Origin of the sequence: Streptomyces sp. NPDC058307 (assembly GCF_042880295.1) — a bacterium.
Classification (GTDB): domain Bacteria; phylum Actinomycetota; class Actinomycetes; order Streptomycetales; family Streptomycetaceae; genus Streptomyces.
In genome coordinates this window covers 1-57,671 of sequence record NZ_JBHVYZ010000008.1, presented here as the reverse complement: position 1 = coordinate 57,671, position 57,671 = coordinate 1, and the positions used below count along the sequence as shown (strand labels likewise).

Sequence of the window (57,671 nt, the reverse complement as noted above, 5' to 3'; positions counted from 1 at the left end):
ACGATCCCCAGCCAGCTGCCCTGGACGAAGGACACGACCGCCGCCGCGACGGCGAGCAGGCAGACGGCGAGGGCGTAGAGGGCGAGGCGGGGCATGGGATCGGGCTCCTGTCGGGGGACACTGCTGCGCTACGGCGTCCAGTGTCCCCCATCGGCTCACACGTCCGTGACCCGCAGCCCCGCGTGCGCCTTGTACCGCCGGTTGACCGAGATCAGGTTGGCGACCAGCGACTCCACCTGGTGGGCGTTGCGCAGCCGGCCCGCGAAGATGCCGCGCATGCCGGGGATACGGCCGGCCAGGGCCTGCACGATCTCCACGTCGGCCCGCTCCTCGCCGAGCACCATGACGTCGGTGTCGATCTCCTCGACCTCCGGGTCCTGGAGCAGCACGGCCGACAGATGGTGGAAGGCGGCGGTGACCCGGGAGTCCGGGAGCAGGGCCGCCGCCTGTTCCGCCGCGCTGCCCTCCTCCGGCTTCAGCGCGTAGGCGCCCTTCTTGTCGAAGCCGAGCGGGTTGACGCAGTCGACGACGAGCTTGCCGGCGAGTTCCTCGCGCAGCGACTCCAGGGTCTTGCCGTGGCCGTCCCACGGCACGGCGACGATCACGATGTCGCTGCGGCGCGCGGTCTCGGCATTGTCGGCGCCCTCGACCCCGTGCCCGAGTTCCTCGGCGGCGGCCTGGGCGCGGTCGGCGGCGCGTGAGCCGATGATCACCTTCTGCCCGGCGCGGGCGAGCCGGTAGGCGAGGCCCTTGCCCTGCGGCCCGGTCCCGCCGAGCACGCCGACGACGAGCCCGGAGACGTCGGGAAGGTCCCAGGGGTCCTTGGCGGGAGCCTTCTGTGCAGCACTGTCGGTAGAGGTCATGGGCCCGACTTTACGTCCGCCCCGCTCGCCCCGGCCGGTGACCCGGGTCACGGGCACCGGCCCGAAGGTGATCCGTCGTCCTCGGTGTCGCTCTGCCCGGTTCGGGCGAATCCGGGGTGAACCGCCGGTGCCGCACGTCCGGTTGCGGCAGGATGCGGCCCCATGGACGCCGTACGGGTCGCGCTGCTGCGTGAAGTGCTCGCCGGGACCGAGTGGCTGGGAGCCACGCGGCGCTTCGCGGGCGTGCTGCGCGGGTCGGTGGTCTCGCACGGCGGCGGGCTGCTCCTGGTCGGCACGCCGGAGTACGAGCCGTGGCATCTGGCGGCCCACCTGGTCGACGAGGCCGCCTGGTCGGGCACACCGGAGCTGGCCCCCACTCTCGTACGCCACGACGCGCGCCCCTCCGACCCCGCGCACCTGTCGGTTGGTCCCGGCCGGCTCGCGGCGGCCCGGCGCGGCGAGACCCTGCTGGTGGTGTCCCCGGAGCGGCCTGGCGCCCCGCTCCTGGCGCAGGTCCACGACGCCCGGCGGGCCGGCGCTACGGTCCTCTCCCTCGGCCCCGGCGAGGGTGAACTCGCCGCGATGGCCCACGAGTCGCTGGCCGTGCCGGAGGGCACGGACCTCGATCTGGACACCGTGCAGCACCTGGTGAGCGCGGCGGCCGGGGAGAACGCCGTCCCCGCGCCCAGGGGCCGGCGCCGGTTCCGGGACCGGCTGTCGCGACTGGCCGACCAGCTGACGGCGCCGCCTCCGGCCCGCTGGTAGCCGCGAAAAGCAGTTGCCGGGGCTGATCTCGAACTTCGGCTCCTTCCTGACCTTCGTGGCACTGCCCGTGCAGCTGAAGGACCTGACGGACTCGGCGGCGGCTGTGGGCGCGATCGGCGCGGTGGAGCTGATCCCGCTCCTCGTCTTCGGCCTGTACGGCGGCGCGCTCGCCGACGCCTGGGACAAGCGGAAGCTGATCGTGTGGACCGAGGCCGGGCAGGGCCTGCTGAGCGCTGCCCTGCTGCTCAACGCGCTGCTCCCGCACCCCGCCGTCTGGCCGCTGTACGTCGTCGCCGCCCTGTCCTCCGCCCTGGTCTCGGTGCAGCGTCCCGCGCTCGACTCCCTGTGGCCCCGGATCGTGGCCCACGAGCACCTGCCGGCGGCGGCCTCGCTGAACTCCTTCCGCTGGACGGTCGGCGGGGTCGCGGGCCCGGCGCCGGCAGGCGTGGTGGTGGCCTACGCGGGCCTCGGCTGGGCGTACGGCGCGGACCTGCTGACCTTCGCCGTCTCGGTGGCCCTGGTGGTGCGGATCGCGGCCTCCCCCGCCTCCCACGAAGCGGCCAGGCCGTCGCTGAGGGCCATCGCGGAGGGCGCGCGGTACGCCTGGAGCCGCAAGGAACTCCTCGGTACCTACGCCGTCGACCTCGCCGCGATGTTCCTGGCGATGCCGCTGGCCGTGCTGCCGTTCCTCGCGGACGACCTGGACGCCGAGTGGTCGCTGGGCCATGGGGGTCCCCCCCAGGCCTTTAAGGCACTGGGGGAGTACGCGAGCGTCCCGCTGGGCGCGCTGCTGGTGAGCCTGGTCAGCGGCTGGACCGCGCGGATCCACCGGCACGGGCGGATGGTGGTGCTGTCGGCCGCCCTCTGGGGCCTGGCGATCGCGGCGGCCGGGACCATGGGCAACGTCTGGCTGGTGCTGTTGTTCCTGACCGTGGCCGGGGGCTGCGACATGGTCAGCGGGATCTTCCGGAGGATCATGTGGAACCAGACGATCCCGGACGAGCTGCGCGGGCGGCTCGCCGGGATCGAACTGCTGTCGTACTCCGTGGGCCCGACGGTCGGCCAGGTCCGCAGCGGCGGTTTCGCCGCGTGGTGGGGCGTGCGGACGTCCGTCTGGTCGGGCGGGGTGCTGTGCGTGGGTGCGGTGGGCCTGCTGGCCCTGGGCCTGCCGAAGCTGATGACGTACGACGCCCGCACCGACGAGCACGCGGCCCGGGTCAGGGACCGGAGGACCGCGGCCCAGGTGTGATCAGTCGTCCTCGCGGCCCCCCGCCGGGGCGTCGTGCCACTTGGGGTCGTTCTCCCACTCGACGTTGCGCTCGCGGGCCGTCGCCATGGCCTGCTCGGCCTCCTTGCGGCTCGCGTACGGCCCGAAGCGGTCCTTGGCCGGGCACTCGGGCCCTTCCTCGACCTTCTTGTGCTCCAGGCAGTAGTACCACTCGCCCGGCTTGCCGACCGCGCGCTTCTTGAACAAGGGCATGACCTGCTCCTCTCGCCAGGGACATGTTCCCCCATCGCCGCTGGATAGACTCGTCCGCATGTCTGGCCAGTCGCTGCTCGTGCCCGGGGAACTGTCCCCCATCCGTTCCGTGCCCGGAAACATCCGTCGCCCCGAGTACGTCGGCAAGCCCGCGCCGACGCCGTACACGGGGCCGGAGGTGCAGACCCCGGAGACGATCGAGGCGATGCGGATCGCCGGCCGTATCGCGGCCCGGGCGATGGCGGAGGCCGCGAAGCTGATCGCTCCCGGGGTGACCACCGACGAACTGGACAAGGTGGCGCACGAGTACATGTGCGACCACGGCGCCTACCCGTCGACGCTCGGCTACCGGGGTTTCCCCAAGTCCCTGTGCACCAGCCTCAACGAGGTGATCTGCCACGGCATTCCGGACTCCACCGTGCTGCGGGACGGCGACATCATCAACCTCGACGTGACGGCGTACATCGGCGGGGTGCACGGCGACAACAACGCGACGTACCTGGTGGGGGACGTCGACGAGGAGAGCCGGCTGCTGGTCGAGCGGACCCGGGAGTCCCTGGCCCGCGCGATCAAGGCGGTCAGGCCGGGACGCCAGATCAACATCATCGGCCGGGTGATCGAGTCGTACGCCAAGCGCTTCGGCTACGGAGTCGTCCGCGACTTCACGGGCCACGGCATCAACTCCTCCTTCCACAGCGGCCTGATCGTCCCGCACTACGACAGCCCGCACGCGACGACGGTCATCCAGCCCGGCATGACGTTCACGATCGAGCCGATGCTGACGCTGGGGACGCACGAGTACGACATGTGGGACGACGGGTGGACGGTCGTCACGAAGGACCGCAAGCGGACGGCCCAGTTCGAGCACACGCTGGTGGTGACGGAGACGGGGGCGGAGATCCTGACGCTGCCGTAGTCCTGTTCCGGGGTTGCCGACCGAGCAGCGGTGGTTCGCGTACGACGCGTCGGACCCGGTGGCGCGAACCGGTAGGCGCGGGTGACCGGGGTCGCGCGGTCCGCGCCATCAGCGGGCGTGGTGACGTTGAGGCGCCTCGATCTGCCCCCGCCCGAAGACCCACTGCGACCCCGTCCTCGCCCGAAGCAGCGGCTCGCGCATCACGGCGAGGACCGCTCCGTCGTTCGCCCTGGACAACGGGGTGTTCCGGGCACTCGGCGGGAAGTCGCCGCCGGCCGCGGGAGCCTCAGCGCTCCAGGAAGACCCGGCCTCCCACCTCCACCCAGCCGCCCGGCTGTGGAGCCGTGAGGAGTTGGGAGCCGGCGCCCTGGACGATGTTCAGGGCGCGGCCCAGTTCGGCGGTGAGCTGGAGGGCCGCGGCGCCGGTGGCCTCGTCCTCCTCGACACCGTCGCCCCGGCCGGGGAAGCCACGGGCCCGGATCCGCCCGGCGGCCTCGTCCTCCCAGGCCCAGGCGTAGATCCAGTCCCCCGCGGGCGGGACGGCCAGGTCGTCCACCTCGGCGGCGGTGGCGTACTGCCGGAAGGTCCGCGGCGCCGCCCACTCGGCCCGCGCCTCGATCCAGCTGAACTCCCCGTCGAGCCGGGTACCGACGACCCCGGCGGGCGTGACGAGTTCGGGCACGTCGAGCAGCCAGGCGGCCCCGACACACGGGTACCCGGCGAAGGCCAGCCGTACGGACGGGGTGTAGATGTCGATGACGCCCCGCTCGGGATCGTCGACGAACACCGTCTCACTGAACCCGAGCTTCGCGGCGAACGCCTGCCGCTCGTCCGGGTCCGGCATCGCGGATCCCTCGCGGACGACGCCCAGCTCATTGCCGTAGCCGCCGTTCGGCGCACAGAAGACGCGCAGCACGTCGTAGTCACTCACGGGGGAATTGAAGCATCCGCGCAGGTCCCGCGCCTCCACGTGACCCCGAAGCTGAGCCTTTGAGCCTCCCTTGACCTTGACTTGGTGATTGCTTTGGGCCATAGATAGCTAAGGCTCAGATAAGTTAGGCGAGCCTATCCAACCCTCAGGAGCTCGTATGCGCGCCGTCAGACTGTCCGTCGTCACCGCCACCGCCGTGGCGGCCCTGACCGCCGTCACGGGGTGCACGGAGAAAGCGAGCTCCGGCTCCGGCGACAGTGACCGCGTGATCGACGTGACCGCCACGGACAGCAAGTGCGAGATCTCCAAGAAGGAGTTCCCGGCCGGCCACGTGGAGCTCGCGATCGAGAACAAGGGCTCCAAGGTCACCGAGGTCTACGTCCTGTTCCCGGACGACCGGATCGTCACCGAGCGCGAGAACATCGGCCCGGGCACCAGGCAGAAGGTCACCGCCGAGGTGAAGGCCGGCGACTACACGATCGCCTGCAAGCCCGGTATGAAGGGCGACGGCATCCGCCAGGAGGTCAAGGCCACCGGCGGGACCGCCGCCAAGCGCGACCCGCGGCTGGACACGGCCGTCGCCGCGTACCGCAAGTACGCGCAGGAGCAGGCCGACGCCACCCTCCCGCTCGCGAAGACCTTCGCCGCCGCGGTCAAGGCGGGCGACCTGGAGGCCGCCAGGAAGGCGTACGCCCCCTCCCGCATCGGCTGGGAGCGCACCGAGCCGGTCGCCGAGTCCTTCGGGGACATCGACCCGAAGGTCGACGTACGGGCCGACGGCCTCGAGGACGGGCAGAAGTGGACCGGCTGGCACCGGCTGGAGAAGTCCCTCTGGCAGGACAAGAAGATCACCGCCGAGGACAAGACGCTCGCCGACCGGCTGATCACCGACCTCACCGACTGGCAGAACCGGGTAGGCAAGGCGGACATCACCCCGACCTCCATGGCCAACGGTGCCAAGGAGCTCCTCGACGAGGTCGCCACCGGCAAGGTCACCGGCGAGGAGGAGCGCTACTCGCACACCGACCTCGTCGACTTCAAGGGCAACGTCGAGGGCGCCGAGAAGTCGTACGAGCTGCTGAAGCCGGTCGCCAAGGAGAACAACGCGGCCCTGGTCACCGAGCTCGACAAGCAGTTCGCGGCGCTGAACACGCTGCTTGACAAGTACCGCGCGGACAAGACGTCGTACGACTTCACCTCGTACGACAAGGTCGGCGCCGGCGATCGCAAGCAGCTGTCGGACGCTGTGAACGCGCTCGCGGAGCCGCTGTCCAAGCTCGCCGCCGCCGTCGTCACCAAGTCCTCCTGAGGCAGGGGCCATGACGGACACAGAGAACACCCAGGCTCCCTCGCGCCGCGCGCTCATCGGCTGGGGCGGGGCCGGGCTCGCGCTCGGTGCCGCCGCGGCCGGGGGCGCGGTCGCGATGACCCGTACCGGGGACGACATCTCCCCCACCGCCGCCGAGACCGGCTCCGCCGTCGAGTTCCACGGCACCCACCAGGCCGGTATCGCCACGCCCGTGCAGGACCGGCTGCACTTCGCCGCGTTCGACGTGACGACCGACGACCGCGCCGAGTTCGTGCAGATGCTCAAGGACTGGACGGCCGCGGCCCGGCGGATGACCGAGGGGAAGGCCGTCGGGGAGGGCGCGTACGGCGGTCTCGCCGAGGCGCCGCCGGACGACACCGGTGAGGCGCTCGGGCTCAAGCCGTCGCGGCTGACGCTGACGATCGGCTTCGGGCCGTCCCTGTTCGGGAAGTTCGGCCTCGCCGAGCAGCGGCCCGAGGCGCTCGTCGATCTCCCCCAGTTCGCCGGGGACAACCTGGACAAGACCCGCAGCGGCGGCGATCTGTGCATCCAGGCCTGCGCGGACGACCCGCAGGTCGCCGTGCACGCGATCCGCAACCTCGCCCGGATCGGCTTCGGCAAGGTCGTCATCCGCTGGTCGCAGCTCGGCTTCGGCAAGACCTCGTCCACCACGCCCGACGCGCAGACCCCGCGCAATCTCATGGGCTTCAAGGACGGCACCCGCAACATCGCGGGCACCGAGACGGACCGTCTGAAGAAGTTCGTGTGGGTGGACTCCAAGGACGCCAAGGACGCCCCGTGGATGGACGGCGGCTCCTACCTCGTGGCCCGCCGTATCCGCATGCACATCGAGACCTGGGACCGCACCTCGCTGCAGGAGCAGGAGGACGTCTTCGGCCGCGACAAGGGTGAGGGCGCCCCGGTCGGCAGGGCGAAGGAACGCGACAAGCCGTTCCTGCCCGCGATGAAGCCCGACGCGCACGTCCGGCTCGCGCACCCCGACTCCAACGGCGGGGCGACGATCCTGCGCCGCGGCTACTCCTTCACCGACGGCACGGACGGGCTGGGCCGGCTGGACGCGGGGCTGTTCTTCCTGGCGTACCAGAAGGACGTCCGCGAGGGCTTCATCCGGATCCAGCGGCATCTGTCCACCGACGCGCTCAACGAGTACATCCAGCACGTGGGTTCAGCGGTCTTCGCCGTCCCGCCCGGCGTCCGTGACAAGGACGACTGGTGGGGCAGCACGCTGTTCTCCGAGGAGGCCTGACCTGTGTTCTCCAACTACCTGATCGGTCTGCGCGAGGGGCTGGAAGCCAGCCTGGTCGTCTGCATCCTCATCGCCTACCTGGTCAAGACGGGCCGCCGGGACGCCCTGCGGCCCATCTGGACCGGCATCGGCGTCGCGATCGCGCTCGCCCTCGGTTTCGGGTGCGCGCTCGAATTCGGCTCGCAGGAGCTGACGTTCGAGGCGCAGGAGGCGCTCGGCGGTTCCCTGTCGGTGCTCGCGGTCGGCCTGGTGACGTGGATGGTCTTCTGGATGCGGCGCACCGCCCGGCATCTGAAGTCCGAGCTGCACGGCAAGCTGGACGCCGCCCTGCAGATGGGCACCGCCGCCCTGGTCGCCACCGCGTTCCTCGCGGTGGGCCGGGAGGGCCTGGAGACCGCCCTGTTCGTGTGGGCGTCGGTGCACGCGGCCGGCGACGGCACTCCGCGCCCGCTGATCGGCGTCGCCCTGGGCCTGGCCACAGCGGTGTTCCTCGGCTGGCTGTTCTACCGGGGCGCCCTGCGCATCAACCTCGCCAGGTTCTTCACCTGGACCGGCGGGATGCTGGTCGTCGTGGCCGCCGGTGTGCTGGCGTACGGCTTCCACGATCTCCAGGAGGCCGACTGGCTGCCCGGCCTGAACAACAGGGCCTTCGACATCAGCGACACCATCCCGCCGGACAGCTGGTACGGCACGCTCCTCAAGGGCGTGTTCAACTTCCAGCCGGACCCGACCGTCCTTCAGGTCACGGTGTGGCTGCTGTACTTGATCCCGACGCTCGCGCTGTTCCTCGCCCCGGTAGGGTTCGCCTCCGGGAAGGGGAAGGTGAAGGCACCTGATGAGCAGGGATCGCGGCCCTCGAAGGCTCCGCAGGCTTGACCGGAGCGCACTGATAGCAGCCTCTGTGACCGTTTTGTCGATGACGGCGAGCGGATGCGTGGTGGTGCACGGCGAGCGGGAGGTGCTTCCCGCGACCACCAGGGCGGAGGCCGCCAAGGCGCTCCAGCAGTTCACGAACGCGTACAACGCGGCGGACAAGGCGTACGACAGCTCGCTGGACGCCGCCCATGTCACCGGCGCGCTCGGCGCCATCGACGCGGCGCGGCTGAAGGCCGGCAAGGCCAACAGCCCGAGCGGGAACGCCTCGCACACTCCGCTGAAGCTGTCGGACGTGACGTACACCATCCCGAAGAAGGCGGGCTGGCCGCGCTGGTTCGTCGCCGACGCGGCCGGCAACAAGGGCGGCACCGCGCGCTGGCTGCTGGTGTTCACCCGCGACGGCCTGAACGAGCCGTTCCAGGTGGCGTATCTGACGCTGGTGGCCGAGGGCAAGGTGCCGGAGTTCCAGAAGGACGCGGACGGCTGGGCCGAGGCGGTTCCGGCCAACTCGGCCGGTCTGGCCGCCGTGCCCGGGGAGCTCAGCAAGGACTACGCGGGCTATCTGAAGAGCGGCGCGGACGACGTCTTCGCGGACGGCACGCACACCAGCGTGTGGCGGGCGGACCGGGCGAAGGACGCCATCAGGCCGGGCCTTGCCACCCAGTACATCGACGAGCCGCTGGCGAACGGCGCGTACGCGCCGCTGGCGTTGCGCACGAAGGACGGCGGGGCGCTGGTGTTCTTCGCCACGCACCACTACGTGAAGGAGACCGCCCACTCCGGTACGTCGGTACCCAGTCCCGGCACCGCCGTGCTCGCCCTGACGACCGGTGAGATCAAGCAGTCACTGATGATGGAGTTCGTCTCCAACGAGGTGGCGCTCGACCCGCCGAAGGGCGCGGGCGGCGGCCGGCAGGTCGACGTGCTCGGGCGGATCCAGGGCCTGACGTCCGCGCAGGGCTCTTAGCTCTCGGGGCGCTACCGGCGCAGGGGCCAGGCCGTGTTCGCGTGGTCCGGCTCCTCGCCCACGTGGCGGGCGCAGACGTCGGTGAGGACTTCCAGGAGGCTCAGCGGGTCGGGCAGCGGGTGTTCGAGGCCGCGGACCCAGTACACGGTCTGGCCGCCCGGCAGCCGGGCGGGCGGTACGAGGACGTAGGAGCCACGGCAATGCCAGCGCAGTCCGGGGTGTTCCTCGGCCGTCTCGGGGTGGCAGTCCAGTTCGCACGGCCACCACTCGTCCTCGTCCTCGGGGGTGCCGCGGGTGAGGGTGAAGAAGAGGAGCCGGCCGTCGTCGCTCTCGGCGACCGGGCCGACCTCGATGCCGGAGGCCAGGAGCCGCTCCAGGGCCTCCCGGCCGGCCTCCAGGGGGACGTCGAGGACGTCGTGGACCATGCCGGTCGCGGTGATGAAGTTGGCCTGCGGCTGATTCCGGGCCCAGCGCTCGATCTGCGCGCGGTCGGTGGTCGACTGGGTCTGCCAGGCGAAGGACACGGGGTGACGGGCGGGCGTGGGACAGCCGACCCGGTCGCAGGAACACCGGTATCCGGGGGCGGGGTGCGCGGCGGGCGCGAGCGGGAGTCCCACGGAGGCGGCGGCCAGCAGCAGGGCCTCACGACCGCCTTCGTCCCCGGCGTCGGCCTCCTTCGGCCGGCGTCCGCGCAGCCACTGGGAGAGTTTGCCCTGCAGGCCGGTCCGGCCCCCCGACTCCGCGCTCATCTACCACCCTCGCCTCGCTGTCGTGCGGAACAGCATGCCCTATTGTCCCATCTTCCTCTGCTCCGGGGGCTCAGCGGGGTGCGATGCCGTGGAGGGCGTAGTCGACGAGGGTGTCGGTGTAGTCGTAGTTGATCGGACCGGTGTGCTGGAGCCAGCGCTGGGCGAGGGGGGAGACCCAGAGTTCGAGGGCGATGCGCGGGTCGATCTCGGGGCGCACCTGGCCGGCCTGCTGGGCGGCGCGCACCCGGTCGACGTAGAGCTGGAGCGACGGTTCGAGGAGCTTGGCCATGAAGGCCCGGCCGACGTCCTCGTTGACGACGCCCTCGGCGGCCAGGGCGCGGGAGGGGGCCTCGAAGCGGGGGTCCTTGAGCTGGTCCACGGTGAGCCGCAGTACGGCCTTGAGGTCGGCGGCGAGGTCACCGGTGTCCGGGATGGCGTACGCCGCCTCGGGACCGGCGTCCCGTGCCGCCTGTTCGCCCAGGTCGAGGAACGCCTCCATCAGCACCTCCGCCTTCGAGGACCACCAGCGGTAGATCGTCTGCTTGCCGACACCGGCGCGGGCGGCAATCCCCTCGATCGTGGTCTTCGGGTAGCCGACCTCGGCGACGAGGTCCAGGGCGGCGTCGTAGATGGCGCGGCGGGACCGCTCGCTGCGGCGGGCGGTGTCGGGGGCGGGCTGCTTGGAGTTCGGCTGCTGGGAGTTCGGCTGCTGGGAGTTGTGGGTGGCCATGGGGCGAACTTACCAGGCTGGCAAGACGGTGCGTCTCGCCGGAGGACGGGAGGTATCCAGCGGGACGAGTCGGCGGTACGCGCCACGACATCGGCCGTAAGACCCAGGCCCTGGGCGGCGGCGACCGTGACGGGCGGTTCGGCGGCGCGCGGGACCCGCAGGCGCTCAAGCGTGAGTGTTGCGGAAACTCCGGGAGAAGCGGGACGCGGCCGGGGAGGCGTCCGGGTGACGGGGCCTCCGCGGACCGGGGCTACGGCCTGTCCGGCGGGGGCCATTCGTCGCCCCACGCCGCGTCCCTCGCCGCCTTGTACAGGTCGCCGTGGCGCTTGGTGACCGTGCGGCGGGTCAACTGCTCGTCCGGTTCGCAGAGGTCGAGGAGGACCTGGCCCTTGCGGATCTGGGGGCGCCGGATCACCCGGGAGGCCGCAGGGGTGGCGGGGAGCCGGGTCGCGGCGACGTAGCTGAACTTCTCGTCCTCGTACGGCAGGGAGCCCCCCTTGACCTGGCGGTGGAGGGAGGAGCGGCTGACGCGTGCCGAGAAGTGGCACCAGTCCTCGCCGGGGGCGATCGGGCAGGCGGCGCTGTGGGGGCAGGGCGCGGCGACGCGGAAACCTGCGGCGACGAGACGGTCGCGGGCCTCGATGACGCGGGCGTACCCGGCAGGGGTCCCGGCCTCGACGATCACGACCGTCTGTGCCGACGCCGCCGCGGTGTCCACGAGGGCGGTGCGGTCGGCCGGGGTGAGTTCGTTGAGGACGTACGAGACGGTGACCAGGTCCGTCGCGGGCAGCGCGAGGTCCTGGCCGATCCTGGCGCGCTGCCAGCGGGCGTCCCTCAGGGCCGGGTTGGCTGCGGCGATCTCGCGGCCGAGGGCGAGCGCGGGCTCGGACCAGTCGAGAACGGTGACCGCCCGGTCGCCCGGCCAGGTGGCGGCGACGGCCCAGGTCGCGGCGCCGGTGCCGCCGCCGACGTCGGTGTGGCCGGCGGGACTCCAGTCGGGGACGGCCTCGGCGAGTGCCTCCAGGGCCGCGTGGACCGCCTCGAAGGTGGCGGGCATGCGGTAGGCGGCGTAGGCGGCCACGTCCGCGCGGTCGCGGAGGATGGGGGCGTCGGTGGGGGTGGCTCCGCGGTAGCTGGCGATCAGGCGGTCCACCGCCTGGGCGGCCCGCTTCGGGGGGAGGCCGTCGAGAAGCGTGGCGAGGGCGGTGCGCAGGGCCTCGGCCGGGGGTGCGGGGGCGGTCACCCGGCGATTCTATGGGCGGCCGGTGCGGGGGCGGACCTCGCGGCTTCTCGCCCCCCGCCGCCGAGCGCCGGACGGGCCGGCGACACCTGGACCGGCACCGGAAGGCGAAGCCACGTCACGCCCCCACCCGGGCGGCAAGCCCGCGTCCCCCTGACCACCGCGGGAGCCACGGCGCCAGCCACCGGGTGACACCACGGACGGCCCGGCGGTACGGGCATGACTCCACGGTCTCCCTACCCCCACCCCCCGCGGGCCACCCCGCGAGCTCCTGACAGCCCGCGCGCCCCTCAGCCGGGAGGCACGCGGCGGACACCGAGTGACACCACGAACGACCCGGCGGTACGGCGGGTCTCGTCGGCCGGGGTCAGGACGCCCCCGCGCCCCGCACCGCCCGCGCCACCCTCGTCGCCGCCTCCGCCCGCGGCCGGTTGTCCGGTGGGCGTCTTCTCGGGTGCACGGTGTTGGCCAGGAGCACCACGAAGGTGTCGGTCGCCGGGTCCAGGACCAGGGACGTGCCCGTGAAGCCCGTGTGGCCCGCCGCTCCGCGCCCCGCCAGCTCCCCCATGAACCACTTCTGGTCGATGGCGAACCCCAGCCCGGGCGGCGTCAGCAGCAGCTCCACGAAGTCCGGGCCGAGGATGCGGGCGGGGCCGTACGCGCCGCCCGCCAGCAGGGTCCGGCAGAAGATCGCGAGGTCGCGCCCGGTCGAGAAGAGGCCCGCGTGGCCCGCCACCCCGCCCAGCGCCCACGCGTTCTCGTCGTGGACCACGCCCCGCAGCATCCCCCGGTCCGCCTTGGCCCACGGCCGGCGCTGGTCCTCCGTGGCCGCCGCCCCGGGGCAGGGGCCGAAGCGGGTGGACGTCATGCCGAGGGGGCGGGTGATGCCCTCGTGGACGAGGACGTCGAGGGAGCGGCCGGTGATGCGTTCGAGGACGTGCTGGAGGAGGAGCGGGTTGAGGTCGGAGTAGGTGTAGGTGCCGGGAACTCCGATGGGCGGCTCTGCGCGGAGGAGGTTCAGGCGGTCCTCGTCGTCGTCGCAGTCGTGGAGCGGGAGTTCGGGGCGCAGTCCCGAGGTGTGGGTGAGTAGCTCACGGACCGTGACGGAGTGCGTCGCGGCCGCAGTGAAGTCGGGAAGGTACGCGCCCACCCGCGCGTCGATGCCCAGCGTGCCCCGCTCGATCTGCTGCACCACCGCCACGGCAGTGAACAGCTTGGTGAGGGACGCCAGGTCGAAGGGGGTGTCCACCCGGACGGGTACGCGTGCCTCCGGGGGCAGCTCCACGCCCGCGTCGGCCTCGGGGTCGTAGGACGCGTAACGGACGGCCCAGCCCGACGCCTCCTCCACGGCGATCACCGGGCCGCGCCCCGCGACCAGGACGGCGCCGGGAGCCCAGGGGCGTTCGCCGGTGGTGAGCGCGTGGAAGTCCCGGACGAGATGCCTGAGCTCCCCGGGGTCGAGCCCCGCCCGCTCCGGTGTGTCGGTGCGCAGTCTCGGTGCGCTCAGTTCTCCGCTCCCTCCGCAGTCGCACGCGTGTTCCAAGGACGGCACATTGTCATGAAACACAGCAGCGCTACCAGTGCGGCCGCCAGCTGGACGACCGCCATCGGGACCGCAGTGCCCTCTCCGGCCATTCCTACCAGCGGCGAGGCGATCGCGCCGATCAGGAAGGAGGACGTGCCGAGCAGGGCGGACGCGGAACCCGCGGAGTGCTTGGTGCGCAGGAGCGCGAGTGACTGGGCGTTGGGCAGGGCCACACCCATCGCGGACATCAGGACGAAGAGGCCAGCGGCGACGGGGAACAGGCCCACCTCGCCGAAGACCCCGGTCGTCATCAGCAGCAGGGCCGTGGCCGCCGCCGTCACGGTCAGCAGACCCACGCCCAGGACCCGCTCCAGACTGACCCGGCCCACCAGCACCTTGCCGTTGATCTGGCCGACCACGACAAGGCCGACCGAGTTCACGCCGAACAGCAGGCTGAACGTCTGCGGGGAGGCACCGTAGATCTCCTGGATCACGAACGGGGACGCCGAGATGTAGGCGAACAGCGCGGCGAAGGCGAAGCCACCGGTGAGCATGTAGCCGGCGAACGGCAGGTCGGCGAGGAGGCGGCGCATGGAGTGCAGGGCCTCGACGACGCCGCCGGTGTGCCGCTCGGCCGCCGGGAGGGTCTCGGGCAGCCTCGTCCACACCAGGCCGGCGAGCAGCGCCCCGATGACCGTGAGGACCACGAACACGCCCCGCCAGTCCGTCACCCGCAGGATCTGCCCGCCCATCAGCGGCGCCACGATCGGCGCGACCCCGCCGATCAGCATGAGGGTGGAGAAGAACCGGGCCATCGCCACGCCGTCGTACAGGTCCCGGACCACGGCCCGGGCGATCACTATGCCCGCGGCGCCCGCGAGCCCCTGCACCAGCCGGAACCCCACCAGGAACTCCACGGTCGGCGCGACGGCGCACAGCGCGGTGGCGACGACGTACGCGAGGAGACCGGCGAGCAGCGGACGGCGACGGCCCCAGCGGTCGCTCATCGGGCCGACCACCAGCTGCCCGAGCGCCATGCCGAGCAGACAGGCGGTGAGGGTGAGCTGGACGGTGGCGGCGGGCGCGTGCAGGGAGTCGGTGACCTGCGGCAGCGAGGGCAGGTACATGTCCATCGCCAGCGGAGGCGTGGCGGTGAGGCCGCCGAGGAGCAGGGTGACGAGCAGACCGGTGCGGCGCACGGCGGCCGCCGGTGGTTCCGCCTTCGGTACGTCCGCCGGGCGCACGGCGGACGCGGCTGGTTCCGCCTTCGGTACGTCCGCCCTCCCGACGTGCCCCCGCTGCTCAAGGTGCCCCTGCTCGGGCATGCGCCCCTCCCTCTCCATGTGGTCCGACACCTATGCTCTCAGCTCGTACAGGGTGGCGAGGGTCACGTGAGCGAGGGTGGAGCCGGGATGACGGAGCAGAGGGTGCGCTGGGGGATTCTGGCGACGGGCGGGATCGCGGCGGCGTTCACCGCGGACCTGGTGGATCTGCCGGACGCGGAGGTGGTCGCGGTGGCCTCCCGGTCCGAGGTCTCGGCGAAGGCGTTCGCGGAGCGGTTCGGGATCGAGCGGGCGTACGGCGAGTGGGGTGCCCTGGCCGAGGACGCGGACATCGATGTCGTGTACGTCGCCACCCCGCACGCGGCACACCGGGCGGCCGCCGGGCTGTGTCTGAGCGCCGGACGCAATGTCCTGTGCGAGAAGGCGTTCACGCTGAACGCGCGGGAGGCCGAGGAACTGGTCGCGCTCGCGAAGGAGCACGACCGCTTCCTCATGGAGGCCATGTGGATGTACTGCAACCCGCTGGTCCGGCGGCTCAAGGCCCTCGCCGACGACGGCGCGATCGGCGAAGTCCGCACCGTGCAGGCCGACTTCGGGCTCGCCGGACCCTTCCCGCCCGCGCACCGGCTGCGGGACCCTGCGCAGGGCGGGGGCGCGCTGCTCGACCTCGGGGTGTACCCGGTGTCGTTCGCGCAGTTGCTGCTCGGGGAGCCCTCGGACGTCGCGGCGAAGGCGGTGCTCTCCGAGGAGGGCGTCGATCTGCAGACGGGCGCGCTGCTCTCCTGGGACAGCGGGGCGCTCGCCTCCGTGCACTGCTCACTGACCGGCGGCACCGCCACGATCGCCTCGGTCACCGGCTCGCTGGGCCGCATCGACATCCCGAACGGCTTCTTCCACCCGGACCGTTTCGTGCTGCACCGGGACGGGCGGGACCCGGAGGAGTTCGTCGCCGACCCCGCCGACGGGCCCCGCAACAGCCTCAAGCACGAGGCCCGCGAGGTGATGCGCGCGCTGCGGGCCGGTGAGACCCAGTCCCCGCTGGTGCCGCTGGAGGGCACCCTCGCGGTGATGCGGACGCTGGACGCGGTACGGGACCGGATCGGCGTGCGCTACCCGGGAGAGGCCGCCGGGATCGTCACGCCGGCGTGAGCGTCTGTCTCACCTACGCTGCGGGTTCATGGACACCAAGAAGTTCATGGACACCAAGAACGTGAAGACCGCCGTGGTGACCGGCGCGGGCTCCGGGATCGGGCGCGCGGTCGCATTGGAACTGCTGCGGACGGGCTGGTCGGTGACACTGGCCGGGCGGCGGACCGAGACCCTGGAGGAGACGGCGGCCCTCGTGCCCGAGGGCGCCGCTCTCGCCGTACGGACGGACGTCTCGCGGCCCGAGGACGTGGCCGCGCTGTTCGCCGCCGTGGTGGAGCGGTTCGGGCGGGTGGATCTGCTGTTCAACAACGCGGGGACCTTCGGCCCCGGCGGGGTGCCGGTGGAGGAGTTGCCGTACGACGCGTGGCGGCACGTGGTGGACACCAACCTCAACGGGGCGTTCCTGTGCGCGCAGGCCGCGTACCGGCAGATGAAGGAGCAGGACCCGCAAGGCGGGCGGATCATCAACAACGGCTCGATCTCGGCGCACACGCCCCGGCCGCACTCCGTCGCCTACACCGCGACCAAGCACGCCCTGACCGGCCTCACCAAGTCGCTGTCACTGGACGGGCGGGCGTACGGCATCGCCGTCGGGCAGATCGACATCGGGAACGCGGCGACCGACATGACGGCGGGCATGGGAGCCGGGGCGCTCCAGGCCAACGGGGAGGTCGTACCGGAACCTGTGATGGACGTGGCCGATGTGGCGCGCACGGTGCGGCACATGGCGGAGCTGCCACTGGAGGCGAACGTGCAGTTCGCGACCGTACTCGCGACGGCGATGCCGTATGTGGGGCGTGGCTGAGCAGCGGATTACCACAAGCGGAATACGATATTCCACCCCACTGCGGCCGGTTGGCGGCTTATGCTCATCACGCGTCCTCCACAAGAGCTTCACACTTGAGGAGTGGCGTTCCGACGACCGCATCCGAGGGGGGAGCGCGGCGGCCGTCCATGGACCGGGTGGGGGTGGATCTCGCGTGGGACCGCGAGGTACGCACCGGTCCGTGGACGGCCGCCGCGCACATTCTCAGCTCCCGCACATCCCTTCCTAGCCTGCGCATATCCCTTCCTCACGGCCCCGCAATGCTGCGTCCCTACCTTGAGGGCGCGCCCACAGCGGGCGCCAAGAACCTTCGAGGAACGGGATGTTTGGCATCTATCTCAAGCGCGAGCTGGGCCGGCGCAAGAAGGCGGCCCTCGTCATCGCTCTGGGTCTGGCGCTCGGTATCGCGCTGGTCATCACCGTCAACTCGGTGTCGGCCGGCATGACTCAGGCTCAGGGCAAGGTCCTGAAGTCGCTGTACGGCCTCGGCACCGACATGACCGTCACCAAGACCAGGTCGGCCCCCACGTCCGGGAGTTCGGGCAGACCGAACTTCCAGTTCGACGCCAACTCCAACGACAGCGACGACACGCAGAGCTCCGACCGCGTGACGACCCAGGGCGGTCAGGCCCTGGCGTCCAGCGTGGTCACCAAGGTCGCCCAGCAGAGCGGCGTGGCGAGCGCGGTGGGCGCGCTCACCCTGAACGTCACCAAGGTCGACGGCTCCTTCACCCAGGGCAAGGCGCAGAGTTCCGGTGGAAGCACCGGGAACAGCGGCCAGGGCGGTCCGGGCGGCGGCAGCAGTGGCAGCACCGCGGCGCCCCGGGTCCAGGGCGGTGGCGCCAACTTCGACGTGAACTCCTACTCTGTCGCCGGCGTGGACGTCACCGACCAGACGCTCGGCCCGCTGGCCGGCTCCAAGATCACCACCGGCAAGACCTTCACCACCGCACAGACCGACGCGAAGTTGGCGGTCGTCAGCAAGTCGTACGCCAAGGAGAACTCCCTCAAGGTCGGCAAGACCCTGAAGATCTCCGGCACCACGTACACGATCATCGGCATCGCGACGCCCGACAGCAGCGAGTCCACCACCGACGTCTACCTGCCGCTGAAGCAGGCCCAGACGCTGGCCGACGCCAAGAACCAGGTCACCACGGTCTACGTCAAGGCCACCGACTCGCAGCAGATCGACTCCGTCAAGGCGGCGATCCAGAAGAACATCTCCGGTACGACCGTCACGACCTCCGCCGATCTCGCGGAGACCGTGTCCGGCTCGCTGTCCACCGCCTCCAACCTCGCGACCAGCGTCGGCAAGTGGCTCTCCATCGCCGTGCTCGTCGCCGCCTTCCTGGTCGCCGCGCTGCTGACCTCCTCGGCGGTCTCGCGCCGGGTGCGCGAGTTCGGCACCCTGAAGGCGCTCGGCTGGCCGAGCCGCCGGGTCACCCGGCAGGTCGTCGGCGAGTCGATCGTGAACGGCCTGCTCGGCGGCGCCCTCGGCATCGGCCTGGGCCTCGCGGCCGCGTACACGGTGACCGCGATCAGCCCCAAGCTGACCGCGCAGCTCGGCAACACCGGCGGTGGCGGCGCGGGCGGCCCCGGCGGGGGCGGCGGTCCCGGCCGGCAGGCCACCCAGAACACCATGGAGATCGCGCTGTCCGCGCCGGTCTCGATGACCACCATCGCCCTCGCGGTGGGCCTCGCGGTGACCGGCGGGCTGATCGCCGGCGCGATGGGCGGGTGGCGGGCGTCCCGGATGCGACCGGCGGACGCGTTGCGCAGCGTGTCGTAACAGCGGCCTGGCATGTCGTAACAGCGGCCTGTCGCGGCGGCTGTCGCCTTCCCCCTTCTTCTTCTCTACGGCTTCTCTACGGAGTTCTCATGTACAGACTCACCGGCGTCACCAAGCGCTACACGCGCGGCAAGGAGACGGTGGAGGCGCTGCGCGGCGTCGACCTCACCATCGAGGACGGCGACCAGCTGGTCATCCAGGGCCCCACGGGCGGCGGCAAGTCCACGCTGCTCCAGATGATCGGCGGCCTGGACCGCCCCACCGAGGGCAGCGTCGAACTGGACGGCGTCGACCTCGCGAAGATCAGCGAGGCCAGGCTGACCCGGCTGCGGGCCGAGAAGGTCGGCATCATCTTCCAGTCGTTCAACCTCATCCCGACGCTGACGGCGCAGGAGAACGTGGAGACGGCCCTCGTGCCGCTCGGCGTGAAGCCGGCCGAACGGCGCGAGCGCGCGTCGGAGGCCCTCAGGTCCGTCGGCCTCGGCGAACGGCTCACCCACGCGCCCGCCGAGCTGTCCGGCGGCCAGCAGCAGCGGGTGGCCATCGCGCGGGCGCTGGTCAAGAAGCCGAAGGTGCTGCTCGCCGACGAGCCCACCGGCAACCTCGACGAGTCGATGCGCGACGAGATCATGGCGTTGCTGGAGGGGCTGTGGCACGAGTACGGGCTGACGTTCGTCCTGGTCACGCATGACTCGTCGATCGCCCGGCGGGCGCCACGGCTGGCGACCATCAAGGCGGGACAGATCGCGTTGACCGAGCAGTCGCAGTCGTTGGCGCAGGGGCACTGACCGCTCGTCCGGGCCGGGGGCCGCTCACCGTTCCAGAAGCTTGTTGATCTCGGTCAACTGCTCGGCGGTGAGCGGCCCCTTCGCGATCGCGCCCGCGTTCTGCTCGGCCTGGGCCACCGACCGGAAGCCGGGAATCGGGACCGTGCGGGGGCTGCGGGCCCAGATCCAGGCCAGGGCGCCCTGCGCGAGCGTACGGCCGTCGCTCGTCAGGATCTCCTTGAGCGCGTCGACGCGGGCCAGCCACTCCGGGTCGGCCGACGTGCCGTCACCGAAGCCCTGCAGCCAGGCCGGGGGCCTGTTGCGGATGTCCCCGGCGTCCTGGGGCGCCTGCCGCTTGCCGGCCAGCAACCCCATGGCGAGCGGGCTGCGGTTCACGCTGGCGAGCTCCGACTCCTCGCACAGCGTGAGCATTTCGGGCGCGTCCTGCATGACGTTCAGCGCGTGCTGTACGGCCGCGCAGTGCTCCCCTCGCGCGAACACCGCGGCACGGGCCGGGTCGTCGGTGCTCCAGGCGTAGGCACGGATGAGCCCCTCGCTCACGAACTCCTCGCACAGGTCCCGGAGTTCGGCCGCGAGTGCCGGATCGAGGTCGGAGAGGTGGAGCTGGTACAGGTCGATGTGGTCGGTGCCCAGACGGTCCAGGGAGGCGGTGAGGGCGCGGCGGGCGTACTCGGGGGTGTGGTCGGAGCCGGTGAGGGTGCGGGTGTCCTCGTCGAAGACGTTGCCCCACTTGGTGGCGAGGACGACGTCGTCCCGCCGCTTGCCCAGCGCTCGTCCGAGCACCCGCTCACCGTGTCCGGCGCCGTAGGTGTCCGCCGTGTCGAAGAAGGTGACGCCGAGGTCGAGGGCGCGCCGGACGGCCCGTACGGATTCCTCGTCGTCGACCTTGCCCCAGCCGAGGGGCTGTCCGTCGGCGTCCTGCCATTCGCCGCCGATCGCCCAGCACCCGAAGCCGAGCGCGCTGACCTCGATGCCGGAACGGCCGAGAGTGCGTGTGGTCTCCATGATCTCCATGGGTGAGAACCTAGGAGTTGGAGCGCACACGAACGCAAGAGGCCGTACGGAAATCTTATGCCTGGCCGGTCTCGAAGCGGGAGATCCTGCCGTCCTCCCCGACCGTGAAGTTCCAGCGGGTGCGCATCTCGCCCCAGGCGTCGTTGCGGTAGTGGGCGAGCAGGGAACGGCCGCCGTTGGACTCGTTGTCGACGTCGAGATGGCCGTGGGAGGAGAAGATCTCCCGCTCGACCCACTCGTCGAGGTCGCGGTCGCTGCCGTCGTCCGCCATGGTCGCCCCGGGCGCGAGCAGGGCCAGGAAGGCCTCGCGGTCATGGGCGTTGACGGCGGAGACGAAGGCACGGACGGCCGGGTCGCTGAGCCTCGCGGTCTGAATCGTCATGCCAGCCAGACTCACACCGCTCCCCCACACCCGCCACCCGAACGGCGGCCCGGGTTTTCCGGGCAGGTGTGAGCGGTGCGACGGTGGAAACGCGAGGGGGGTCTCTTTCCACTTCTGCTGGGAGTCATCGTGACCGCTTACGACCGACGCGATCTGGGCCTGCTGCTGCTCCGGCTGGGAACCGGGGGTGTACTGGCCGCCCACGGCGCGCAGAAACTGCTCGGCTGGTTCGGCGGGGGCGGCATCGAGGGGACCGGCCAGTTCATGGAGTCCGTCGGCTACGCGCCGGGCAAGGCCAGCGCCACGGCGGCGGGCCTGGCCGAGGCGGGCGGCGGCACCCTGCTGGCACTGGGTCTGGCAACTCCGGCGGCGGGTGCGGCGGCGGCCGGCGCGATGGCCGGAGCGTCCGCGGTACACGCCCCCAACGGCTTCTTCAACACGGGCGGCGGCTACGAGTACGCGGCCACCCTGGGTCTTACGGCGGCGGGTCTCGCGGTGACGGGGCCGGGGCGCCTGTCCCTGGACCACGCGCTCGGCCACACGGTGAACCGGGGCTGGATGGTGCCGGTGGCACTCGCGGCGACGGGGCTGGTGACGGCGGCGGTCGTGGGGGCGCGGGGGCGGCGGCTGCGGGAGAAGGAGAGCGGGGGCGACGACGGGCAGGCGTCGCTGTTCGAGGAGGAAGAGGCGTTGTTCGCGGAGTAGCAGCCCATGGGAAGCTGCCCCGCATGAGTGATCACGGCACGTCCCGCGAGGACCTCTGGAAATCGGTCGACGCCCTGTGGACCTGGCTGGAGAGGGATCAGCCGGTGAACGGCCGCGAGGGTCTCCTGCTGCGCATGCTGAAGCTCTCCGAGGAGGTCGGCGAGGTCTCCGAGGCGGTCATCGGGGCGATCGGCCAGAACCCCCGCAAGGGCGTCAGCCACACCTGGGACGACGTACAGGGCGAGCTGTGCGACGTGGTGATCACGGCGCTGGTGGCGCTGCGCACGCTGACACCCGACACGCGGGAGGTCTTCCATCGGCATCTGGGGCGGGTGACGGAGCGTTCGCTGGGGCCCGGGCATGTCTGACTCCGTCACCCGGTCGGGCTACGCCCCGGGCTCCCCGCCCCGCCCCACTCCTCGGACGACGAACTGGACGACGACGGTGGGCGGAGGGGCGCCATGAGCGACACCCGGGCCCCTTCACAGAACAGGACTACGCGGCCCGTATGACCAGGGCGGCCAGGGACACCACCGAGGCGGACCTGTCCGGACTTCTCATCAGCCCCGGCCCCTACTGGTGTGGCTGTACGGCTACCGCCCCGCCGCGACGACGGAATGCCTCACCCTCGGCTCAGAGCCCCGTCTGCTGGTCCCGTCCCTCGAACGCCCCGACGCGGAAACGGCCCCCGGCGCGAACGGCATTCGCATCGGCCTCGACCTCGCCGGTTTCATCCCCTTCGGTGATCTGACGCGTCGGCAAGGTGGCGAAGGGAACGCTCACCGGCGTCAAAATCCCCATGAACGTCCTCGACTTCGGAGTGAAGGCCGCCGACTCCTGGAAGCGCGCGGGTGACATCGTCGAGAGTGTCGGCGGAACCGCGAAGCTCGGCGAGGACGCCGAGAAATGGGTGATGAGGAACTGGGGTGAGCTCGGCTCGAAGGCGCATGCCATTCACGTCACCGGCGACACTGTCAAGGATCGGTTTGCGGTCGCCGCCGCGAAGGAGTTCGGGGACTCCACCTTGTACCGGGCGGATGCCGGACTGTTGGACAAGCCGTTTCAATGGCTCATGCCGACGTTGGTCGAGAACACACCTCTGGGTCGCATTCCGGCGATCGCGGAATCCGTCAGGCCCGTGGTCGACGGCGCGGGCAACACGGTCCCCCACTACGTCGATCCCAGGTCATGGACGGCGCGTGGTTACGAAGCGGTGGTCGGCGCAAAGGTCTTTACACGGAAGGCTCCCGCCTTGTCACGGAGGACGTCCAGTACGCGTCCGAGATGTTCCACGAGAGCGTCAACAGGGCACGTAATGCCGCCGGGGAGTTGATCTACTCGCTGTTCGAAGGCGACACGAGCGACACCGGCCTCGACGGCCCGACCCGTACGCGGTGGCGTACGGGAGCCGTGGCGTATGGGGACAGAGGATTACGAGTACCTCGTGACCCGAGCCGGCTCACGGCGCGCACCAGTTACTGCTCAGCGGCCCGCGTGTGGAGGCGGTGTGGGACGCGGAACTGGCAGGGGCGACCCAGGCGCGGCTGTTCAGTTTGATGGCGGTCGCCTGCTTCGCCGGGGACGGCCTTGCCGTAGTGACGAAGGAGTGAGAACGGGCGTAACCCCACCTGCTCCAGACTAAAGCGGCCTTGGCGGCTTTCCGATTCAGCCATCGTACTGAAAGCGTGTCGCCTCGCCGAGCACCGAGCGGGCACTCTCGAAGTCGGCCAAGCGTGCCGCCACCGTGGCCACGGCGAGGCGTTCCGGGAGGGCTGCGGAGAACTTCAGGCCGCGTACGGCCCGGCGGTCCACGTCAGGCAGGACGAGGTTCTCGCCGACATTCTCACGGGCCGCACGCCAGTCGGCCGGGGTGAGGTTCTCACGCAGGCGCAACCAGCTGTCGGTGGGGCGTTGCAGGGGGTCGGTCACCGACTGGAGGGTGGCCGCCAGGGTGGCGTTGGCGCGGTAACCGGCCCAGGTCCACCAACGGACATCGGAGCCGACGCGCGTGATCAACGTACCGCCCGCGTGGACGGTGTCGGGTGCGTCGCTTTCGCGCTGATCGGCCAGGCACGCCTCCGCCCGCCGGGTGAGGGAGACCGGCGGAGCCGTGCCTAGGAGCACCTCGCGCATGGCACGGGTCAGGGCGTAGGACAGTCCGGCGACGCCACCATTCATCCACTTGGCGATTCCGCCGCCGTCGGCCGGCTCGACGAAGACGCGTTTGCGCAGCCAGTCGATGTACGTGACCTGCCAACTGCGTCCACCGAGCAACAACCGCCTGGGGCCGGGCCGTTCCTCTGTGAGCACGCTCGGGTCGGTGCGCCCGATCTCAGTGCGTCCGGACAGGACGGTGAACTGCGGCGGTGCCGTGAAGGAGGCAGTGAGTTCGATGAAGTGCCGCTTACCGAAGCGGCGTTCCGCCTCGGGGCCGACGAAGAGCATGCCGCCGTCGCTGTCGAGGAAGCCCTCCTCGGTGAGGAAGCGCAGGATCGGCGCGGCGGATCTGTCGAAGGGTGCGAGACCGTTCCACTGCCGGTCCCACAACTGGTCACCGAGCTTGTGCTGTTGCAGGGTGACGGCGAGCAGTTGCTGTGCCACGAGGTGACGCGGCTCCGGCGGGGGGACGACCGGTTCCACCCAGCCTCGCGACCACAGCAGCAACAGGCCCGCCGCCTGCAGCAGTGTGTCCTTGCGAGTGGTGAGGAACAGACAGTTGCGCACAGTGCCCGGACGCCGGCCGGTGCGGCCGATGCGTTGCAGGAACGAGGCAACGGAGGCCGGTGAGTCGATCTGGATGACACGGTCCAGGTCACCGACGTCAATGCCGAGCTCGAGGGTGGACGTGGAGACGATGACGCAGTCACGTGCCTCGGCGAACGCCTGCTCGGAACGGGTGCGTTCGTCGACGGAGAGTGAGGCGTGGGACAGGAAGACGGTCACCTCGCGCGCCCGCAGGGCGGCGCCCAACTCCTCTACCTGGCGGCGCGAGTCGCAGAAGACGAGCCGCTTCTCTCCCCTGTGCAGCGCCGCGATGAGTTTGGCCGCGTTGTCCAGGGAGCCCACGTAGTCCAGTTCCACTTCGCCTGCCGGCCTGCGCGACGGTTCGGCGACGGCCGACTTGTCGTCACGTTCCCTGCCGCCGGTGGCAGGCAGGTGAACTCCAGGGGCGACCACCTGACCTGTGCGGCTGCCGGCACCTGCACCCTGCAACCAGTGCAGCAACTCGGCGGGGTTGCCGACGGTCGCCGAAAGGCCGACGCGCTGGATGGGGCGTCCGGTGACCCGCTCCAACCGTTCGAGCACGGCGAGCAGGTGCCAGCCCCGGTCGTCCCCTGCGAACGCATGCACTTCGTCGACGACCACGGCCCGTACGCTTCCCAACAGGCGGGCATGGTCGGTCTTGACGCCGATCAGCATCGCTTCGAGCGACTCGGGCGTGGTCAGCAGGATGTCCGGTGCCTCGCTCCGGATGCGCTGGCGTTGCGATTGCTTGGTGTCACCGTGCCAGAGTGCGGCGCGCCGACCCAACCACTGGGCGTACGAGTCGACGCGGACGACCAGGTTGTTGAGGAGTGCCTTGAGCGGGCACAGGTACAGCACAGATGTGCCGGTCCACTTCTGCTCGGTCATCGCGGACAGGAGGGGGAAGCAGGCCGCCTCGGTCTTGCCGCCCGCCGTGGGAGCCAGCAGTACGGCGTCCTGTCCCTCCATGAGCGGGATGATCGCCGCCCGTTGCAGGGGCCGCAGGTCGGGCCAGCCGAGGGTGTTGACGATGTGGTGCAGGACGACGGGGTCGAGCCGGTCGAGTACATCGGAGCCCTCGTCACTCGGGTCTTGCGCAGCCGGCAGGTCCGCGTCCGCCATCACAGCTCCAGGTCGATGTCGTCGGCCGACGCGGAGTTTCCGGAGACGGTGGCGGCCAGGTTCCGCTCGACGTCGGTGAGTTCGCTGCCGGCGACCGTGAGCCGGTAGTGCTGCCGGGGGTCGAAATCGTCGAACTGGTCCACGCGGTCGAGTACGTCCCCGACGAGTTTCTTCAGGAACAGCCGGGGAGCCACCCCGACTTTGCCGCCCAGCGCTCCGCCGACGGCCAGCGCGAGGTCCGCGACGTATGCGTCGTCGACGATCTTCCGCACACGCTCGGGCTTTTCTGCCGCGTCGGCGTACAGGTCACGAATGGTGACGCCGAGTCCGACGAGCGACTCCTGGTTGAAACCGGGAAGCCTGATCTGCACGGCGCGCGGGTTGTCGAAGCGCGGGTCGGTGGTGAAATCGGTGGCCAGCCGCTGCGCCAGCGGAGCCAGGCGCTGCACGCCCTGCTGTCCGTCGTAGAAGGCCGGGGTACCCGTGATAACCAGGTAGAGGCCGGGGAAGCGGCCGGAGTGCACTTCGTCGATAAGCTGCCGCAGCGCGTTGAGTGCCTTGTCGCGGGCGTCCGACCGGACCCGCTGCAGCGTCTCGACCTCGTCGAGGACAACGAACAGCCCGTTGTGCCCGGAGTCGCGCAGCACCGTGAGAAGTCCCTGCAAGAATCCGAGGGCACCGAAGTGGTCGAGGTCACCACGTACCCCGGCGGCCCGGCGGGCGGAGGCCGCGACGTGGGGCTGGCCGCCGAGCCACGCCAGGACGGCTGCGGCGGTCGCCTCGTCGCCATCAGCGAGGGCGGCCCGGTAGCCTCGCAGGGCGGTGGCGAAGGACGGGGCGTGCCGGGAGACCTCGGCGAGCCGCGCGACGAGTAGTTTCTCCACCTCGCTCGGAAGTTCGTCCTCGGTCACGCCGGCCGCCAGGGCGTCCTCCTCCAGGGCGTAGAACCAGGCGTCGATCACGGGCCGCAGCGCGCTGGGCGGGAAGCTGGAGGTAGTGAGTCGTTCGGTGAGGCGCCGGTAGACCGTTTCCAGCCGGTGCAGTGGGGTCTCGTTTTCCGAGATCTGGATCTCGGCAACGGCGAAGTTGCGGCGCTTGGTCCGTTCCCCCAGCCAGCGTGTGAAGAACGTCTTGCCGGACCCGTACTCGCCCCGCACGGCCTTGAACACGGAGCCGCCGGAGGCCACGGCGTCCAGTTCCGCGTCCAGCGCCGCTTCGAACCGGCCGAGTCCGGTGGCCAGCAGGTCGAGTCCACTGTCGGGCACGGCACCGCGCCGCAGCGCGTCGATGACGGTACGGCGGCGGGCGGCGCTCACCTGTGCGGGGCGCTGGGATCCGGTGGTGCTCACAAAAGCCAGTCTTCCATTTCTCCGGGCACCGACGTACAAGCCGCCTACTTCGTTGAATCGGTTGACGGTCACCTGAAGACGCTGCTGGAATTACTCTCCGTACATAGGCCAGGGTGGGGAGTGGGACGCGCGTGGCGGCACTGGACAATGTGAAGCTGAGAGACGTACTCGCGGACGTGGCATCGGGCTCCTTACAGTTGCCCGACTTCCAGCGGAACTGGAAGTGGGACGACGACCGGATCCGCGCGATCATCGCGACGGTCACACTGGACTATCCGCTGGGCGTCGTGATGACGCTACAGACCGGCGGCACCACCCGGTTCCGCTCTCGGACGCTCACCGGGGCACGCCCGGACGGGGATCCGAGCGCGGACCTGCTCCTGCTGGACGGGCAACAGCGTCTCACCTCCCTCTTTCAGGCCCTGTGGCTGGACGCCCCCGTCGAGACCGCGGACGTCCGTGGCAAGCCCATCGAGCGCTGGTACTACGTCGACATCGCGAAGGCCGTCGGCCCGTCCGCGGACCGCGACGAGGCCATCCTGTCCGTCCCGGCGGACAAGGTGCTCCGCACCGACTTCAACCGCACGGTGGTGCTGGATCTGAGCACCACGGAGGACGAATGCGCGGCCGGTCTCTTCCCTCTGCACCTCGTCTTCGACGCCCAGCGTGTGAACCAGTGGAAGAAGTCCTACATCAAGGCGGACGAGGACCGGAACTGGGACCTGTGGGGCCAGTTCGACGAGGCGGTCCTCCAGCAGGTCCGTGCGTTCCAGGTCCCGATGATCCGGCTGGCGGCCTCCACCTCCATGGACGCTGTCTGTGCGGTGTTCGAGCGTGTCAACACGGGCGGTGTGCCGCTGAACGTCTTCGAACTACTCACCGCGACCTATGCCGGGGACCGCGACTATGTGGACGAGACCGGGGACTACTACCAACTCCCCGAAGTGTGGCGGGAGATCAAGCAGGGATTGGCGGCCAAGTATCCGGTCTTCGGCCGTCTTGACGGCGGCATCGAAAACGGGCTGAGCAGCATCGACTTCCTGCAGGCCATCGCCTTGGTACGCACCTGGGAACGGAAGCAGGCGGGCACCGGGGCGACGGTGTCCTGCAAGCGCCGGGATCTGCTGGAGCTCCCGCTGGCCGACTTCGTCCGCCTGGCTCCCAAACTCGCCGAGGCCTTCGCCTGGGTGGGCGACTTCCTGGAACGGCAGTGCATCGTCCGTCCGAGCGACCTGCCGTACAAGACCCAACTCGTCCCGCTCGCAGCCGTCCGCGCCATCCTCGACACGGCGCTGGACAGCCTGGGAGCGGAGGAAAAGACCGAGCAGTGGTACTGGTGCGGGGTCCTCGGCGAGATGTACGGCGGCTCCACTGAGACCCGCTTCACCCGTGACGTCGAGCAGCTCGTCCCCTGGATCGCGCAGGACGACCGGGCGCCCGACACCGTCACGGACGCGTTCTTCTTCGCCGACCGCCTCGACAGCCTCACCACCCGCAACAGCGCCGCCTACAAGGGCATCTACGCCCTGCTGATCAAGCAGGGTGCGGTGGACTGGCACTACACGGACAGTCCGCTCAGCCCCGGCCGGCTCGACGAGTACAGCGTGGACGTCCGGCAGATCTTCCCCAAGACCTGGTTCCGCCGAGGCAACAGCCAGGGTCTTCCCACGAACTCCATCGTGAACAAGACTCCCCTGTCCTACCGCGCGGCGATGGACATGACGGGGGCGCCGGCGTCGTACTTGTCCACCATGGTCGCTGCCTCCGACATGCGCCCCGAATGGTTCGACGACGTCCTCGCCACCCACCTCATCGATCCGGACGCGCTCCGCGACAACGATTACGAACGGTTCTACAACGACCGTTCCAAGCAGTTGCAGGACCTCGTGCACGCCGCGATGGGCAAGAGGACCATGCTCCGTGACCTCGCGGAGGCCGACGCCCGATGACGACCACACCGAGCGGGCAGGACCTCACCGAACTCAAGGGCAGGACTGTTCCCGTGCAGGACATTCTCGACCTGTTCCAGGTCAGAGTCCGTGACCATCGGACGGTGCACCGCATCTCGCAGGCATTCACAGACGCCGGACTGACGACACTGCCGGACTTCGCCGTCTGCGGGCTGCGTAGCAACGTCGACGTGGTGCCGCTCGCGTCCGTCCCTGCGCAGGCCGCCCCCGCCGACACGGAGGAGGACGAGACGGAGGAGGCGCTGCCCTCGGCCGCCCTTCCGCAGCGTCTTCTGCTCGGGGACATTCCGTCGGCGCGACGCGGCCTGGTGTCCGTGGGTCCCGGTACACCCCTGGCGCAGACGACGTTCTTGATGCGTACGAAGGGCGTGGCGCAGGTGCCGGTGACCACCGGCATGGCGCAGATCCATGGGGTGGTCACCTGGGGTTCCGTCGCCAAGATGTACGAGGCGGGCAAGCAGCCGACGCTGGACAACGCGATGGAGAAGGACTCCCTTCCGGTCGCCGACACCCGGCAGGAGTTCTTCTCCGCCCTTCCGGTCATCCGCGAACACGGCTACCTTCTGGTCCGCGGCGACGACGGCTGCCTCTCGGGACTCGTCACCGCCGCGGACGTCACGGACCGTTTCGAGGGCGCGGCACGGCCCTTCTTCATCGTCGGCGAGATCGAGTCCCTGCTGCGCCGCTGCCTGGGCGCGGCCCTGGACCAGGAGACCATCAAGTCCGTCCAGACGAACAAGAAGCCCGAGCATCGCACCGGCCAGGTCTCCGACCTCATGTTCGGCGACTACCTGAGGCTCCTGGACGGGGACCAGACGAAGACCTCGCTGGCCGAAGCCGCCGATGCCAACTGGGAAGCCCTGAAGTGGCCCAACATGCCCAGGGAGCAGTTCATCGGCCGCCTGAAGCGAGTGAAGGACATCCGCAACCGGATCGCCCACTTCGACGAGAAGCCACTTCCACAGGAGATGATCGACGAGCTGACGACTTTCGCGAAGGTGCTACGGGCGTTCGTATCCTGAGGCTGCGGGTGGCGGTCTCGGGAGGTGAGCGTCAGGCTGGACCGGCAAGAGGTGTGGCGGCGAAAGGTGGACCAAGGGTCCGCGTCGATGAGCTCTATTGAGAGTTTCGCGGGCGCTGAGCCTAAGCGCCCTTGGCTCGACAACATCCGGTACGCCGCGGTCTGGGGCCGGTGTCCTCCAGGACACCGGCCCCTTGTGACGGGATCGGCAAACTGCCCGGCCCAGTCAGCCGACGAACTCAACCATGACAGTCGCCGTACCGGGCACATGCGTGCCGTCGCCCGTGTAGGTGACCGTGTACTGGGGATACGTGTTCCAGTCAGGCGGGGTGTCACTGAAGTGGAAGGTGCCGTCCCGCGCGACCTTCACATCCGGCAGCTCCACGCCGTTCCGCGTCACCGTGACCCTTTTGTGCTTGGGGAAGGGGACCAGGGAGGTCAGTTTCCCCGTCACCGTGACCGGCGTGCCGACCGGGTTGGTCGGCGGGGCGGACAGAGTGATCGTGCTGGATGCCTTGGCGACGTCGGTGACGATGTCGAGGATGACTTCGCCCGAGTAGGGGAAGCGGGTGGCGAACAGCCGGTTGCCGTCGGGCGCCCAGGCCACGCCCCGGGGAAGCAGATCCATGTACGGCCACGACAACGCGACCGTGCGGTATGCGGTGGTCTCTCCCGAGCGGTAGAGGTAGACGTCCCAGTCCCCTCCCGCCACAATCCCCGCGGCGACCGTGCCGTGGGAGTCGACAGCGACGGAGTTGGGGTAGGGGCCCGTGTCGTACTGAGCCTCCTCCGTCAGGTCCGACAGGCGCCACCGCTGGTGGTAGTAGTTGGAGCCGTTCGCGGTGATCACACTGCTGCCGTCCGGCGTGACCACCACGTCCTCGACATCGCCGACGGCGTCGCTGTAGGCGGTCTCTTGAAGGGTGCCGGAGCCCACGTCGTACACACGCATGCCCGCCGCGCCCTGGCTGTCCGCGGCGACGAGCCGGTTGGGCGCGCCCGACGACGAGGCGAGCCGTGGCTTGCCGTACCAGACGGGGTTGTCGTCCAGGCGGACGGTAGGGCTCGCGTCGGCGATGGCGACCGACCCGATGCCGGCGTCGAAGATTGTGGCCTGGTAGCCGAAGAACAGCTGGTCGCCGGCGAGGGCAACGCTCTCCGGTTCGGTGTCGGTCCCGGTGGAGATGCGCCGCGTCTCGGTCAAGGTCGCGGTGTCGATGACGGAGATCGCGTCAGCGTCCGGGAGCGCCACGTACAGGGTGGACTCGTCGGCCGACTCGGCCATGCCCCGCGCCCCGTCGAGACCCTCCACCTTCTTCACGACCTGCCCGTCGTGGTCGGTGGCCAGCACCGCGTCGTCGCCGGGCGCGCTGACATACACATGGTGGCTGTCGGCGAGGGTCTGCCAGTGCGACCGCACGGGCAGGACGATGCCGCCCTGGGTCTGTGCCGCCGCCGTGCCGGGGGCACCGAGCAGATTGACCGACGCGACCGCTAAGACCAGCGCGGCACCCGCCGCACGTCTTCGTATAGGCACCTTAGGAGCTCCCTCGAGAACGGATCCGGCCGCACGGGCGCGGCCGGCGGAACAACTGTAATGATCCGCACTGACATCGGGCCCGCAGGATGACCGCGTGCGGAGCGCACGGCAGGCCACGGACTCGCTGCAGCCCAGCAGCTACAGAGGTACGAGTGGCGCCGACTGCGTCGTCGCACCCGGGCACTGTTCACGCCCGGGGCCCGAAGCCATGTTCACCGCCTACGCGCGAGAGACTTCTGCCTGGGAACAGCGATCCGCGAGCAGTGAACACACAGCTCGGGATGCCTTCAGGCGAACGCCAGAGGCACCCCGACCGCTGTCAGTTGGCCCCGAGGGCGAACTGCTCGCGGAGCAGCCCCTCATGGAGCCGCAGCGTGCGCCCGTCTGGCAGGGTCTCCAGGACCTGTACGCCGTCGTAGTTGAGCAGCTGGCGAAGGACTGCTGCGAAGCCGTCGCCCCGGGTGGTCGGCATGCCCGCCCGCTGTGCGAGCGCGGTCACCGGCAGGGTGCCGCCTGCGTCAAGCAGGGCAGCGAGGGCCTTGTGGACCGGTTCCTGCTGCGGTTTGCGGGCCAGACCGTCGAGCTGTGCCTGGTACGTCTCCGAGTCGAGCAGCGCCGTCACGAGTGCCTCGGTCCTCGATACGGCGGTCGGGGTGAGCAGGGCATCCTCTCCTCCGGTGGTCAGCACCACGTCGAAGAGCGCGTCGGGCAGCGTCCCGGGTTCGGGGTGCTTCTTCCGGGGTTTCGCGGTCCCCTTCTTCGCAGCCGCGCCGGCCGTCTGGGACGCCCGATGGTCCGGGAGCGGCCGCCCTGCCTCCTCCGGAGCCCACCAGACCGGCCGTTGGTCGCCCAACTCCCGCCACCCCTTGGGCGGTTCGGCTCCAAACCGCAGGAAGGCGAGCACCGGAATGGTGAACTCGGCGAGGGAGGCCCCACCGTGGTAGCCGGCTTTGAGCGCGGTGTAACGGGAGTCGGCGTCCCACAGGGCGACGATGGACGCACCGGGCTCGGGCGAGACCACGCGCGGCCCTGAGAGGGCGACCTCCTGTTGAGCGAGCGGACTGTCACCGGGCAGGCGGTGTCGGGCGGACAACGGCTCGGCGACGGCGTCGACCTTGGTGCCGTGTCGGTCGACGACATGGCCGTGGTCACTGGTGACGATGACGGCCATGCCCTGCGCCGCCGCCACCCCCAGCAGGTCGCGAAGGCCGGGGACGTCGTCCACCCGCCAGGCGCCGTCGCCGAGCTTCTGTTCCTTGGCGAGGCGGTCGTCGATGGCGTTGAGGACGACGGCGACATGGGTCCTGCCGTCGGCCAGCGCTTCCGTGAGCACCGGGCCGAAGGTGTCGCCCGCGGCCTCGGTGCGCAGGTCGTCCTTGTGGAACACCGCTGCCGGGGCCCCGCCCCACAGCTTCAGTGTGGGGAAGAGCCGCTTCTCGTCGGCCTGGGTGCCCTTCGTCAGCGTGCCCGAGAAGAGGGAGGTGCGGGACACGGCCGTCACGGTGGGCAGTGCCGCCGCCATCGCCCGACGATGCGGCTCGCCCTCGGACAGCGGGTCGAACTCCGCCCAGGACCGGCGCAGTTCCTCGCCGAGTTCGTTCGCTATGGCCGCGCTCATGCCGTCGAGGACGAGCAGCAGCACCCGCCGCTCTTCCCCACGCCGGACCACCGGTCCGACCACGCGGTCGAGGAAGGTCTCGACGGTGAGCATGCCGCCGGGCTGGGTGCCGGCCTCCGTCCAGGCGGCCAGTGAGCGTGCGAAGGCCGCGTCGATCTGCCGCCGCCGGTCTCTGACGCGCGTGCCCAGGGTGTCGTAGGCGGCCTTCAGCACGGGGTCCGGGTCGCCACCGGCCTCGATGTGCTCCAGGGCCAGGTCCGCCCAGCCGGTCTCGGCGATGTGCCGGCGTATGGCGTCGGCGACGGTGGGCGCTTCGACGGGCGGGTCGGTGGCCAGCCAGCGGGCGAGGCGCTGCCCCATGCGGGCGCGTTCGATGCGGGCGGACTCCTCCGGGTCGCTGGCGAGCCGGTGGTCCGCCAGGCGCCGTACGGCCTCCGACACCACCGCCGTGTCACCCGCCGCCAGGGCCTGGCCGACGACGGTGAAGCGGGCCTCGAGTCCGCCGCGCAGTACGGGGCTCGCCGCGACGGCTGCCTCCGCCCCGAACTGGCGGGCCAGCACGGCCGCCCGGTCGAGCACGATGCCGGTGGTGCGGCGTGCCTCGCGGGCCTGGTCGGCGTCAGCGCCGCCGTTGCGGTGTCCGGCCGCCAGCAGCGTGGTCACGTACTCCTCGGCGAACCGGCCGAAGACGGCCACCAGAGTGTCGAGTTGTTCGCCCACCGCCGGGGGCTGGTCTCCGAAATAGCGTTCGGCGCGGCCACGGGCCTGGTACGTCTCCGGGGCGGGCTCGGCGTGCTGCCACAGGGCCGCACACACGAGACCGAAGGCGGCGGCGTCCGCGCCGCGTTCGGCGTCGACGAGGGCGAGCAGGGCGCGTCCGGCGGGGCCGGCCTGGTCCTCCTCGCCGAGGAAGGCGGTCAGTCCGGCGCGCTCGGGGCCGCGCAGGCCCAGCAGTCGTTCGGGGGCGCCGGGCCGGGTCGACCAGTGCAGCAGGGTCTGCGCGTCGAGCCGGTCGTCGCCGAGGCGCCACGTGCCGCCCTCGGTGTCGTAGCGGCCCAGACGCAGACGGCGCTGGGCGAGTGCGGCCAGGGCGTACTGCCTCGACAGCCAGCCGCCGGGCACGGGCGGCCAGCCGCCGGGCGGGGTGGCGTCGAGCAGGGCCTCGGCGGCCCAGTTGACGTCCTTGAGGCGCGGGTCGATCTGCCGGGCGCCGAACGCCTCACGGACGACGTCCCAGCTGTCGACCGTGTCGATGCGCAGTTTGTGGACGCGGGCGAGGATCGACGGGTCGAGTTCGTTCTGCTCCCGGTCGGTGAGGACGACCAGGACGGCGGGGCCGGGGCGCCGGCCCGCCAGGTGCTCGAGGACGAGTTCGTGGACGGCGAGCGGCGAGGGCGCCACCGCGACACCGGCCGTCCGGCCCTCGCCCCAGGCTGGCTCGGCGGGGCCGTCCCACCGGGGTACGGACCGCAGCAGCACGACGCGGCGCCTGCCCCCGCCGTCTGCGGTCAGGGAGGCGGCGAGGGAGGACTGCGAGGACAGGTACTGGGTGACGGTCGCGGTGTTCAGCCGTACGGCGCCCGGGGCGACGGCGACGGTGTCCGTCATTCGACGACCTGCCAGGTGATCTCGATGGTCGCGTCGGGGTGGCGGGCGGCCAGCTCGGACAGTTCAGCCTGGAGGTCGGCGGCGGCTCGGGCCGCGGTCGTACGGCGGCCACCGGATGTCCGCGCGAGCCCACCGCCCGAACTCGGAGTGGGTGTCTGCTGCGGGGTGTACGGAATGCGCGGGTCGCTGGTCGGGGTGTCCAGGGACAGGTCGCCCGCCGTGGGCTGAGGAGGCGCGACGGGCGCGGACGGCTGGGCGGCAGCCTGGCTGCGCTTCACCAGGGCGACGACCTCACGCTGGGTGCGGGCCAGGGCGTCGCGCAGGTCCGCTGTGCGCTGGTCGTCGCGGGCCACGTTGCGCAGCGAGTCGAGCAGGGCCTCCCCCTCGGGGCCGAGTCCGGCGGCCAGCTCCAGGGTGCTCCAGGGCGCGGAGGCGACGGCCTCCGCGACGCCGCGGGCCTGCTTGATGGAGGTGCCGTACCGGTCGGCGCTGGTCTGGCCCAGGTCGAAGGAGGCGAGGGCCTCCACAGTCTTCTTCGCTCCGGCCGCGCCCTTGCCGGCCTCGGCCGTGAGGGCGTCCAGCAGTTGCAGGGAGCGACGGGCGAGGCCGAGTCGTCCGGTGTCGGCGGTCTGGTCGAGGCCGAGGAAGGAGGCGTGAGCCTCCAACTGGTGCACGAGGTCGGCCGCGTGGTCCCGGTGGGTGCGGGCGGCGTCGATGATCTGGCGGGCGAACTGGTTGACCATCCGGCCGCGCCGGAGGGCGGGTGCCTTCTGCCCGAAGATCGTCTCGAAGCGCTGCCGTGCCGTGTCCCAGTCGGTCTCGGCGGGCAGCGGCTGGCTGCGCAGCGCGTCGTGGTCCCTGATCGCGGACAGTTCGGGCGCGGGGTCGAGTACGGTGCCGCCGCGCACCCACACCCGGTCGTCCATCTCGGCGAAGGCGGCGACGACGAGCCGGGCGAGGAAGTCGGGCAGGCCGCGCGGATCGGGCCTGTCCGTCCAGTCGGTCAGGGTGATCAGGGACAGGTCCCCGGTGACGCCCTGGGCGCTGGCGAGCTGGCGGAAGTGGTCGGCCCAGTAGCGGGACAGCTCGAAGTACGCTTCCTTCTGCTGCCCAAGACGCAGGGGTCCGGCGATCCGCTGCATGAGTTTGCGGTCGACGGCCGGGACCTCCACCCGCCCGTCACGGGCTTCGGCAGCGGCCCGGACGTGGGCGAAGACCTTCTTCGTGTCGATCGGCTTGACGGCGATACCGGTGGCCTCGGGGTCGAGGTCGGGGTGCGCGGGGTACTGGTGGGCGAGCAGCTTGCCCGCGACATGGCGGATGCCGTCGTGCAGGCTCTGCCCGAAGGACAGGGTGAGGCTGTCCACGTCGGGCAACGCGACGAGATGGTCGTCGAAATCGGGTACGACGTCGGCGGCCAGCTTCTGGGCGAGGCCGTAGGCCTGCTTGAAGGCGCCCTTGACCTGCTTGAGCAGGGCCTCGCGCTGGGTTTCGAGGAGACCCTTGGCGCGGCTGCGGTTGTCGGCGTTGAGGTGGCCGGCGTACTGGGTGTCGAAGCGGTGCTCGTCGGCAAGGGCCTTGTCGATCACGACGAGACGCCGGAAGTCCATGAAGCGCTGCGCGGACAGGTGAGCGGGCAGCCAGGCGACGGTACGGGACCGCTCGCCCTGCTGGCGCTCACGCAGCCGCCGGATCCGGTTGACGTCCTCGACGGGACCCCACTCCCCCTCGTCGAAGGGGAGGTCTATGGCGATACGCCAGCGGCCCTCCTCCTGCGGCATCAGGTCGTGGTCGGGCAGCTCGTCCTCGTCGGCGACGTTGCCGAAGACGATCTCGGCGGTGCGGGCGGTGCCGCGCCAGGTGAAGCTGAGCTGGTCGCTCAACTGGCCGTGTTCAACGCCCAGTTCCTCGGACAGTAGGCGGCGGGCGAGCGCGGCCCGGTTGCCGGGGTTGTCGTTGACCTGGGCGTTGGCGATGACGGAGTCCACGTCGACGCCGGAGAGTTCGAGCCGTACGCCCGGGTTGGCGTCGGTGCCGGTCTCCTTGATCTCGGGGAACCGGGCCGCCCACTCCGCGACCTTGTTCTTGATGATGCCGACCTCGGCGCCCGGGATCGGAGCGAGGACCGACCCGTGGTTGAGCGCGCCGAGCCGCCGGATGGTGAGCTCGGCCAGCGCGGGCACGCTGGGGGCGAGCGCGGACAGCAGCAGGGTGCACACGAGGCGGTTGTCGCCGACGAACATGCGGCAGCGGTTGGCGCGCTGCGGGTCGGTGATGGCCTCGGGCCGGTTGAGGTACTGCTCGACGTCGTCCTCGGTGATGTCGTACGAACTGAGCAGGTACGGCCGCAGCTTGGTCTTGTAGAGCTTGTCGGCGGCCTCGAAGACGACCTTCAGGCTGTCGGTGAACGGCTTGTCGCCGCCCTCGGCGATCACCGGGTAGAGGTCACCGACCGGGATGAGCTGCCCGAGGCGGATCTCGTTGCGGTGATCGGCGAGGAGCTGGCCCATCAGCTTCAGACCGGTACGGGAGCGCTGCAGCGCGGACGAGATGTGGACGAGGGTGTCCATGAAGGCCGGCGAGAACGGGTACGTCAGCCGGAACGACTCCGCGTCCGCGCCGGTCGTGCCCTTCTCCGAGCCGAGCAGGGTGTCCCACACCTGAGTGCCGACCCGCTTGGTCTGCTCGAAGGCCGCGTCGACGAGCCGTTCCGCCTCGGCGTCCTTGGGCTTGAGGAGGCGGGCGTGGGCGATCTGCGGGAGGTTGCGGTCCTCCAGAGTGATCTTGTCGAAGCGGCCCGATGCCAGGTTCAGGGTGTCCTGGATGGACGACTCCGCAGCACCGGAGACTTCTTCGCCGACGAGTTCGCGCAGGTCGCGCTGGCGGGCGATGAATGACACGACGGGAATGGCGCGGCGGGCGTCGCCGCCTTCCACGAAGTTCGTGATCTTGCTGGCCTCGCGGGCCACGAACTTCTGGTCGTGGATGAGGGTGGCGAGCCAGAGGATCAGCTCGTCCATGAACAGGATCAGGCCGTCGTAGCCGATCGACTTGGCGTGCTCGGCGATGACGGACAGACCGGCGTCGAGCGAGATGAAGCCGTGCTCGTCCTCGACGGCGTTCTTGGCGAAGCCGGGCAGGAGGTTGGTGCTGGCGTCGTTGACGAGCTTGGCGCGCAGCTCGGCCGGGGTGGAGGGGTTGCGGAGGTCGAGCGGGGTGCCGGCCTCGTGGTTCTCCTCGGCGGCGAGCGCGGTGTCCAGGAGCTGCGGGGTCCAGGCGAAGCCCTCGCCCCACTCGTCCTCTTCGCCGTCGTCCGCGTCGCTGGTTCCCAGTCCGCGGATGACGGCCTCGTCGCCCATGTTGGCGCGCATGGCGCGGATGTCGGCGAAGAGGGAGTCGGTCCGGTACACCTGCGGGGTCGGGGCGTCCGGGCGCAGCTTCTTGACATGCGTGACGTATCCGCCGAGCACGCGCTGTTCGAGGGCCTTCGCGCCGAGCATGTGGTACGGCACGAGCAGGAACTTCTTGCCGTCCGTCGTCAGCCACTCGTGCTTGGTCAGCACCGGGTCGAACTCGGTACGGGCGCGGGCGGCCGGGTCGCCGCTGAGCAGCGCGTACAGCACGGCCATGAAGTGCGACTTACCGGAACCGAACGAGCCGTGCAGGTAGGCCGCCTTGGAACGGTGCCCGTCGAGCGAGGACTTGATGAGCTTCAGCGCCTCGTCGAAGTTCTCCAGCAGCCGCTCGGTGACGACGTAGTCCTTGAGCGCGTGCTCGGCGCCCTCGGGTGTCGTCGCCTCGGCGAGGGACAGCACGAAGTCCGAGGTGGAGATGGACTCCTTGATGTCGATGACATCGCGGAGGAGGGGCTGCTGCGCCATTGCGGGTCTCGCTCTCCCTGACGGTGTTCGGTGCTGCAAGTACTCGGTGTGGTGCGGGGTCCGCCGTCGAGGCCCGAGGCCGGCTCGAGCGGTGGGGCGGGGCTCAGGGGTACGGATGGCCGGTGCGGCGGGCCGGCTGTCCTGGCCGGTGGCGAGGACGGAACCGGCGATGCGGTGACCGGACGGGAACGACGCTCACGGCGTCGCCCGGGTCAAGGTAGACGGGCTCGCGGCGTCTGCACTTTTCGTCCCCCTCGTACTGAACGTCACCCATACGGCCTGCGCATAGCACCCTACATCCGTACCCCCATCGCCCCCGTGCCGTATACCCTCACGCACCGTCCCTGCGGGCCGCTCCCGTCCCGCCCTAAGCTCTACGGCCGCCATCGCCCCGACCGGTAGGCGTCCAGCAGTTGCCGACTGGCGACCGTGAAGGGGTGTTCGAGGCCCAGGCCGCGTTCCCGCCGTTCGACGACGTCGCTCATCAGCGCGATCCCCTCCTCCACGTGTCCGAGCGCGGCCCGGGTCCGGGAGAGGAGTTGCCGGGCGGCGAGCACGATCGGGTACTCGGGTCCGAAGCGCCGTACATACGTCTCGGCGACCCGCCGGATCTCCCGGTCGGCCTCGTCGAAGCGGCCCAGGAGGTACAGCGCCCACGCGTGGTTGTGTCGGGCGCCCAGTGTCACGGTGTGGTCGGGGCCGAGGACCCGATCGCATTCCGACGGCAGCGTGAGCAGTGTGCCGCCTTCCTCGGTGACCACTTCGGCGGCGGGCAGCATCTCCAGCAGGCTGGCACGGGCCCGCAGGGTCAACGGATGCGTGGGACCCAGCGCCGAGCGCCGCCCGGCGACGGTTTCGCGCAGCAGGGCGACGGATTCCTCGCGTCTGCCGAGGTTCGCCAGCACGAGCTGGAGGCCGTAGCCGCTGTCCGTGGTGTCGGGGTCGTCGGCGCCGAACAGGCGCTCCTGCGCGTCCCGGACCGTGCGAAGCGCCGCTTCGGCTTCGGCGTACCTGCCCAGACGGAACAGTGCCCGCCCTGCCCTGGAGCGGGCGGCGAGGACCGTACGGTGATCCGCGCCGAGTGGTCGCTCTGCAAGGTCCGCCGCGCTTCGGGCGGTCTCCCAGGCGGAGAGGTAGTCACCGGTCCGGTGCAGGGCGACCGACAGCCGTGTCGCGACGGTCAGGGCGTCGGCGGCGGACGGCCCGCCGATGTGCCGCAGCAGGGCAAGCGCGTGAGGCACCAGCAGGCGTAGTCGCGGATCGTGCGGACCCGCGTCGGGTACGCCGGGCACGGCCGCGTCGAGCAGCCGGACGGCTGTCGTGTCGAGGGCGACCACCAATTCCGCGGGGGTCGCCACCGAGACGCTGTCGAGCAGGATGCCGTGACTCTGTAGGCAGCGCGCGCCGGCCGCGTCGACCAGTTCGGACAGCGACTGGTCGAGGAGGGCTCTGAGGGCTGTCTCGGTTCGGGCACGAGGCAGTACGGCGTCGATGTCGGCGTGGTTGAGCAGAGTCAGCGGCAGCGGCTCGGCGGCGAACCGGGCCAGCAGTCTGAGCAGGGCCGCCGCTTCGGACAGTCCGCGCGCTTCGAACGCGTCGAGGGTCAGTTGCCAGGTCAGGCCGACCAGGTGCCGGGGGTCCGCTTCGGACAGCGCGTCGGCTCCCCGGTCGATCAGCTGGACCCGTCCGTCTCCATCGAGCTGGTCCGCGTAGGCGTCCAACGTCCAGGGGTCGATGACCTGGTGGGAGAGGAAGCCGCCCGCCAGGCTGAGGGCGAGGGGCAGCCGCCCGAGCCGGTCCGCGACCCGCGCCGCCTGCTCCGTCGTACCGCTGTGCGGTGCGAGATCGCGCAGCACGAGCGCGGCGTCCTCTCGGGGCAGTACGCCGATGTACTGCAGCTCGGCGCCCGGCCACCACCGGGCCGCCGCTCGCCGTGTGGTCACCAGGACGGTGCCGCGCGGGCTGCTGCGCAGCCAGTTGCCGTCCCGCAGGATCTCCGGCTCGTCGATGTTGTCCAGGACCAGTAACCAGGGTTCGGCGGAACGGTCGAGATACGTCCAGACGAGATCGGCGGCGGGCCTGAAGCCGTTGCGTGCGGCGAGCAGTTCACCGTCGCCCGCCCCTCGGTCGGCGGCGACGGCGAGCATCCCGGCGCGCAGGCTCGCACGATCGGAGGCGTTGACCCACAGGCCCACCCGTCCCTGTTCTCCGGTGGCCTCTTGAAACAGGGCGCAGGCGACCGCCGTCTTACCCGACCCGCCCATTCCGTACAGCACGTAGACCTGGCCGCCGCGCCCCTCCTCGACGCTTGCCCGCAGGCGTTCCATCACCTCACTGCGGTCGCGGAGCGCGACGGGAGGCCGGCCGACCGCCGGGCGTCGCACCGAGTCCGGTCCGGCGTGCTCCGGTCCGTCATCGCCGTAGTGGTGGTGTTCGCTGATGTGCTGGTCGCCCCGCGACTGGTAGACGCGTCCGTGGTCCTCGGCGTGGCCGTCCGTCCCGCCCGTCATCGCTCTGCGATGCGCTGGTCACGTCCCGCTTGGTAGACCCGGGCCTGACCGGACGCGGCGGCATGCTGGGTGATCCGCGGGGCGGCCGAGGCTACGGGATCGAGTTGGTCCAGCAGTGCGCGCAGTTCCTCGACGGCGGCGGGCCGGGCGACGAGCAGCCGCCGCACCAACCCCTGCCACTGAAGGCGTAGTTCGTCCAGGGTTTCCTGGTCGTCCGCCGCCACGGCGGCCAGCACGTCCTCCCGGCCGGCCTCCAACTCGGCAACGACGGTCTCGGCGCGCTCGGGTTGCGTCCGGCGCCAGAGCTGTGTGATCCCGTCACGCACACGGTGCCAGGCATCGGTCGCCATCAACGTGACCAAGGTGGCCCCCGCGCTCTGTGCGAGCGCGGTCACTTCTGGGTCCACAGCCGCCCCTCCGTTCACCCGATTATCCGACAGCACAGATGGGAAGTGTCACCTGTCAGGCATTGGCATGATTTTCTTTCCGATCATTATCATTCCAGCCCTGAGCGACATGAGACAAGGAGGAATCAATCCTCGCCATTACCCCTTCGGGCTGGTTCTAACACATGATCAGGCGGGTAAGTTGCACGCTACAGTGAGACATCCCGATCGATCGAGGGGGCGACGGAAATGGCCAGGCCATGGGAAGCAGATCCGGACACAGGTTTCAAACAGCGCCTGGGAAAGACTCCCCAGGAGCTCGGCAACACAACCGGAACTCCTGACTGCCCGGACATCTGGGAACTCACGAACGGCGACATCGCTGTCATCGGCCGCGATCTGACCCAGTCACTCGGCAGGAACCTTCCCGACGGGGTCTCGATCGGGTCGGACGAACGCCTCGTAGTCATCCCCCGGAACATGCTCATCGCGGCGAAGCCGGACATCCCCAGTGTTTGATTCCTTCCCCGGCCGCGCCTCCGAACGCCTGGATCGCCCCACGTACCACGCGGACTTGGGCCGGGTCTACAGCAGTGGGATCGACTTCCTCAACAAGCTTGAGCGCGGCCAGCACTTCAAGGAGCGCGGCTTCCCGAGCTGGGAGGCCTTCGCCGACGGCGACTGGGAGGGGGCGCTGTCCCTGGCCGAGGAGAGGCGCGAGGACTACGCCGAGGAACTCCGCCAGGCGGCGAGGCTGGGCGTCAGGCACCGCCGCCTACGTGTCGTGGAATTCCCGGTCACACCATACGTGCAATGGGAGTTATTCGTGCTGCGCGTACGCGTGGACCTGGGCGACGACATCAAGATCCTCGACGCTCGCGATATTTCGAACATCGAGCGGAGTCGCCCAGTTCCAGAAGTGGTGATTCTCGGCGATGTAGCCATGTATGAGGTCGTTTACGACGAGGACGGAAATGCGGCCGGAGCCAACCGTTACACGGATCGCTCACTGATCCGGGAGACGAACGCCGGATTCGATGCACTCTATGAGCGCGGTGAGGGATTCCACGATTTCTTCGACCGGGAGATCGTCACCCTGCCTCCGCCCCAGGTGTCCGGTGCTCCGACGGGTCTTCGTGGTTCGCGGTGACCAGCTGGGCGGGATGACGAGCGAGGCCCTCATCCCAGCAGGGCTGAGGAGTGCGCTCGCGGTGTCAGGACTGCGGTTCCTCCAGCTCAATGGCAGTGGCGTCTGCACCATGCTGTGCAGAGTCTGCTGTGGCGAAAGGTTCGTGGTCTTCCACGACTTCGCCGTCCACGACTTCCCCCTCCATCACTCGGTGCGACGGGTCCGCCAGCGGCAGGCTGGAGAGGTGCTTTTTGAGCCTCTTGGCCATCGGAAGGTAGGTCGCAAGGGTGAGCCCGCCGGAGACAACGGCCCCAACGAGAGGGATAGCCTTCGAGACGGCCTTCGCGAAGGACTGCTTCGTCATCTGGACGCCGAGGTAGGCCGCGACCTTTTTCACTATCGGGTAGACGACACCCTGGGTGAGTGCCTTCTGGGGCAACTTCTTGGCGACCTGCTTCGACATCATCCCGGCGACCTTCCCCACAGCGGTGTTCGCCGACTGGGTGCCGAACATCACGCCGAAGAACAGGGTGAGCACCCCCATGGTCGCGTCATCGACGTCATCGCCGTCGTCGGAGAACAGATCGGGCCAGCTGTAGAGGTAGGCGAGTTTCTGAGCGATACGCACCATGTGGCCGAAGTACTGGGCCAGGTCGGCGGGCACAGTGGCGGGAAGGGCGAGGACGCCGGGTATCCCGGCAGCGGCGGACAGAGCGCTGACCTTGCCGGTTTCGAAGCGGATGGAGTCATTGGCCACCTTGTCGAGAACCTCAACAGGGATGCCGGCCGCAGCGGGCGTCTCTTCTATCGCCCTCCGGATGTCGTCCTCGGAGCAGTGACGAGCCAACGAACTTCGGAGGTACGCCTCCCTGTTGATACGCACACCGGGAAGCTTTGCTGCCGCCAGCAGCACCGCGGAGAAGCGCGACTCGGGGTTCTCGATGCCTTTGCCCTGTTTCATAGCAGGAACTTACAGTAGCTCCGCGCTCCAAGGGCCGGACTTTGTATGCCCAGTTGTGGCCTGCTGATGTGGGTGACGGTGGCGTGCGGGCTGGGTCCATCACGATGTAGATCGTCATCCGGGAAAGCGACCACCATCGCGAACCGAACGTCTCTGGGCGACGTTGATCGCCGCGGCGGCCAGCGCCGGCGCGACACCCGATAGCAAGGCGCCGGGGCTGCTGAAATTGACGCGACACTTCGCGGAGACCCGCCCATAACCGCCAGGCGGAGATGCGTCTGCGCCAGCTGGCCGGCAGGCCTACCGGCTCCCCGGCCAGGCGGCTCTCGCAGGCTGCCCTACTTGCGGGCTGCGGCCTCGTACCGGTCGACCTGGTCGCGCAGAAGCTTGATGGCCGTGTCGGCTTCCGCGTCCGTCAGACCGCCGGTGCCAACGTTGATCAGGGTGGGCCCGTCGAGGGTGAACTGCTGGAGCAACGTGGTGCCGTCGCTGTCGATGCGTACGCCAAGGGACCGGTCACCAAGCTTGTCCACGCTCATCGGCGAGTACTTCAGCACCGCCCCCTGGTAGGTCTCCTGGTGACAGGTCTCGAGCGCCTTCTCCATCGCGGTGAACGACTCGGCGGCATCGATCGCGCTCGCGTACTGCCGAAGGCCGACAGTTGCAATCGTGGCGGTGAGCCCTCCGCCCTTCTGGAAGGTGCGGGTGACCTGAATTCGCGCCTTGTGCGGCTGGCGGTAGTCGCAGAACGTCTTGTCGCCTGTGCTGGCGCTGCTGTCAGTTGACCAGCCGGCAGGCATCTGCGGCAGCGACAGCAGAGCGGACGTGAGCTGGGCCCTTGTGAGGAGCGCCGCCTGTGGAGTCGGAGAGGAGGATGCCGGGCTGGACACCGAGGAGCTGTTCGACGCGGCAGGCTTTGCGGCCGTGGGCGTGGCTGTGTTGCTGCAGGCAGCCAGCGCCACGGACATGGCAGCCGCGCCGAGCGCGCCGAGGTATTTCCGATGAAGCACGGAGATCTTTCCCCTGAGAAGTGTGAAGAAGCGGTGGAGAGCACGGATGCCGCGTGAAGCCTATGTACTCAGGGAAGCTGCACTACCTCGGGGCCCGTTCAGACGATACGCAGGGCCCTCGGCAAGCACACCGCCTGCCGAGGGCTCTGCCCCTGTCAGAGTGCCGCGAACTGGACGAACGCGGTCCAGGCCGTGGGTTGTACGGCGAGTGCGGCGCGGGTTGTGTCCTTTGAGTCGCGGACGTGGACCGTGCCGGGGCGGGTGGCGACCTCGACGCATTCGCCGCCTTCCTCGCTGCTGTAGCTGCTCTTGCGCCATGTCAACTGGTCTATCGGCGGCTGATGTACGTGCGCGTTCATGGCTCTCCCAGCAACTTCTCGACGTATGCCAATGATTCACGAGGAGTCAGGGCCTGCGCCCGGATGATTCCGTACTTGACCTCCAGCGCACGGACCCGCTCCCGCTCCGTCTGCAAGCGACTCACGTTCTGTACCTCTGCGTACGCGATCCTGCGCCCTTCCTTCGTTTCGATCAAGGTGAAGGGCCCAGCCATACCAGCGTTCTCCTCACGGTCGAGCGGCATCACCTGGATCTCGATGTTCCGCCGCTCCCCCGTCAGGAGGATGTGCTCAAGCTGACCACGCAGGACTCGCCGTCCTCCGATCGGACGCCTCAGCACAGCCTCATCGATGACAAAGCTGGCGAGCGGCGCATCACTGCTTGACAAGATCCCCTGCCGAGCCAGGCGCGCGGACACTCGCTGTTCGATCAGCTCGTCAGCCATGGGCGGTCGCATCATCATGAAGATGGCCCGCGCGTACTCCTCCGCCTGCAAGAGCCCAGGCACCGCCTGGTTCGCGTACACATGAAGCTCGACCGCTTCGGCCTCCAACTTGGCCGCATCACGGAAGAACGCCGGATACTGAGCCCGAGCCACCTCCTCCTTGCTCGCGCTCAACACCCCACCCGCCCCGAGCACTTCATCCGCCTGGCCGATGAACTTCGACGGCGGAATACGTCGTCCCTGCTCGAACGACGCGATCGTCGAGGCCGAGTACCCGGTCAGCGACCCGAACTGCGCGCGGTCCATCCCCGCTCGCTCCCGGAACAGCTTCATCTGTCGGCCGAATACGCACAGCATGCCCGTCCCGAACTCGTTCTCCGGCTGCTGAACCTCGTCGTCCACGCCGCAGCTCCTCCCGTACGACCATCACGGTCACCGGACACCGCCCACCCAACGCGCGGCCCCGCAACCAGTCACGCCCAACACCGCGTACAAGCTCACCGCCCACGCGTACAGCCCGCACCCGTCAGCGCATCCCTCCTGTTCAACGCTACTCAGAGTTCGCAACCGTTGACCGCATGAAGTCACCAACTCCCCCGAACGGGCATATTGCACAGCACCCTGCACCGGAACGCGAGTTCACCATGCGGTTCACCTCAACCCCACGCGGCGCTCGCCTCGCCCGCCGACTCGTCTCGCACCGCCTGAACGACTGGGGCCACCCCTACACGACCCCGGTCAACGAGACGCTCACCCTCATCACGGCCGAACTCACCGCCAACGCCGTACGCCACGGCCATGTCCCTGGTCGGGACTTCCACGTCCAACTCACCCTGGCCGAGGACACCTTCCGCATCGAGGTGACCGACAGCCGCGCCGAGAAGCAGCCCCGGTCCACTCCCCCGACCCCCGGCTCCGCATCCGAGTCCGGCCGCGGCCTCCACCTCGTCGCTGCCCTCGCCGACGACTGGGGCGTCACCCCTCGCCCGGCCGCCCCCGGCAAAACGGTATGGGCCAAGCTGGGCCTACCGACCAGCGGCCACCCGCGCCGGCATCCGGTGGCCCCTCGTCCGGCAGACTCGGCATCGGCGTACGGGCACGACACCGAGTCGTTTCCGGCTACTTCTTCATAGCGGCGCGACGGCCTCGGGTTGCGGCCGGGGGCTGCCAGTTGCGGAGATCGTCGTCCGTGAGTCCGTGCTCGCCCTGCTTCTGCTGTCGGTAACCGGCGAAGAAGTCCGCTGGGGAGCCGCTGTAGAGCATGTCGAAGTCGTTGTGCCACTGGTACAGCCACGGCTGGAGTTCCAGCAGGCCGGCGAGGAACGGCGTGATCTCCTCGGTGGACAGCGCGGTGTTGGTGAAGTACGTGGCGAGGGCCTGCGCCTGCTCGCGGTGGTTCCAGCCAGCCCAGCCATACAGCTCGGGGGTGGCGGCGTTGGTCTGCCCGTACGAGATGAACCGCTCCTTGGGCACGTCGAGCTTGCCGCGCGCCCTCCAGTAGGAGGGGCGGAGGAAGTCGGCCGAGGTGTATTTCGGCGGTACGGGGATGGAGTCCCGGATCTTCCGCTTGGCGGGCTCGTCGGGCGCGGCGTCCTCCTTGCGCTGGAGGTCCCACACCTCTTCCCAGTCCGCGCGCTTCTTGAGACCCGAGGGCTTGTAGCGCAGGGCGGAGAGGAACGGCACGTGCTCGTCGGTGATCAGCTCGGCGACGACCTTGGCGAGTTCCTTGCGGGGTGCGTGAAGCTTGGCGACGGAGACGAAGTCCTCGTCGCGGGAGAGAGCGTCGGCGAGGCGGGCCAGGGTCAGGATGGTGGGCTGACCGTTCTCGTCGAACCAGTGGTCGCGGCTTTCCATACGGTCGAGCAGCCAGGAGCGCAGGGCCTTCTCCTGCAGTGCGTCCCAGCCTTCAGTAGCCCAGCGGCGCTTGTACTCGGGTCGCTCAACCATGCCGATGGCACGGTTCGACTCGATGGCGTCGATCCGCTTCTGGACGATCTCGCGGTAGGGGCCGGGCCAATGGGCGGGGAGCTCGGTGATGGGAGTGGAGTTGTGCCGCTTGAACCACTCGTCGCTGGCCTCACCGGCGGCGACACGACGGGCAAGGACGATCTCGAAGGCACGCTCACCGAGGGCGAGTTCGGGGATGTTGGGATCGTCAGGGTCCTCGGAGACGCGAAGGTCTTCGGAGTGGAGGTTGTAGAGGGAGTAGACCTGCCAGTCCAGCTCCTCTTGCAGGGCGATCATTCGGGCTCGCGTTGATTCCCAAGCAAAGCGGGCATCATGCAAGGTCGAAGGGGTAAGAGTCTGCCCGTCTGCGATTTCTTTAGGGGCCACGGAGGCGAGACTCTGGACGTGCCGGTCAATACGCTCAGAATACGCATCCGGATACGCGACGGGTAGAGGAAACTTCTCCAATTTACTGCCCGAGAACTCGAAGAAGCTCTCCCAAGCAAAACGACCCGTCCCCCGCTCGCCACCACGGTTACCCTTATCATGGTTCACTTGCTTCAGCCAAAATGCAGCCGTGGAGCTGTTCAACAAACCAACCAAGCGCAAATAATCGCGTTCAACGAGCTCAGGCTTCAACTTGATCACTGGCGCGGATCGATTGAATAGAAAACCTGAGCGGTCAAGGGCAAAGTGGTTATGACTCGCCACGAAGGCGAACGACACGCCTAGAGTGCTCCCCAGCTTACTGCTGTAGTTCTCTAGATGCACATACCAAGGGCGACCATTTTCAGACAATGACTTACCAAAAATCTTTCGACGCCCCAAACGCGTTCGATCCCGCCACAACAGTCGTTCGACCACTACGTTTGATTCAGACGCGAGCTCAGTTTGCGCCAAATCAACATACGGGTTCGCCACTAGTAGACTGCCGATAAACTGGTAATCGCGAACAGCATCTCCCGCGACAAGGGCTCGCACACTGGCCGCGTAGCCGTACCGCTTGGCAGTCGCCAAATCAGGGATGAAGAAAGCATCATCAGCACCAGTAGAGGTCGTCCGCCCAATACTTGAGGTCAGATCTTTGAGACTACCTACCGAAGCACCTTCGATCTGTTCAACCATCTCCAGTCCGCCATCCGAGAGAATCCATGGTTGAGACCCGAAATAGCGGACACGATCAAGGTCGTCTACAGATACCCACTTGCCGGTCGAGCCGGGAGTATCGATTTGATCCACAATTGCACGCCATACGTAACCGTCTTCCCCCCTCTCTGGCATACCCGGTTCACCCTGGACGCTCCTGACGGTCCGGACGGTTTTAGTACGACGAGAGCTGGAGTTAGGCTTGCCGACAAGGATTACCGTTGGCGTACCATGACCAGGAATGTAGGCACCAGAGGTGTCGATCACTTCCAGCAACTCAACCCGGTGACGGAAATAATCCTGAATCAGCCTTGATCCAAATTCCCGCTTCATGAATGAGTTGCCGTAATCTGACCCACCATACCGTAGCCGGTGCCGTCGAGATTTCCTTTTTTAGCGAGCTCGAAGAATCGCTGCGCAAATGGCACCGACATCGCATAATTACCGGCACAAGCATCGTATAGTTCCCGATAAAGCGCATTAAGGCTTGAATCTGAAACTTGGATGTACGGAGGATTCCCCACTACCACATGATATCGTCCCTGCTGAAGAATTTCTGGATGCTCGTGCACGTCCTCTGTGGTGTATTCGAAACTGGCGAGGGGGTCGCTAGACCCGTCCTGGTCAAGACCCAAGGTAAGTTCAAGTTGTCGAGCTTTGATAAGCGAATCTCCAACAGCCAAGTTCACCGGCCACTCGTACTTAGCCGACTCCCCGAGCGTCCGCGCACCACTGGCCGCCATAGCCGCAACCAGCAGCCGGAACCGAGCAATAGCTACAGCGAACGGGTTGATGTCCACCCCGTGCACTGAGTCCAGCGCTTCCCGCACTCGCTCATGCACATCCCGCCCCGGCTGCTCCTCACCCCACAGCCGGACCAGCCGCCGGAACGTGCCAAGCACGAAGTGACCCGACCCGCACGTGGGGTCAATCATCTTCAGGCCCTCGTAGCCGAACTCCCGCACCGCGGGGTTCATAGTGCGGTCGAGGATGAACTCCTCCACAAACTCCGGCGTCTGGAGTAGCGCGTACGTCTCCCGCGCGGCTTCGCTCAAGTCCTGGTACAGGTCCCCCAGGAACCGCGTGTCCCACCCCTCCGTGCCGTCCTCGTTCAGCGGGTCGGTGAAGTCGTGGACGAGGACGCCCGCCTCATCCCTCCCCCGCCAGAACTCGACCAGCTCCCGCGCACCGTCATGCGACAGCGGAACCTGGTACAGCGGGTTGTGCCGCTTATCGAAAAGCAGCCGCCCCGCCTGCCCCTGCCCCAGTTCCTCGAACGCCTTCTCCAGCCACCCCCGGTACGTCGGGTCATCGTCCGACTCCACATACGCGTCGTACCGGGACTCCGCCAGCTCCCGCCGGTCACCGTCCGGCCCCGTCAGGTACGGCTCCGGGATCAGCCGGTTGTCCTCGCAGAACCGTACGAACACAGTCCCCAGCACCCACGCCACCGCGACCTGCGTGACCCGCTCGTCCAGCCACGAGGTCCACGTCGCCGCCGTACGCCCCAGCTTGCGCGCCTGGTCGTACTCGGCCCTCAGCCGTGCACCGACATCCCCCAGCGCCTTCACCTGTCGCCCGAGGTCAGCCTCGACCGCCTTGACCTGCTGCTTCAGGTCGTCCAACAGAGCCTTGCCGTCGATCACTTGACGTCTCCCTCGACACCACTGGCACTAGCCACAACCTCGCCGGACCCCCGATGGGCGTTACCCACCCACGTGTCCGGAAGCTGAATCCACTCCCCCAGGCCGGCCTGGTACGGCACGGCCACCTGCCCGAGCCGGGGCTCGCGCGAGGGGTCGCTCTGCGGGACGAGGAGCCACAGTCCCCGCCCGCCCCGCCGGGCCGCCGACGCCAGCCGGTCCAGGACGCCCATCGCGTCGTACCGGGCGAACACCCCGGCCTCCGTCAGCAGCACAGGACCGGCGCGCCCACCACCGTCTCCCAGCAGTTCCGCAACCCGGGGCTCGACCGCGCCCCACGCCGTCCGCACGTACTCCGCGAACCGCACCGCGCCCTTCGAACCCGGCTCGGCGGCATCCGCCTTGAGCAGGGTCTCCCACGTCGGCTTGGTCCCCGGCGTGACCTGCGCGTGCAGGGCCTCCAGGAACAGCTCGGTCACCGACAACGCATCCGCGCCCAGCCGCTCCGCGCCCAGCTCCCGCACCGCGTCCCGCACCAACTGCTGCCGTACGGTCAGCACCCGGTACCCGTCCCGGCGGGCCGACGCGAGCAGCCGTTCCTCCGCGCGCACCGCGCCCGCGAGTTGCGGGTCGTCGGCGTACCGCGTCACCGCGCCCGTACGCGTCGACTGCCGCCACGCGCCCGTCGTCAGGTAGCTCGACGCGTCGTCGACCCGCGTCGGCAGGTAGCGCAGCACGCCCTCGCGCTCGTGCATGCTGAGCGACAATTCGAAGCCGGCGTCGCGCAACGCCTTGGTGAGCGGGCCGCCCGTCGGCAGTTCGTGGTGCGTGCCGCCACGCCCGTCCGGAACGACCATCTCAGGGAAGCGAGCACGGACCCGCTCGTGCACGGCCTCGCCGGTCAGACCCGGCTGCTGCCCCTCCGGCATACCCGGAATCCAGCGGACGAGACCGGCCTGCGTCAAGCGCAGCGCCCGGACTAGCGACAGGTCCCGCGGGTAGATCTCCAGGCGCGGAGTGGCGGCGGCGTTCACGGAAGCCGCCGCCGCCAGCTCCACCATGCGCCGCTCGTCCCAGTTGACCGTGCCAGGCGGCACCGTCAGTGCGCCCAGCTCGGCCAGCACAGTGGCCGCCGTCGGCACGGTGTCCAGCTTGGCCAGCCGATCCGCCGTACGGCCAAGACGGGTCGCGTACTCCAGCAGACCCGGCGCGGTCGGGGTGTCCGGGCCGTCGTTCTCCCGTACGTCGAGCGCAAGCAGGCCGGCGCCCAGGGACTCGTCCGTCGCCTTGCGGTTGGGCTGGTGCTGGAACTCGGCCTCCTGTGGCACCAGTTGCTCCACCTCGACCACGGCCCGTACGGCCGCCAGCGCCATCGCGCGCCGCTGCTCACGCCCCGCGAGATGCGTGCCGCGCCGGACCGCCAGGGCGTCCGCGATCTCCACCGCCGAGGCGACCCGACCCATGCTCACCAGCAGGTCGATGATCTCCTCGCGCAGTGCCTGGACGGCGGGCTCCGCCTTCCAGCGCTTGCGCTCCTCCTTGAGCATCTGCGGGATACGGCCGTGGCTCAGGGCGAGCGCATCGGCGACGTCCTTCTGTTTCGGCCAGACGCCGATGTCGGGCAGCACGCCGTGCTCGTCGGGCAGACGCAGCAACAGACGTACCATCTCCGCCTTGTTGCGGTTGGAGCCGTTGTTGTTGACGGCGGGCACGAAGATGGTGGCGAGGGTGTCGAGGCTGACGGAGCGCAGCGTGCGGGCCGGCAGCGCGGCCGCCGACTCGCCTGTCGCGAGGTGGCCCACCAAGGCCGACTCGGCGGCCGTGAGCTGGTCCAGCTCCTCCTTGGCCTCCGCGCGGCCCTTCGGGGTCAGCGGCGAGACGGGGATCTCGCGCAGCCGTTCGCCCCACTCGCGCTGGCGCTGCTGGACCTCGTTGCGAGTCTTGGCGCCGAGGCCGGGGGCGTTGACGAGCTTGCGGCGGCTGTAGTCGAGGAGTTCGCCGACCGTCGTGATGCCCAGGCCGTACAGGAAGGACTGCGCGGCGAGCGTGAGACCGGAAACGGTCAGCGAGGTGTCGCGGGTGACCTCGGCGGCGAGGCGGTCGCGCTGCTGCTCGGCGCTCTCGGGCTCGGCGTCCGCGATCACCCCGGCAGCACCCTCGGCGGGCAGCCCTTCCCCCGTGGTCGTGGCCGCCGGGGCCGGGGAGCGGGTGCGGTGGCTGGAGGGGACGGTCTGGGAGGCGTCGAGGAAGACCTTGCGCCAGGCGTCCCGCATCGGCTTCAGCTCGGGGTACCGCTTGGCCGCGTCGCGGTGCAGGGCCTTCTGGAAGAAGGCGACGAGACCGTCCCGCACGGCCGGGTCGAAGGCCTCGGCCGCGATGGTGGGGTACGGCCACTCCTTCGCGTCGGTCATGCGCGGCGGGAGGCTGCCGTCGCCCCACTTGGGCAGTTCACCGGAGGCCATCTGGTGCAGGGTGACGGCGACGGAGTACCGCTCGGCGTGCGAGTCGTACGAGCCGCGCGTGATGACGTCGACGAAGGGGTCGAGGTAGCCGTCGGTGCCCGCGTCGGTGTTCTTCGCCGGGTAGCCGGCGAGGGAGAAATCGATGAGGACGAGTTCGCGGGTGCGGTTGGGGCGGATGCGGATGGCGATGTTGTCGGGCTTGATATCGCGGTGCCAGACGCCCTCACCCTCCAGGAAGTCGACGGCTCCGAAGAGGTAGTCGCCGTACGCCTCCAACTGGTCGACCTGGAGGCGGCCGTTCTCGCGGAGCTGGCGGGCGACCGTCTCCTCACGACGGCGCGGGCGCACCCCGGCCTCGGTGCCCTGCCCGTTGTCGTCGCGCTCGTCACCGACGTACTCCAGCGCGAGGACCGTACGGCCGGCGATGTGCAGCGGCTCCGGTTCGACAAGGCGGATGATGCCGGAGTGGGGGCGCAGGCGGCCCATGGCCTCGGCCTCGCGGGCCAGGATCTCGCCACGGTTGTCGGAGAGGGCGACCTTCAGCACGGCCAGCGAGCGGGTCCTGCGAGCCTCGGCCTGAAGGTCGCGGACGAGGAAGGCGCGGCTGGTGGAGCCGGTGCCGAGGCGGCGGCGGATCTCCCATCGGCCGGCGAACACGTCACCGGCGACGGCCTCCAGCGGGTCCTTGTCGACGGGGGGCGCGTCCTCCTCGCTCGGCCCCTCCGTGCCGGTGGTCGCCGTGGCCGGGGCGGTCAGGGAGTCCTCGACGACCTCGAGCAGTTCCAGGAACTCGTCGACGCTGGAGAGGCGTTGACCCGGCCGGTAGGCGGTGGCGGCCTGGACCAGGTCGTCGACGTCCTCCGACAGGCCGTCCACCAGGGAGCTGGGGCGCAGACCCTCCCCCGCCTCCAGGCGGGCGAGCAGCTCGGCCTGGCTGGCGGCCGGGGCCTTGCCGGTGACCAGCAGGTAGGTGAGGACGCCGAGCCCGTACACGTCGAGGTAGACGGGGTCGGGGTTGAGCGCGGTGAGCTCGGGGGCGAGGTAGGCGTCGGCGTCGTCGGCCAGGTGCATGGCGGACAGGGCGGTGGGCGCGAAGCGGGTCATGCCCTGGCCCTGGGAGGAGTCACTGCTGCGCTGGGTGGCGATCTGCCAGTCGGAGATCTGAAGCTGCGGGGTGATCCAGGCGGCCTCCTCCCCCACGGCGCGGCCCTTCCCGCCGCGCGGCCGGGGGACGACGAGCACGGAGCGGGCGGCGAGCGCACGGTGGTGGATGCGGCTGGAGTGCGCGGAGCGCATGGTCTCGGCGAGCTGGCGGACCAGCGCCATTCGGCCGAGGATGTCCAGCTTCTCGCCGTACTGGACCAGGTACTCGTCGAGCTTCAGGGTCGCCGGGTGGTAGTCGAAGATCAGCGCGGGGCCGGCGGCGTGCCCGGAGGGGAAGTACTGCTTGAGCTCGACCGCGCCCGGGTGCTTGAAGCGGCCCAGCACCGCGGCCTCGCGCCGGGCGGCGTTCTCCACGGACTGGCGCAGCGAGGCGTCGGAGCCGCGTTCGCTGAGGTAGATGCGGACGCGGGCGGCCTCGGGCAGGTCGCTGTGGCGGGCGAGGTAGTCCGCCCAGGTGGGCCCGGAGTCGAAGGACTTCCGTTCCAATTCGTACGGGCCGACCTTGTACTGCGCGTCGCTCTTGCGGATGCCGATGCTCTTGAGGGCCGCCTCGATCTCGCGTGAGCCGATCGCCGTGATACGGCGCCGCTCGTCGCGCGGGGGCTGCCCCAGCATCTCGACCAGCTGGTCGACGGTGTAGACACCGTTCTGGTCGTGGGCGGGCAGCCGTACGCGAAGACTGTTGTCCGTGAAGCAGACGGCCTCGGCGACCCAGACCCGCTGGCCGCCGGACTGTGCGAGCAGACCGGCCAGCTCCTTGGCCTTGCGGTTGACCAGGTGCAGCGGATTGCCGTGCGTACGGCGGCGGCCACCGGGAGTGGTCTGGACCCAGGTGCCGTTCTCCGACGTCACCGAGCCGTGCCAGTCCTTCAGCTCGATCATGCAGACGCCGCCGGGGGCGACAACCAGCAGGTCCACCTCGCGGACGTGGCCGGTGTTCGCGGTGAAGGTGAAGTTCGACCAGGCACGCCAGGGGTCGGAGTCCGGGAGCTTCTCCCGGATCGCCTCCAGGCCACGGCGTTCATGATCGAACTCGGACTCGGTGACCGTGACCCACCGGCCTTCCCGCATGCCTGTTCCCCGCTCCTCGTGTCCCGCAAGGGCGACCGTTCCCCATGGTCAAGCCCAGGGTGCAGATCCTAGTGCCTGCATGTGCCAGGAGAAGAGGTGGTGAAGGAAGGGACTGCCGGGCTTTCGGGCCAGATCAGCGCGCTACAAACATGCCCCCTCGCCGTAGCCGCTCGCACGCGGGCCGACGGTCGGCAAGGCTCGATGTCCGCCCAGCCCACGCGCTGGCTCGGCAGCGGCCAAAATTGATCTACACCAACTTCGTTCTGCACTAATCTAGTTGTCCGCTGCGCACCTTCCCGGAGGGTACGTCGGCGGCGTTGAGGTGCTGGTCCAAGCCGTGGCCGGCGAGTGGTTTCCACCGCGTGCTGCACGCGGTGTGAGAGCGGATGCCCGGTAGGGCGATCCCTGCCATTCCCGGCTCACACCTTGGAGTGGACACCGATGAACCCCGCTGAGTGCAAGCACGCACGTCGTCACCTGATCCGCAGGATCCTGGTCGACGTCGCTGTAGGAGTCGTCACCAGTCTCCTGGTGACGGGTCTGACCGCGGCAGCGCGCCTGGTCTTCTGACCAGGCTGGTGGCGGGCCCGGAGAGCCCGCCACTCCCCGTACGTCCGCGTATCAGAACAACCGGAGCTCGGGCTCCTGAGGGCCGCCACCTGTCCGCCTGTTGCGCGGGCGCCGTCCTCTTCGCGGCCGGGGAAGATGCGGGACACGTGCCTCCTGCGGCAGGTTCTCCCAGGTGGGGCGCAGTCCGTGGATGGGTGTTTCGCCGACGAGCTTCTTGAGATACGCCCGGGTCTCGTCGTCCGAGGAGTAGAGCACCGTCGCTCGGCTCGCCCGGGTCATCAGTACGTGGTAGGCGTGACGGACGAGCCGGGCGAACTCGTCGTCGTCGACGCTGCTGGCCTTCACCTTCGGATCGAACGATCCTGGTACGGCGACCCGCTTGACCTCCGAGCCCGGGACCTTCCATTCCTTGCCCCTCTGGAACACCCAGCGGCCGTCGCGGCGCACCATGTCCTCACCCATGATCACGCCGCACCAGTCCCATTCGAGGCCCTGCGCGGTGTACACACAGCCGATCTGGTCGATGCCGTTCTCGTGCACGGACCAGATCTTCGACGGTGGTGCGTCGTTCTCGCAGAAGCTGTCGCTGTCCGCGTTCCACGGCCGGTGCCAGTCACCGATGCGGACGTCGGCTTCCAGCCTTCTCTCGTCACCGAGCGGCTTGGTCCAGGGCCAGCAGTACCCGGCGACCATGCGTGCGGAGGCCCCGGCCAGGGCCTCGGTACGGATAATCTGTTCCAGTTCCGCGGGGCTGTCCACCACCTCGACGTGCATGAGGCCGTCCGGTGTCCAGGGATTCGGCTCGTCCTCCGTCACACCGAGCGCGGCACGCACCCAGCGGATGTACCCGTCGCTGCCACCGCACCGGAACTGCTCCCTCAGGGGGTATTGCGCAAGATGGGCGTCGTAGCGTTGTGCCGCCTGCTTGATCAGGCCGACGGTGCCGACCTCGTTCGGCCGTACGGTCTGGCCTTCGTCGAGGAAGAACACCGTCAGACGAGACGCGTCCAGCAGCTCGTCCACCTGGGGTTTCGTGCCCTGTTCCTCGGGCTTCCAGAAGCGGTTGGTGGAACGGTCACGGATCCGGTGTGCCTCGTCGCAGATCAGCACGTCCAGGGGCGGGTCCGGTGGGGTGACGAAGCTGCTGAAGTACGTGAAGGTCTCCCTGAACTCCCGGTCGCCGTAGCCGACGTGTTCCTGGATAGCACCGTTGAACGCCCGGCTGCCGCTGGCGTACTTGACGGTCCGGCCCTGGGCCTCGAGTTCCGCCTTCAGCTGGAGGCCGATGGCGCTCTTCCCTGTTCCGGCACCGCCGGTCACGAGGAAGATCACGCGCCGCTCGTCCGGCACGAGGGCCGGGCGCAGAGGGTCGGGAAGGACCTTGGAAGCCGTTTCGAGGATCTGGTCGGCGACCGTCTTCTGCCGCCCACGCAAAGTGAAGACGGTGTCGTCCCCACGCGACCAGATCATGGCGTCGAGCAGAGGCGTGTTGCGCAGGCCCAGGCTCCTCAGGAGTATCTCCGCCTCGGAGGCCCCTCCTTCGGCGGCGAAGTTCGCCCGAAGATCCGACAGCAGTTGGTCACGCCGGTCACGGGTGTAGACATGGGCGTACGCTCCGGTCGGCGCGTCCACATCGATCAACGGCTGCACAGAAGCCTCGGTGGCGTTGTGCAGGTAGGCGAATCCACCGCACTCGAATTCCAGTCCGTGGAGCGGACCTCTACTGCTCGTGAACGCCTCGTAGTACTCGCGCAACTGCAGCGCCGGGTGCTTCTTGTCGTCCATGCCCGGCACGTGCACCATGTCAGCGGTGGCCCGCTCCACCCTGGTCACCATCGACCAGCGCTTCAACTCGACCAGCTGGACGGACAGTCGGCGCTCCTGCGGGTGGTGGCCCACGAGGACGACGTCGATGAGCCGGGGATCTCCCGGCCGCTCGGTCTCGTCGAGCGTGGCAGCGCACTCGACGATCATCTCCACGTTTCCGCGACCGGCGGCGACCAGGTCGTTGGCAAGGCTGACCAGGCTCTCAGCCCAGGCCAAACGTTCCGTCAGCGAGGCATCCTTACCCCGGAAATGTCGCCAACGGGCGGCAAGGTGAGGCACCATGCGACGCCTTGCATTCAGGGTGAGCAGATCATGCGCTGCCAACTTCAGCAGGAGCATGGACACGAGGTGGTTCCCCCAGGGCACGAGTGACTCGTGCGGGTGGGGGCATGTCCCTGGGGAAGCCCGTCGGGCCGCAACCGGTAGTAGTGATCTTAGGAACAGGGCCGCTCACGGCGAAACCACCTGGAAGCTGGTCGGCCCGATCCATGAGGGTCCTGGCCGGATCTCTCTGATGCTCCTATTGCCTGTCAAGCGGCTTGGAGCCAGTCGCGGTAGGCGTGGGCGAGGTCGTCGTCTCTGCGGATTCCGCGTTCGAGGGTGGAGATGGTGGCGGGCCAGACTCCGAGGTGCTGTGCGGCAGCGGTGAGGGT

General features: G+C 69.6%; 45 protein-coding genes and 1 pseudogene (1 of these 46 running past the window's edge). 20 read left to right on the top strand and 26 right to left on the bottom strand.

Annotated elements, in window-relative coordinates:
- A protein-coding gene (locus ACFVYN_RS08600; protein WP_389994425.1) for a hypothetical protein crosses the window boundary here: on the bottom strand, positions 1-95 show its 5' portion. Its footprint begins 85 nt before the window's first position; 95 of the gene's 180 nt are visible here — the first part of the coding sequence; it begins with the start codon at positions 93-95; the stop codon falls past the left edge of the window.
- Positions 96-155: 60 nt separating this feature from the next.
- Entirely contained in the window at positions 156-863 is a 708-nt protein-coding gene (npdG, locus tag ACFVYN_RS08595) for an NADPH-dependent F420 reductase (RefSeq protein ID WP_389994422.1), read from the bottom strand.
- 162 nt (positions 864-1,025) lie between these two features.
- On the opposite strand from npdG, the gene ACFVYN_RS08590 reads away from it, so the two are divergent.
- Both ACFVYN_RS08590 and ACFVYN_RS08585 read left to right on the top strand, forming a co-directional pair.
- Positions 1,026-1,628, top strand: a complete 603-nt coding sequence (locus ACFVYN_RS08590) for a hypothetical protein (protein WP_389994419.1) — start codon at positions 1,026-1,028, stop codon at positions 1,626-1,628.
- Positions 1,629-1,641: 13 nt separating this feature from the next.
- Positions 1,642-2,877, top strand: coding sequence for an MFS transporter (locus tag ACFVYN_RS08585; protein WP_389994416.1), 1,236 nt, complete (start codon positions 1,642-1,644; stop codon positions 2,875-2,877).
- On the opposite strand, the gene ACFVYN_RS08580 is transcribed toward ACFVYN_RS08585, so the two are convergent.
- On the bottom strand, positions 2,878-3,108 hold the full coding sequence (locus tag ACFVYN_RS08580; protein WP_389994413.1) for a hypothetical protein: 231 nt from the start codon (positions 3,106-3,108) through the stop codon (positions 2,878-2,880).
- Between the two features lie 58 nt (positions 3,109-3,166).
- Here ACFVYN_RS08580 and map point away from each other — a divergent pair, with 58 nt between their 5' ends.
- Positions 3,167-4,024: a type I methionyl aminopeptidase gene (map, locus tag ACFVYN_RS08575; protein ID WP_389994410.1), complete on the top strand. Its 858-nt coding sequence runs from the start codon at positions 3,167-3,169 to the stop codon at positions 4,022-4,024.
- A gap of 286 nt (positions 4,025-4,310) precedes the next feature.
- Here map and ACFVYN_RS08570 read toward each other — a convergent pair whose 3' ends face one another.
- Positions 4,311-4,955 (bottom strand): PhzF family phenazine biosynthesis protein, encoded by a 645-nt coding sequence (locus ACFVYN_RS08570; RefSeq protein ID WP_389994407.1) that lies wholly within the window; start codon positions 4,953-4,955, stop codon positions 4,311-4,313.
- 157 nt (positions 4,956-5,112) lie between these two features.
- On the opposite strand from ACFVYN_RS08570, the gene efeO reads away from it, so the two are divergent.
- From efeO to ACFVYN_RS08550, 4 genes are read left to right on the top strand one after another with little or no spacing between them, the layout of a single operon-like run.
- A complete protein-coding gene (gene efeO / locus ACFVYN_RS08565) occupies positions 5,113-6,264 on the top strand; it encodes an iron uptake system protein EfeO (protein WP_389994405.1) in 1,152 nt (383 codons plus the stop codon).
- 10 nt (positions 6,265-6,274) lie between these two features.
- Complete coding sequence (efeB, locus tag ACFVYN_RS08560) at positions 6,275-7,531, top strand: iron uptake transporter deferrochelatase/peroxidase subunit (protein ID WP_389994402.1); 1,257 nt, start codon at positions 6,275-6,277, stop codon at positions 7,529-7,531.
- 3 nt (positions 7,532-7,534) lie between these two features.
- On the top strand, positions 7,535-8,407 hold the full coding sequence (efeU, locus tag ACFVYN_RS08555) for an iron uptake transporter permease EfeU (protein ID WP_389994400.1): 873 nt from the start codon (positions 7,535-7,537) through the stop codon (positions 8,405-8,407).
- Positions 8,367-9,374, top strand: coding sequence for a hypothetical protein (locus ACFVYN_RS08550; RefSeq protein ID WP_389994398.1), 1,008 nt, complete (start codon positions 8,367-8,369; stop codon positions 9,372-9,374). The genes efeU and ACFVYN_RS08550 overlap by 41 nt, the downstream gene beginning before the upstream one ends.
- A gap of 11 nt (positions 9,375-9,385) precedes the next feature.
- On the opposite strand, the gene ACFVYN_RS08545 is transcribed toward ACFVYN_RS08550, so the two are convergent.
- From ACFVYN_RS08545 to ACFVYN_RS08525, 5 genes are all read right to left on the bottom strand, one after another.
- Positions 9,386-10,123, bottom strand: coding sequence for a bifunctional DNA primase/polymerase (locus tag ACFVYN_RS08545; RefSeq protein WP_389994396.1), 738 nt, complete (start codon positions 10,121-10,123; stop codon positions 9,386-9,388).
- A 70-nt stretch (positions 10,124-10,193) separates the two neighbouring features.
- Positions 10,194-10,853 carry a TetR/AcrR family transcriptional regulator gene (locus ACFVYN_RS08540; protein ID WP_389994393.1) on the bottom strand — a complete coding sequence of 220 codons (660 nt, stop codon included), beginning with the start codon at positions 10,851-10,853 and terminating at the stop codon, positions 10,194-10,196.
- A 250-nt stretch (positions 10,854-11,103) separates the two neighbouring features.
- Positions 11,104-12,096, bottom strand: coding sequence for a small ribosomal subunit Rsm22 family protein (locus ACFVYN_RS08535; protein ID WP_389994390.1), 993 nt, complete (start codon positions 12,094-12,096; stop codon positions 11,104-11,106).
- Positions 12,097-12,460: 364 nt separating this feature from the next.
- A complete protein-coding gene (locus ACFVYN_RS08530) occupies positions 12,461-13,645 on the bottom strand; it encodes a serine hydrolase domain-containing protein (protein WP_389994387.1) in 1,185 nt (394 codons plus the stop codon).
- Positions 13,597-14,943 carry a multidrug effflux MFS transporter gene (locus ACFVYN_RS08525; RefSeq protein ID WP_389994384.1) on the bottom strand — a complete coding sequence of 449 codons (1,347 nt, stop codon included), beginning with the start codon at positions 14,941-14,943 and terminating at the stop codon, positions 13,597-13,599. Before ACFVYN_RS08525 ends, ACFVYN_RS08530 begins: the two co-directional genes overlap by 49 nt.
- Before the next feature lie 87 nt (positions 14,944-15,030).
- Between ACFVYN_RS08525 and ACFVYN_RS08520 the strand changes: the two genes are divergently transcribed.
- The 4 genes from ACFVYN_RS08520 (at position 15,031) to ACFVYN_RS08505 (ending at position 19,453) form a co-directional block, all read left to right on the top strand.
- On the top strand, positions 15,031-16,050 hold the full coding sequence (locus tag ACFVYN_RS08520) for a Gfo/Idh/MocA family protein (RefSeq protein ID WP_389994381.1): 1,020 nt from the start codon (positions 15,031-15,033) through the stop codon (positions 16,048-16,050).
- 46 nt (positions 16,051-16,096) lie between these two features.
- Positions 16,097-16,855, top strand: coding sequence for an SDR family oxidoreductase (locus ACFVYN_RS08515; protein WP_389994709.1), 759 nt, complete (start codon positions 16,097-16,099; stop codon positions 16,853-16,855).
- Between the two features lie 343 nt (positions 16,856-17,198).
- Complete coding sequence (locus ACFVYN_RS08510; protein WP_389994378.1) at positions 17,199-18,665, top strand: ABC transporter permease; 1,467 nt, start codon at positions 17,199-17,201, stop codon at positions 18,663-18,665.
- An 89-nt stretch (positions 18,666-18,754) separates the two neighbouring features.
- A complete protein-coding gene (locus tag ACFVYN_RS08505) occupies positions 18,755-19,453 on the top strand; it encodes an ABC transporter ATP-binding protein (protein ID WP_389994375.1) in 699 nt (232 codons plus the stop codon).
- 24 nt (positions 19,454-19,477) lie between these two features.
- Here the strand turns inward: ACFVYN_RS08505 and ACFVYN_RS08500 are convergent, their stop codons facing one another.
- Both ACFVYN_RS08500 and ACFVYN_RS08495 read right to left on the bottom strand, forming a co-directional pair.
- Positions 19,478-20,458: an aldo/keto reductase gene (locus ACFVYN_RS08500; protein ID WP_389994706.1), complete on the bottom strand. Its 981-nt coding sequence runs from the start codon at positions 20,456-20,458 to the stop codon at positions 19,478-19,480.
- Positions 20,459-20,522: 64 nt separating this feature from the next.
- A complete protein-coding gene (locus ACFVYN_RS08495; RefSeq protein ID WP_389994372.1) occupies positions 20,523-20,849 on the bottom strand; it encodes a nuclear transport factor 2 family protein in 327 nt (108 codons plus the stop codon).
- A gap of 129 nt (positions 20,850-20,978) precedes the next feature.
- Here ACFVYN_RS08495 and ACFVYN_RS08490 point away from each other — a divergent pair, with 129 nt between their 5' ends.
- Both ACFVYN_RS08490 and ACFVYN_RS08485 read left to right on the top strand, forming a co-directional pair.
- Positions 20,979-21,554 (top strand): DoxX family protein, encoded by a 576-nt coding sequence (locus ACFVYN_RS08490; protein WP_389994369.1) that lies wholly within the window; start codon positions 20,979-20,981, stop codon positions 21,552-21,554.
- 23 nt (positions 21,555-21,577) lie between these two features.
- Complete coding sequence (locus ACFVYN_RS08485; RefSeq protein ID WP_389994366.1) at positions 21,578-21,922, top strand: MazG-like family protein; 345 nt, start codon at positions 21,578-21,580, stop codon at positions 21,920-21,922.
- A 265-nt stretch (positions 21,923-22,187) separates the two neighbouring features.
- On the opposite strand, the gene ACFVYN_RS08480 is transcribed toward ACFVYN_RS08485, so the two are convergent.
- Positions 22,188-22,355, bottom strand: a complete 168-nt coding sequence (locus ACFVYN_RS08480) for a hypothetical protein (protein WP_389994363.1) — start codon at positions 22,353-22,355, stop codon at positions 22,188-22,190.
- Here ACFVYN_RS08480 and ACFVYN_RS08475 point away from each other — a divergent pair.
- On the top strand, positions 22,354-22,887 hold the full coding sequence (locus ACFVYN_RS08475; RefSeq protein WP_389994360.1) for a hypothetical protein: 534 nt from the start codon (positions 22,354-22,356) through the stop codon (positions 22,885-22,887). The genes ACFVYN_RS08480 and ACFVYN_RS08475 overlap by 2 nt on opposite strands.
- Before the next feature lie 332 nt (positions 22,888-23,219).
- On the opposite strand, the gene ACFVYN_RS08470 is transcribed toward ACFVYN_RS08475, so the two are convergent.
- Together ACFVYN_RS08470 and brxD are read right to left on the bottom strand one after the other, a co-directional pair.
- Positions 23,220-25,421, bottom strand: a complete 2,202-nt coding sequence (locus ACFVYN_RS08470; protein WP_389994357.1) for a DEAD/DEAH box helicase — start codon at positions 25,419-25,421, stop codon at positions 23,220-23,222.
- The gene (gene brxD / locus ACFVYN_RS08465) at positions 25,421-26,770 is read right to left on the bottom strand and encodes a BREX system ATP-binding protein BrxD (protein ID WP_389994355.1); all 1,350 of its coding nucleotides are present in this window, start codon (positions 26,768-26,770) and stop codon (positions 25,421-25,423) included. The genes ACFVYN_RS08470 and brxD overlap by 1 nt, the downstream gene beginning before the upstream one ends.
- A 131-nt stretch (positions 26,771-26,901) precedes the next feature.
- Here brxD and ACFVYN_RS08460 point away from each other — a divergent pair, with 131 nt between their 5' ends.
- Both ACFVYN_RS08460 and ACFVYN_RS08455 read left to right on the top strand, forming a co-directional pair.
- The gene (locus tag ACFVYN_RS08460) at positions 26,902-28,719 is read left to right on the top strand and encodes a DUF262 domain-containing protein (RefSeq protein WP_389994352.1); all 1,818 of its coding nucleotides are present in this window, start codon (positions 26,902-26,904) and stop codon (positions 28,717-28,719) included.
- Positions 28,716-29,762, top strand: a complete 1,047-nt coding sequence (locus ACFVYN_RS08455; protein WP_389994349.1) for a CBS domain-containing protein — start codon at positions 28,716-28,718, stop codon at positions 29,760-29,762. The genes ACFVYN_RS08460 and ACFVYN_RS08455 overlap by 4 nt, the downstream gene beginning before the upstream one ends.
- Positions 29,763-29,987: 225 nt before the next feature.
- Here ACFVYN_RS08455 and ACFVYN_RS08450 read toward each other — a convergent pair whose 3' ends face one another.
- From ACFVYN_RS08450 to ACFVYN_RS08430, 5 genes are all read right to left on the bottom strand, one after another.
- Positions 29,988-31,298, bottom strand: coding sequence for a hypothetical protein (locus ACFVYN_RS08450; protein ID WP_389994346.1), 1,311 nt, complete (start codon positions 31,296-31,298; stop codon positions 29,988-29,990).
- Between the two features lie 322 nt (positions 31,299-31,620).
- Complete coding sequence (gene pglZ, locus ACFVYN_RS08445; protein WP_389994339.1) at positions 31,621-34,527, bottom strand: BREX-2 system phosphatase PglZ; 2,907 nt, start codon at positions 34,525-34,527, stop codon at positions 31,621-31,623.
- The gene (locus ACFVYN_RS08440) at positions 34,524-38,408 is read right to left on the bottom strand and encodes a phage resistance protein (protein WP_389994337.1); all 3,885 of its coding nucleotides are present in this window, start codon (positions 38,406-38,408) and stop codon (positions 34,524-34,526) included. The genes pglZ and ACFVYN_RS08440 overlap by 4 nt, the downstream gene beginning before the upstream one ends.
- A 374-nt stretch (positions 38,409-38,782) precedes the next feature.
- The gene (locus tag ACFVYN_RS08435; RefSeq protein WP_389994334.1) at positions 38,783-40,918 is read right to left on the bottom strand and encodes a tetratricopeptide repeat protein; all 2,136 of its coding nucleotides are present in this window, start codon (positions 40,916-40,918) and stop codon (positions 38,783-38,785) included.
- Positions 40,915-41,325 carry a hypothetical protein gene (locus ACFVYN_RS08430; protein WP_389994332.1) on the bottom strand — a complete coding sequence of 137 codons (411 nt, stop codon included), beginning with the start codon at positions 41,323-41,325 and terminating at the stop codon, positions 40,915-40,917. The genes ACFVYN_RS08435 and ACFVYN_RS08430 overlap by 4 nt, the downstream gene beginning before the upstream one ends.
- 228 nt (positions 41,326-41,553) lie before the next feature.
- Between ACFVYN_RS08430 and ACFVYN_RS08425 the strand changes: the two genes are divergently transcribed.
- Positions 41,554-41,823, top strand: coding sequence for a hypothetical protein (locus tag ACFVYN_RS08425; protein ID WP_266513328.1), 270 nt, complete (start codon positions 41,554-41,556; stop codon positions 41,821-41,823).
- Complete coding sequence (locus ACFVYN_RS08420) at positions 41,816-42,454, top strand: DUF6879 family protein (RefSeq protein ID WP_389994330.1); 639 nt, start codon at positions 41,816-41,818, stop codon at positions 42,452-42,454. Before ACFVYN_RS08425 ends, ACFVYN_RS08420 begins: the two co-directional genes overlap by 8 nt.
- Positions 42,455-42,518: 64 nt before the next feature.
- Here ACFVYN_RS08420 and ACFVYN_RS08415 read toward each other — a convergent pair whose 3' ends face one another.
- From ACFVYN_RS08415 to ACFVYN_RS08400, 4 genes are all read right to left on the bottom strand, one after another.
- Positions 42,519-43,394, bottom strand: a complete 876-nt coding sequence (locus ACFVYN_RS08415) for a hypothetical protein (RefSeq protein ID WP_389994328.1) — start codon at positions 43,392-43,394, stop codon at positions 42,519-42,521.
- A 338-nt stretch (positions 43,395-43,732) separates the two neighbouring features.
- A complete protein-coding gene (locus ACFVYN_RS08410) occupies positions 43,733-44,404 on the bottom strand; it encodes a hypothetical protein (RefSeq protein WP_389994326.1) in 672 nt (223 codons plus the stop codon).
- Positions 44,405-44,559: 155 nt separating this feature from the next.
- Entirely contained in the window at positions 44,560-44,763 is a 204-nt protein-coding gene (locus ACFVYN_RS08405; RefSeq protein ID WP_389994324.1) for a DUF397 domain-containing protein, read from the bottom strand.
- The gene (locus ACFVYN_RS08400; RefSeq protein WP_389994322.1) at positions 44,760-45,590 is read right to left on the bottom strand and encodes a helix-turn-helix domain-containing protein; all 831 of its coding nucleotides are present in this window, start codon (positions 45,588-45,590) and stop codon (positions 44,760-44,762) included. Before ACFVYN_RS08400 ends, ACFVYN_RS08405 begins: the two co-directional genes overlap by 4 nt.
- A gap of 242 nt (positions 45,591-45,832) precedes the next feature.
- On the opposite strand from ACFVYN_RS08400, the gene ACFVYN_RS08395 reads away from it, so the two are divergent.
- Positions 45,833-46,321, top strand: a complete 489-nt coding sequence (locus ACFVYN_RS08395) for an ATP-binding protein (RefSeq protein WP_389994320.1) — start codon at positions 45,833-45,835, stop codon at positions 46,319-46,321.
- Here ACFVYN_RS08395 and pglX read toward each other — a convergent pair.
- Positions 46,308-49,927 (bottom strand): annotated as a pseudogene (gene pglX, locus ACFVYN_RS08390) (BREX-2 system adenine-specific DNA-methyltransferase PglX). The gene ACFVYN_RS08395 and the pseudogene pglX overlap by 14 nt on opposite strands.
- Entirely contained in the window at positions 49,924-54,621 is a 4,698-nt protein-coding gene (gene pglW, locus ACFVYN_RS08385) for a BREX system serine/threonine kinase PglW (protein WP_389994318.1), read from the bottom strand. The pseudogene pglX and the gene pglW overlap by 4 nt, the downstream one beginning before the upstream one ends.
- Positions 54,622-55,062: 441 nt before the next feature.
- On the opposite strand from pglW, the gene ACFVYN_RS08380 reads away from it, so the two are divergent.
- On the top strand, positions 55,063-55,191 hold the full coding sequence (locus tag ACFVYN_RS08380) for a DUF6408 family protein (protein WP_389994316.1): 129 nt from the start codon (positions 55,063-55,065) through the stop codon (positions 55,189-55,191).
- A 51-nt stretch (positions 55,192-55,242) separates the two neighbouring features.
- Here the strand turns inward: ACFVYN_RS08380 and ACFVYN_RS08375 are convergent, their stop codons facing one another.
- Entirely contained in the window at positions 55,243-57,234 is a 1,992-nt protein-coding gene (locus tag ACFVYN_RS08375) for a DUF2075 domain-containing protein (protein WP_389994313.1), read from the bottom strand.
- Between the last annotated feature and the right edge of the window lie 437 nt (positions 57,235-57,671).

Excerpts from the sequence above, each read along its gene's own strand:
- ACFVYN_RS08485 (WP_389994366.1), top strand. The coding sequence starts at position 21,578 with ATGAGTGATCACGGCACGTCCCGCGAGGACCTCTGGAAATCGGTCGAC.
- ACFVYN_RS08500 (WP_389994706.1), bottom strand. The coding sequence starts at position 20,458 with ATGGAGACCACACGCACTCTCGGCCGTTCCGGCATCGAGGTCAGCGCG.
- ACFVYN_RS08440 (WP_389994337.1), bottom strand. The coding sequence starts at position 38,408 with ATGGCGCAGCAGCCCCTCCTCCGCGATGTCATCGACATCAAGGAGTCC.
- ACFVYN_RS08415 (WP_389994328.1), bottom strand. The coding sequence starts at position 43,394 with ATGAAACAGGGCAAAGGCATCGAGAACCCCGAGTCGCGCTTCTCCGCG.
- ACFVYN_RS08425 (WP_266513328.1), top strand. The coding sequence starts at position 41,554 with ATGGCCAGGCCATGGGAAGCAGATCCGGACACAGGTTTCAAACAGCGC.
- ACFVYN_RS08475 (WP_389994360.1), top strand. The coding sequence starts at position 22,354 with ATGAACGTCCTCGACTTCGGAGTGAAGGCCGCCGACTCCTGGAAGCGC.
- ACFVYN_RS08515 (WP_389994709.1), top strand. The coding sequence starts at position 16,097 with ATGGACACCAAGAACGTGAAGACCGCCGTGGTGACCGGCGCGGGCTCC.
- ACFVYN_RS08545 (WP_389994396.1), bottom strand. The coding sequence starts at position 10,123 with ATGAGCGCGGAGTCGGGGGGCCGGACCGGCCTGCAGGGCAAACTCTCC.
- ACFVYN_RS08395 (WP_389994320.1), top strand. The coding sequence starts at position 45,833 with ATGCGGTTCACCTCAACCCCACGCGGCGCTCGCCTCGCCCGCCGACTC.
- ACFVYN_RS08505 (WP_389994375.1), top strand. The coding sequence starts at position 18,755 with ATGTACAGACTCACCGGCGTCACCAAGCGCTACACGCGCGGCAAGGAG.
- ACFVYN_RS08435 (WP_389994334.1), bottom strand. The coding sequence starts at position 40,918 with ATGACGGGCGGGACGGACGGCCACGCCGAGGACCACGGACGCGTCTAC.
- npdG (WP_389994422.1), bottom strand. The coding sequence starts at position 863 with ATGACCTCTACCGACAGTGCTGCACAGAAGGCTCCCGCCAAGGACCCC.
- efeO (WP_389994405.1), top strand. The coding sequence starts at position 5,113 with ATGCGCGCCGTCAGACTGTCCGTCGTCACCGCCACCGCCGTGGCGGCC.
- ACFVYN_RS08510 (WP_389994378.1), top strand. The coding sequence starts at position 17,199 with ATGTTTGGCATCTATCTCAAGCGCGAGCTGGGCCGGCGCAAGAAGGCG.
- ACFVYN_RS08550 (WP_389994398.1), top strand. The coding sequence starts at position 8,367 with ATGAGCAGGGATCGCGGCCCTCGAAGGCTCCGCAGGCTTGACCGGAGC.
- ACFVYN_RS08590 (WP_389994419.1), top strand. The coding sequence starts at position 1,026 with ATGGACGCCGTACGGGTCGCGCTGCTGCGTGAAGTGCTCGCCGGGACC.
- ACFVYN_RS08380 (WP_389994316.1), top strand. The coding sequence starts at position 55,063 with ATGAACCCCGCTGAGTGCAAGCACGCACGTCGTCACCTGATCCGCAGG.
- ACFVYN_RS08495 (WP_389994372.1), bottom strand. The coding sequence starts at position 20,849 with ATGACGATTCAGACCGCGAGGCTCAGCGACCCGGCCGTCCGTGCCTTC.
- ACFVYN_RS08405 (WP_389994324.1), bottom strand. The coding sequence starts at position 44,763 with ATGAACGCGCACGTACATCAGCCGCCGATAGACCAGTTGACATGGCGC.
- ACFVYN_RS08480 (WP_389994363.1), bottom strand. The coding sequence starts at position 22,355 with ATGGGGATTTTGACGCCGGTGAGCGTTCCCTTCGCCACCTTGCCGACG.
- efeB (WP_389994402.1), top strand. The coding sequence starts at position 6,275 with ATGACGGACACAGAGAACACCCAGGCTCCCTCGCGCCGCGCGCTCATC.
- ACFVYN_RS08455 (WP_389994349.1), top strand. The coding sequence starts at position 28,716 with ATGACGACCACACCGAGCGGGCAGGACCTCACCGAACTCAAGGGCAGG.
- map (WP_389994410.1), top strand. The coding sequence starts at position 3,167 with ATGTCTGGCCAGTCGCTGCTCGTGCCCGGGGAACTGTCCCCCATCCGT.
- ACFVYN_RS08580 (WP_389994413.1), bottom strand. The coding sequence starts at position 3,108 with ATGCCCTTGTTCAAGAAGCGCGCGGTCGGCAAGCCGGGCGAGTGGTAC.
- pglZ (WP_389994339.1), bottom strand. The coding sequence starts at position 34,527 with ATGACGGACACCGTCGCCGTCGCCCCGGGCGCCGTACGGCTGAACACC.
- ACFVYN_RS08540 (WP_389994393.1), bottom strand. The coding sequence starts at position 10,853 with ATGGCCACCCACAACTCCCAGCAGCCGAACTCCCAGCAGCCGAACTCC.
- ACFVYN_RS08470 (WP_389994357.1), bottom strand. The coding sequence starts at position 25,421 with ATGGCGGACGCGGACCTGCCGGCTGCGCAAGACCCGAGTGACGAGGGC.
- ACFVYN_RS08525 (WP_389994384.1), bottom strand. The coding sequence starts at position 14,943 with ATGCCCGAGCAGGGGCACCTTGAGCAGCGGGGGCACGTCGGGAGGGCG.
- pglW (WP_389994318.1), bottom strand. The coding sequence starts at position 54,621 with ATGCGGGAAGGCCGGTGGGTCACGGTCACCGAGTCCGAGTTCGATCAT.
- ACFVYN_RS08520 (WP_389994381.1), top strand. The coding sequence starts at position 15,031 with ATGACGGAGCAGAGGGTGCGCTGGGGGATTCTGGCGACGGGCGGGATC.